We start from the raw sequence: 57,671 nt of genomic DNA on the forward strand, positions 1-57,671 counted from the left end.
TAGCAACAATCTTTATCTCTTGGTTCTGGTTCTTCGGTCTCGCTATAGCCGGTAAACAAGTTGGCATGTTTGATAAATCAGGTAAATTTATCATCATATTAAATAGAGTATCAAGTATCATCATCTTATTCGTCGCAGCACTCATCATCAAAAATATAATCAATATGTAGAATGAGGTAAATGTTTTGGTTGGGATTTAGGTGGGAGTTGCGGGGCTCATTTTCGTGCGCTAACGATCTTGTTTGTGAGTCTTGAGCGTTAGCGCTACTTTCACACATAACAAAAAGACGTGATACTGCTATTTTCTAGCGGTATCACGTCTTTTTTTATATTATATTAAGATGTTAAGGCTATTTCATTATAGAATTCGTCTATATTTATGGATTGGCCGTGGTTCAGTCTTGATTCTTCTGCTGCGAATGCCATTAAGTGACTGATTAAAGATTTACTTGCTATTGATTTAGATACATTTTGATTTGAGCTATTAATTGTATCTATAAAATCTCTTATAATACCTTCATCCCCGCCTCCGTGTCCACTGCTCACTTCTGGGAATTTAATGATTTTTTCTTCTCTTGTTAAAAAGTCAAAAATGCTTATTTCATTTGTTTCCATATTCCCTCTTATTTCACCTTTTGTTCCCATTATTTGAACTACTCTTGTTTGTTCTCTTGTAAATGCGCTCATACTAAATGTTGCTGTTGCACCATTTTCAAATTCCATATTCACAACTTGGTGATCGACAACGTCATTATCTGATTGGAATACGCATTTCCCATAATCCGTATGATTTAATCTTTCTATGATCGCTTCGTTAGAATTTTCTTCTGTAAATTTCATCGCCCATCCTCTACCGATACCTAAATAATACCTTCCAGCATGAAATGGACATTCATTTTCTACTGGGCATCCGTCTAGACATCTTAATGGTGCGCCTTCTGGTTTGTTTGCTTCGTTAAAGTACATTAATGAGCCAAAGGAATTGATTCTTTTACAATCTTGATCCATGATATAACTGATAATATCCATATCATGGCAAGATTTAGCTAATATCATCGGACTTGACTGTTCTTTACTTTTCCAATTTCCCCTTACAAAACTATGAGACATATGCATATATTCTACATTTTCATTAAGTTGAATTGACGCAATCTGACCAACATCTCCATTTTGAACGATAGATTTGATTCTACTCCAGAATGATGTATATCTTAATACGTGACAAATCGTTAATGTTCTATCCATTTCTTTCGCTTTTTCTACCATTTTAATACACTCTTCAGGACTAGGAGACATCGGTTTTTCAAGCAACACATGATATCCTAAATCTAATGCTTTCATTGTTGGTTCAAAATGTACTTTATCTTGAGTACATATAATTGCTATATCAGCTTCTGGCTTTAAGTCCAATAATGCTTTCCATGATTCTTGTACATATCGTTCATCAAGACTATGATGACGACTTACGCGTTCTCTTCTTTCTTTAACAGGTTCCGCTACCCCAATTAATTTAATTTTATGGGGTAAAGACTTTATCAAATTCGCGTAAACTCTTCCCCCACGGTCACCTGCACCTAACAAAATCGCTTTTTTTATACCCATTGAATCGTCCCCCTTTATCATTCAATAGTTTCATATTACTACTATAAAAGTAAAAAATCACACATTTATCATTATTTTTTGTTCACATTTGTTCAAAATTGTTATTATTATAAATGAAAAACAGTAGGCATTCAAATTATAAAAATGAATGTCTACTGTTTAAATATTGATATATTGAATTAATGACCTTGATTATGCTGCATTTGCATCAGTTCATCTGCTGTAAATTGTACATCAGTTCCAATAATAATTTGGATATTTTTATCACTAATCACTTTGTTTCCTAATGCGCCAGATTGTTTGATTTTATCTTGATCAACAACACTTGTATCTTTTAATGTTAGACGCAGTCTTGTTGCACAGTAGTCGATAACTTCTATATTATCATTACCACCAATTGCTTCATATATAAGCTTTGTCTTATTAGATACTTTCACTCCACTGTTGTTTGTTGAAGTACCCGCTTCATCTTCTTCAAGACTATGATCTTGCTTTGCCGCTTCTTCCATTAAACCATCTCTACCTGGTGTCTTAAGATTAAATGTACGAATCGCAAAATCAAATACGACGAAGTATACGACACCCATAATCAAACCAAGTACAAGTAACATTAATGGTTTATTAGCAATTGGAATACTTAAACTTAATAAATAATCTATTAATCCTGCACTAAATGTAAATCCTGCAGTCCAATGGAATGTTGCTGCTATAAATAATGAAATACCTGTTAATAACGCGTGAATACCAAATAACATCGGTGCTGCTACTAAGAATGAGAACTCTAATGGTTCTGTGATACCAGTTACGAATGAAGCAATCGCTGCTGTAACCATTAAAGAACCTACTACTTTTCTGTTACGCTTTTCAGCATTTTTCCAAATCGCTAATGCTGCAGCTGGTAATCCAAACATCATAATTGGGAATAAGCCTGCTTGGTAACGACCTGTTATACCCGCTTCACCTTTACTAGACCAGAAGTTTGCAATATCATTAATACCCGCAATATCAAACCAGAATACTTGGTTTAACGCGTGATGCAACCCAAATGGTAATAATAAACGGTTAAAGAATCCATATAACCCTGCCCCAAGAGGACCAAGTTTAGAAATCATTTCACCAAATGACACTAAGCCATTATATACTGGCGGCCAAATAAACATAAGTGCGATAGAAATGACTAACATAGCCGCTGCTGATAATATCGGCACAAGACGTTTACCACTAAAGAAAGCAAACGCTGTTGGTAATTTCGTATCTTTAAATCTATTGTAAATTGCTGCTGTAACTAAACCACAAATAATCCCGATAAATACATTACTAATACCCGTAAATGCGATATCAACTTTATCCTCAGCAATATGCAATACTTTCGCCATTGCTTCTGGCTTTAGTACTTGTGTCACCACTAAAAATGATACAAGTCCACTAAGTGCTGCTGCACCATTTTTATCTTTAGACATACCGAATGCTAACCCTACTGCAAATAGTATTGGTAAATTGTTAATAACTGCTAAACCACCATTTGCTAAAAAGTTCGCAACGCTATTTCCTTCCCCGTTAATTGCACCTGAATCAATAAAAGATGCTATACCTAAAAGTAACCCGGCTACCGGTAAAATGGAAATAGGTAGCATTAGAGACTGAGCAAATTTTTGCATATAAGCCTTCATATTTTTCTCCCCTTATATAGTTGTTGGAAACGTAATCTCTATTACATATTTACCACAAAAAACATTTGATGTATATAACGAATTAATATTTCAAAAACTTAAAATAATCAATTAATTATTTTTAACAAAAAATAATAAGTACCTCGTTAATATTTATATCAACATACTTTCTAAAAAATTAAGAGCCTGCAACAATTTCAATGTTTCAGACTCTTAAGCATTTATTTATTCACTTTTTTAACAACTGATGACTTTAATCCTATTTGTCCAAAGCCAGGTATTTTACAATCAATGTCATGACCATCTTCTGGGTCCACTAATTTGATACCTTTAACTTTAGTGCCTTGTTTAATAGAATTAGATGATCCTTTTACTTTTAAATCTTTAATGACCGTTACAGTATCTCCATCATTTAATTCAACACCATTTACATCTTTAATAACTGTGTTTTCTTCATTTGATGCATCTTCGTCGTTTATAGACCATTCATGATTACACATAGGACAAATATAAAATTGTCCATCCTCGTAAGTATATTCTGAATCACATTTAGGGCAATTTGGTAATGTTGCTTCCATCTTTCAACCTCCGAAAGTTTATAATAACCTCTATAATTTATCACATTTTCATAAATACTGGTATTGGATTTTTCATAAATTTAAGGTTTCATAATGATATATGACGTAATCGCTTTGACTTTAGCATCTTTTTTATGATTTTCAAATTCATACATTTCAGCAAAATAAATTTCCTCACCCGGATTCAATATAATTGTGCCATGTGTAGAACCCTCTTTACCATGTGTAAGCATTGATTTAATTTCGAGACTAGATACTTTTTGCAAGTGCTCATTTATTTCTTCTAAAAATGCTTTTCTGCCTATTAGTTCAAAAGAACCAGGTACTTTCCATACTAAATCATCTGTTAGCCATTCAGTGAGACACTTTTCGTCACCAACTAGTGAAGCAATCACAATGTCTCGTATAATTCTTCTTTTTGGTGCGTTATCACATTTTAAATCCCCTAGTACAGTGAACTTCACATTTTTTAAATCCTCATCTAATTGACTAAATGATAACCCTTGTTCTAATAATGCTTCTTTCAAAATACCTATTGCTTTTGGTCCCATACCATGAAGTTTCGCCAAATTATGTTCATCTAATTGAGCAACCTGTTCTAACGTCGTAACATTGATCTTGTTCAAAGCATTTGTTGCTGGTTTCCCTATTTTCGGCAAATTTGTCATCCGAACACAGCTCCCTTTATGAAATGTCTTTTCGTTTAAACCCAATAAATCCAATTATGATGAGCACTACAGATAAGATGATTAATATACTTATACCCGAATAATTCATATCTTCAACAGGTATTTCAGGAATATGATGAAATGGCGTTATATCTTTTAACCATTCTTTAATATTTAACAATTGTCCTAAGTAAACGACGAAAAATGTATAAGTTAAATATAAATAAACGATAAAATGCCCTTTATTAAACCCTCCTAAAAGTACAACACCGAGTGCTACAAAAGATATAATGGCTGGTATATGAACAATCCCTGCCTTTATAATTGTCCAAAAACTAGATGGATCATCTAACACAGATGCTTGGGCAATATATAAACCGAATGCAGCTATAAAAATCATAAAGATAGCATTAAATAATGAAACAACTAAATAGCTACTCAACAATTTAATTCTTGAAATAGGTCGAGACATTATAAGTTCTATACGATGAGTATCTATTTCGTTTTTTATTTTGTATAAACTTAACAGTGCAGGTATAGTTGATACAATTGCCATTATAATCATTAAAGTAGGTAAGAATGCTTCTATATAATGATCACCTTTACCAGCTACCATTTGCTGCAACATTTCGTTATCTTTAATAAAATCATCTAACTCACCAAATACTGATCCATATGAAGCGCCAAATACAAACATTCCTATTGCCCAGGAAATAAGCCCTACTTTATACAATTTAAGTTGTAAACCGAGTGGAGATAGCCATATTTTATGTGCAGTTTTTTTACCAGGTTTAGAAGGCAGTAGGCCAGACTCTATATCTCTTCTGAAATAAAGTATCATCGCTATCATTAAGAATATAATAGCCGTTATCAAAGTTATGACGATTGGCCACCAATTATTTTCAGAATACGCAAACGTTCTTGTAATCCATCCTAGAGGTGAAATCATAGAAATATCTTCATTGATGACGTCACCAACAGCTCTCACTAAATAACTTAAGAGTAGTACTGTAATACTATAGCCCGTAACACTACTACTTGTTTCAGTTAACTGTGAGAATATAGCTGTCATCATACCAAATAGAATACCAATTGATCCTAATGAAGCTGCATACACGATTGAACCTTGCCAATCCACACTATCAATATTCATGAAAGGTAATATCACCATAATCAAAATGGTTATCATGATGTTCACAATTATCATCTCAATAAGTGCACTTACGAGAGGTGATACTTTTCCAACTGGCAATGCTCGAATCATTTCAATACGACCTGCAGATTCATCTCCTCTTGTACTTTTTGAAACAAGTAAAATACTCATTATTGCAACGAGAATACCTGTAAATAGTAACATCTCGTGTGTAAATAACACACCAATTGATACTTGTTCAAATTGTCCTGGCCCTAACATTGCTTCCATTGCAGGGTTTTTGGAAGTTTCAACAATTGGTTGCATATCTGATTGGTGTGGATACATACTTTTAAATGTTGGTGGTATGATAACTGTTAAAACGACAATACCTAATATCGAAAACAGCATTTTCCATTTATGTGTCTTGAGGTAAAACAACGTTAATTGACCAACACCGCTAAAGAGATTATTCATATTACTCACCTCTTTCAATATTCACACCATAATGTCTCATAAATAAATCTTCTAATGTAGGTGGCATACTTTCTAATTTCAACAACTCAAATCGACTTAAATATTTAATAATATTAGAAACTTTCTCCGAATCCACTTGAAAATGATATATTTCTCCTTCTTTAGAAATATCATGTACACCTTCTTGCTCGTCTAAATCTGTTAAAGCTTCTTTAGACTGAACGACGAAATGCATTCTCGTGAGATGTCTCAAATCATCCAACGTGCCCATTTCTACGATTTCACCTTTTCTAATAATGCCGACTCGGTCACATAGTTTTTCTACTTCACTTAATATATGACTCGATAGTAGAACACTTTTGCCCTCTTTTTTCTTTTCTAACACACATGATTGGAATACTTGTTCCATTAAAGGATCCAATCCAGATGTCGGTTCATCTAATATAAGAAGTTGTGCATCTGTTGTAAATGCAGCGATAAGTGCGACTTTCTGTCTATTACCTTTAGAATATGACCCACATTTTTTAGTAGGGTCTAAATCAAATTTTTTAATCAGTTCATCTCTTTTTTCATCATTTTTAGTGCCACTTAATTTGAGAAATAAATCTATCACTTCTCCACCTGTTAAGTTTGGCCACAAATTAACATCACCTGGAACATAGGCAACCTGTTTATGAATTTGAACCGCATCTTTCCAAGCATCTTTATCAAATGCCACAATATTGCCAGAATCAGGCTTAAGCATGCCTAAAATCGCTTTAATGGTCGTAGATTTCCCAGAACCATTTGGACCGATAAACCCAAATATTTCTCCTTCTTCAACAGTGAAATTCACACCGTTTAAAGCTTTAAATTTACCAAACGTCTTCGTAACATTATTTACTTTTAACAATGTCATATTAATCACGATCCTTATAGAAGATTTTACGCATTTCCTTTATATACAAATCGAATTCATCATAAAAGCTTTGATAATCATTCTGCTCAATCATTTGATGCGTTATTCGTGTCTTCATAGATTCTGCTAAACCGTCAATCGAATACTTTATAATATTGATAGACATTTCAACATTTAAATTATCTTTAAAAAGATCCTTATCTAAATCTTCAAATAGTGCATTTTGAACTTTACTTTGTAATTGTTTAATATGTTGATCTTGTTCTTCAGATATATAATGATGTTCAGATTCCTCCAGAACAATTTTCGTTAAAAACTTCGACATATGAGGATGAATCGTCATTAAATTAGATTTAATCTTCGCTTGTTTAACTAACCTATTAAAAATATCTTTCTCAGAAGTATCAATTTGTTTAAAATAATATTCCTCAATGAAATCTAATGAATAATCCACAAGAAATTTAAATAATCCTTTTTTATTTTTAAAGTAATAAAAAAGCATCCCTTTACCAATACCAGCATTTTCAACAATACGATTCGTAGAACTTTGTTGATATCCATAATTAGAGAACTCCATCAGCCCTGAATTGATTATTTTTTGACGCTTTTCATCATCTAAATTATAAAATGCATCATTCATCATATACACCTTCCGAAACATATTAGACCAGTTCGGTCGACTACATCATAACGCTATCGACCATATTGGTCAATTATTGTTATTAAATAAAACAGCCACCAATTCACAAAATACGAATTGGTGGCTTATTTAGTACTTACAGCACTATGTACTGACCCCTTTGTTTGCATATACAGTTAAAAAATAAATCCAATTTAAATTAAAGACCTAAAGCTGTAATCAAATCTACGATCGGTTGTAAGATACTTGTTAACATAAGAAATCTCCTCCTTTGTTTAAGTTATTCTTATTCTATATCAAATAATTATAAGTACAAAAAATGAGTAAACTTACATCACAAGTTATGTAATGTAAGCTTACTCTTAAATTTAAGGTGAAAATATTTTTTTAAAAGATTCTTTAGAATCTGCCTCTAATAGTTTTAATACTTTAGAATAATCATTTATTATTTCAGAAAGATTTTGATACACTTTTTCTAAATTAATCGTAGTATTCTTTTTCAATCCTAAACAAAAAATAATTTGTGCTTCTTTATCTTCCCAAGCAATTGGTTTATCCATCGTTATTATATAAATAAAAGTTTGTTTAGCTAAAGGCATTAGTGGATGTGGAATGGCCACCAGATTACCATAAGCTGTAGAAGCATGATATTCTCTTTCTTTTACACTATCGATAAAATTATTGTGAATTAAATTCTTGTTTTTAAGTTGTTTACCTAAGTATTCCAACAACTCATCTTTACTGTTTATTTTTTTATTTAATTCAATAATTTCTATTAGTTCTTCTGAGTGTCGAGAATCTTTTAAATCTATATAACGTTGAATTTTGTCTGAGTCTTGCTGTGACATAATAGGGTTAACATAAAGTATTGGTAAACTGACATCATCATTTATTGGTACTGTTGAAATTATTAAATCTGAATGCTCAAGTTGAGCCCTCTGAATATTGTATAATTCTATAATTTCAGTAATTTGAATTTGATTACCAAAATTTTGGATTAACTTATATTTAATTAATTGAGAACTCGTTAATCCGGAGTTACAAACTAGTATAACCTTTAACTTTTCTTTTTCATTTTCAATTCTATTGAGAGCCATTTCAAAGTGCAATGCTAAATAACCAACTTCACTTTCTGAAATTTGCACTTTCAAGTCTTTTTCAATCATTTTACTAGCCACTAAAGCAATATCAAATGCGAAGGGATAATTTTTTTTGATTTCATTTAACATTGGATTTCTAATATTCATCTTGTATTTATATCTATTTATTGATGTACTCAAATGTAAATATAAATTTTTCTTAAGTGTATTATCCGTAATTAGGTCTAAATAAAAAATAAGTTTTATATGATCTAACATATGTGTAATCATACTATCAATAACATTATTTTTTTGTATCATATTACCTTCATTCATAATTCCAGTAGTAACAAAATGGATATATAAACAATCTTTTTCTTTTATAGGCAATGTCAAATCAAATCTTTTTTCAACAAACAGTATAAGTTCATCAAAAAATTGACTCAATTCATTTGTTAATGGAAGATCATCAATTTGGAATTGCTGTTCAACCATCAGTTGATTTTTGATTCGAACTATCGCAATGTTAATGTGTGTTACAAGATTATCAAGTTTAACTTCAGGTATCTCAATTTGGTATTTTCTAAGTAACTTCACAAGATATGACTTTACACTGGAAATATCATCTTCAGTAAATCCAATGTTTAAGTGCTGATTATTCAATAGAAACTCTGCTATTGCATATATTATCTGAAATTCTTTGCCAATTAACTTCATTCCATAATTTGGTCTACTGACTACTTCTATTTCATAACGAGCTAAAACTCTCTTCATTTCAATCATGTCATTCTTTAAAGTTCCCACACTGACAAACAAGCTTTCACTCAGAGATTCTAATTTTGTATAATGATTATCAAGAAGTAATTTTTTCATGATAAATCTAATTCTGCTATCTTGATTATTGAAATTTAAGTTTTCATCTTTTAAAAAACGCTCATTTAAAAAATAATTAAACTTACCCTCATCAGTAATATTTAATTGATAGCCTTTCGATTTTTTTATAAAGATTACGAACCCATTTTCTTTACTCGTTTCATTGATAACCTTTATGTTTTCTCGAATAGTTTTAGACGAACACCCTAAAAGTTTGGCTATGGATATACTATTCATATATTCGTGCTGATGTTGATACAATATCTTTACTATATTGAGGTGTCTGGTTTCCATCACGCTCTCTCCTAGTAGTTCTGTATATATATTACAGATTAATCTGTAAAACCATTACTTGAAGAAACTTCTTTAAACCATCTTCCACTTTCTTTAATTGTTCTTTCCATTGTTTCAAGATCAATAGATACAAAACCATATCTATTTTTATATGCATTCATCCAAGACCAATTATCCATAAAAGTCCACATATGATATCCTCTACAATTTGCACCTTCTACTATAGCTTTATTCAACCATATTAAATGTGATTTCACAAAATCTATTCTATAGGTATCATTTATTTTACCATTTTCGATAAATCTCGATTCATTTTCAATACCCATACCATTTTCTGAAATAAAACTTTCTATATTACTGTAATTATCCTTCAAATTAATCATAATATCATAAATCCCTTTAGGATAAATCTCCCAACCACGATATGGATTCATCTTTCTACCTGGCATTTCATAATTTTCAAAGTAATATTCCGGAAAGAATGGGGAATTAGGATTTGGCAAAGTGTCTCTAGCTTTTACCCGTCTAGGTTGATAATAATTTACTCCTAATAAATCTACTGTATAATTTTTTATAATTTCAAGGTCATCTTGTGTAAAAGTTGGTAATAGATCATGATGTTTTATAATATCTACTAATTGCTCTGGATAGTATCCTTTTGTTACAGGATCTAAAAAACTTCTATTAAAAAATAAATCTGCAATTTCGGAAGCTTTAACATCTGCTTCGTTTTTACTTCTTGGGTAAGATGGTGTTAAATTTAGGATAATCCCAATTTTTCCATCATACCCTGATTCCTTATATTCTTTAATTACTTTAGCATTAGCAAGGATAGTATTATACGCAACCTGAAATCCTCTTTTAGCATCTACAATATTTGGATAATGGAAATTATATAAATATCCACCTTCAACTGGTACTATTGGTTCATTAAATGTAAACCAATACTTAACTCGATCGGCAAATAACTCAAAGCACTTTCTCGAGTATTCTACATATCGTTCTACAACTTCAAGTGATTCAAAACCACCTTGTTTTTGCTTTTCATATGGCATATCAAAGTGATATAAATTCACAAAAGGTTCAATATTATTTTCAATTAAGCTATCTATAACTTTATTATAAAATTGAACTGCATCTTCATTAATTTTATTACTACTTTGATTTATTAAACGGGTCCAAGATATAGATAATCTAAATGAATTATGTCCTGTTTCCTTCATTAAATAAATATCTTCTTCAAATTTATTATAAAAATCTGACGTTTTATTAGGACCAACATTTTCAAAAAATCGATTTGGTTCTTCTTCAAACCATTTATCCCAAATAGTTTGATCATTTATTGTTTTTGTACCTTCCGTTTGTGTTGCACTAGCTGCACTTCCCCACCAAAAGTCTTTTGGAAATTTATATTGAGTCATGATTTCATCTCCTTATATAGATCTATCATTTCATTCGCTAAATCCTTTACAGTAATTGCATTCATTAAATGATCTTGAGAATGTATTAATAACAAATTCAATTCACTTTCTGTTCCTTGCGCTTCATTTTGTAACAATTCAGTTTGAAATTTATGAGCCTTATTAATTTCTTGTTCCGCTTCTTTAATAAGACCTGTTGCTTCTTCAAAATTTCTTTCTTTTGCATATTGTATAGCCTCCATTGCACATGAACGCCCATTTCCTCCATATAAAATAATTTGAAAAGCTATCTCATTAATTGAGGTTGCCATTGTATATTCCTCCGTCCTTATACTATTTTTCTATTTCTTGCTTTAAATAGTTTTTATCTAATAATTTTAAAAATGGCCACCAAATAATAAATGTAATAATTAGATTTACAAGTTGTAATGCTGCACCTTGCCATGCATTACCAGTTGCTAAATATCCACTTATAAATATTGGAGTAGTCCAAGGTACGATAACGCCAGAAGGTTTCGGAACTATACCTGTATACATAGCTGAATAACTTACAATAGTTACAATCACTGGTGATATAATCCAAGGAATTATTACTAAAGGATTCATTATGATAGGTAAACCAAATAGAATCGGTTCATTCACATTAAAAATGGATGCTGGTGTTCCTAATTTAGCAATTTCTTTATTTTGTTTACTTCTACAAATTAAGTAAATTGCAATTACGACTGCTATCGTTCCACCTGTTCCTCCCATACCAACTAAGAATGTATCTATAAATTGCTTTGTAATGATATTAGGTAACTCAATTCCTTTTTGGAATGCCTCAAAATTTTCATTATTTAATGAATACCATATTGGATCAAATACAGTGTTCACAATAATCTGGCCGTGCAATCCGAAGAACCAAAATATCTGAATAAATAAAACCGCAATAATTGTTGCAGGAAGTCCTTTACCTAAGGCAGTTAAAGGTTCTTGAACAATTGTATAGATTAAATCTTGTAATGTATTAAAAGGTGTTAAGGCAATTAAGATTCTTATTACCAAAAATATAGTTAAAGTAAATGCTACTGGTAACAGTGCACTAAATGATTTAGATACTTGGTCAGGTACACCTTTAGGCATTTTTATTGTTATTTCCTTCTTTGTAAAATAGCTATATAACTCTGAAGTAATTATAGAAACAATAATTCCTAAAAACATACCTTTAGCACCTAATATTTCTGTAGGAATAACGCCTTCAGTTTTACCTACAACTTGAGGTGTTAAAATAAGTACTGCACTTAATGCAGTTACAGCACCATATATTCCTTCTAACCCATTTCGCTCAGTTAACTTATATCCTATTCCCAATATTACAAAAAGCCCCATTATTGATAACGTCGCTGCAGATGCTGGACCCACAGCATTTTGCCATGCTGTATATTGGCTTTCAGAAAGTAATTTATCTAAAAATGGAAAATTAGCAATTACAACAAATATAGAACCAAATATAATTAAAGGTAGTGCAACCATAAAGCCATCACGTAAAGATGCTAAATACTTATTATTATTTAACTTATCTGCAATTGGCAGTAAAACATCTTCTAACTTCTCCATAAAAGTGCTTTGCATTTTTATCACCTATTCCCCTAATAATTTTAATGCCTGTTTAAGAACGCCTTCCCCATCAATTCTTCCGTAACTTACAGAATCTATTGTTTCAATTGGTAATTCTAGTCCCTTTTCTTCAGCTGCTTTCATAAATTTTTTCTTCATAAACCTCATTTGTGGTCCTATTAATAACACATCATACTCATCTAAAGAATGAAATGCGTTATCACTAGACATTGCTTTGATATTCACCTTAATTCCATCCGCTACTGCTGCTTCTTCCATCTTATTTACTAATAAACTTGTAGACATTCCCGCTGAACATGCTAATAAAATATTTTTCATCTTGATTTCCCCTTTCGAATATATTTTCATTATATTTTGGTTACGCTTACATATCGATATAATCATTTTCCTCTACTAGTGGAACAGAAACATTTATTTATATTAATATGCAAAATACAAATAATCGTAGTATAATGCTTTTTATATTGTTTTATAAATCTTATTGTTTACATATGTTTTATTGTGTTTAAGGAGAGCGAATTAAAAATGGAAAATCATGAGTTAAAAAGAAGTATGTCTAATCGGCATATTCAGTTAATTGCTATTGGTGGCGCGATTGGTACCGGTCTTTTTCTTGGGGCTGGTAAGAGTATTTCACTAGCGGGTCCATCTATTTTATTAGTTTATATTATTATTGGTTTTTTCTTATTTATTATGATGAGAGCCTTAGGGGAATTATTACTTTCAAATAGTAACTATAATTCTTTCATTGATATTGCAGAACATTATTTAGGTCCTTTATTCGGATTTTTAACTGGATGGACGTATTGGTTTTGTTGGGTTGCAACGGGAATAGCGGATATTACGGCTGTGGCTAAGTATATTCAGTTTTGGTATCCTGATGTTCCTGCATATGTTTCTGCAATTGCAACAGTTGTTATTCTATTAGGTTTAAATCTTATGACTGTTAAATTATTTGGTGAGGTCGAATTTTGGTTTGCACTCATTAAAATTATCGCCATTATATTATTAATTGTCATTGGTTTATGGATGATATTTAATGGTTTTAAATCTAGCACAGGTATTCAATCTGGATTTCATAATTTATATAGCCATAATGGTTTCTTCCCAAATGGTGCTATGGGCTTCTTACTGGCTTTCCAAATGGCAGTATTTAGCTTTGTAGGAATTGAACTTGTAGGTGTAACAGCTCGTGAGACGAAAGATCCTGAAAAGAATTTACCTAAAGCGGTTAATTCTATCGGTATTCGTATTTTAATTTTCTATGTATTAAGTTTATTAATCATTATGAGTATCACACCATGGAATAAAATTGATCCTGCTGAAAGTCCTTTTGTTAATTTATTTGTATTAGCTGGTATTCCAGCTGCTGCGGGAATAGTTAACTTTGTCGTGTTAACTTCAGCTGCAAGTGCTGCAAACAGTGGATTATTCAGTAATAGTCGTATGGTTTATGGTTTAGGTCAAACGGGTCATGCGCCTGAAGGGTTAAGCAAGACAAATAAACGTGGTGTACCTTATCCAGCATTGATATTCTCAGGTGTTGTATTATTCTTCGCTGCGATATTAAATTATTTTATACCAGATGACGTATTTACACTCGTTACGACATTGGCTACGATATTCTTTATTTTTATTTGGTCTATCATTTTAATTTGTTATATCAAATTTAGAAAAGAAGACAAATCTTTACACGAAAAATCTAAATTCAAAAATCCATTCGGTGTGATTGGATCATATCTTGCATTAATATTCTTTGTATTTGTATTAGTTATTTTGTTCTTTGCAAATGATACACGTACAGCATTAATGTACTCACCTTTATGGATTGTACTATTGCTTGTTATTTATTATTTGAATCATCGCAAGCAATCTACTTCAAATGAATAACTCTAATAAACAGTAAACATCGTCATATGACGTGTTTACTGTTTTTTATTGAACAAATGTTATATACCATCGAATAATATTTAAATTCTTGTTATATATTGAATACAATTAATAGTGTGATATTTATCTATATATTCTAAATTTTTAGAAAATACTATTAACTTCTTGATTTAGATATGCTAAAGTTTGACTATTAACTTTAAAAAGGAGGGAATGCAAATGGTTAGTGAACCGCTTATTTCAGCAACAATACTATTCGCATTAATCGTTCTCGGGGAAATTATATCTTATCTTACAAAGGCTCGTGTACCAATGTTATTAACGGCAATGGTCAGTTATTTGCTTTTATCATGGGTAGGCGTCTTACCTGAAAAGATATTAGATAATGCCATTTTACCTTCGCTAGGTGCGCTTATTATTGCACCAGTTATCATGCATATGGGTACAATGATGCCGCTTCATATACTTAAATCACAATGGAAAGCAGTTGTTATATCAATATTGGGTATATTGGGTTCTACAATCTTAATATTAGTCTTCGTTACACTCCTATTTGATTTCCGTACTGCTGCTTCAGGTGTTGGACCTATTGCTGGAGGTATCGTCGCGCTGCTCATCACAGTCGAAAAGCTTCAAGATTTAGGATTAGCAAATTTAATTGTTTTACCCGCTATCGTGCAGGCCCTTCAAGGCGTTATCGGTATGCCATTAAGTTCTATTCTTATGAAGCGCTATTCAAAATATTACTTAGCGAATAGACATACAGACAAAAATGTCGCTAATATTTCTAACAAAAATGAACCTAAGAAAGAAACGATATTTAATAAGAATCCGTTACTTCAAAACAATGTTATCAGACTCTTTATTATGTTCTTCTTAGCAAGTATTGCCTTCATGATTGGCGAAGTAACAGGCATTCATTTCACACTCGTCAGTTTATTATTTGGTGTTATCGGTTTGAAAATTGGATTGTTTGAACAAAAAGAACTGGAACGTAATCAATCATTCACAATTATGATGGTTATTATCATTTTAATCGTTATCGGTTCTATGGGTGGCATTAAACCACATGATTTATGGGAATTCTTACCTGCTATTTTATCTATTCTTGTTATAGGTACAATTGGTATTTTAATTGGCGGATTTATCGGTGCTAAATTAATTGGTTGGAAACCTACTAAAGCATTACCTGTTGCTTTAACCGCATTGTATGGTTTCCCAGGTGATTTTATTTTATGTGAAGAAGTCAGTCGATCTGTTACTGATAATGAGGAAGACAGAGAAGATGTATTTAACGAGTTATTAAGCCCGATGATTATTGGTGGATTTACAACCGTTACAGTTGCATCCGTTATTTTAACATCTATATTAATGAACTTTATTAAGTAATTGAGGAGGACATAGATATGATTATAAAAAACATCAATTTAATAGACGGTACTGGAAAAGACATTCAACGATGTGTTGATATAAAGATTGAAAATCATGTCATTTCTGAAATTGGTACTCATTTAAATGGCGACAATATAATAGAAGGAAATGGTCAATATCTATTACCAGGTATGATCGATAGTCACGTACATGTTATGTTGGAAATGGAACCTTTAGAGAGAAGATTGGCTACACCTTTTTCATATAACTTCTACAAAGCAATTGATCATTTAAAACGAACAGTTGATGCAGGTGTTACAACCGTTCGAGATGCTTTAGGCGCAGATTTAGGTTTAAAAGAAGCTGTGAATGATGGTTTAATACTCGGACCACGTTTACAAATAAGTGTTAACGCATTAACCATTACAGGGGGTCATGGGGACAGTTATACTAAATCTGGTATACAACTACCTATTTTGCAAGATGGCTATCCTGGTTTACCGAGTGGCATATGTGATGGTGTCAATGAAGTTCGTAAAAAAGCACGCGAAATGTTAAGAGCCGGTGCTGATGTATTAAAAGTACATGCAACTGGTGGCGTAACAAGTGCAACTGACCATCCAGATTATACGCAATTCTCATTAGAAGAATTAAAAGTCATTGTAGAAGAAGCTCAATTTAGAAATAATCGAAAAGTTATGGCACATGCTCAAGGTTTGCAAGGTGTTAAACAATGTATAGAAGCAGGCATTCATTCAATTGAGCATGGTATCTATTTAGATGATGAAGCTGTTCAATTAATGAAAGAAAAAGAAATGTACCTCGTACCTACATTACTCGCACCTCTTTCCGTTATAGAATTTGCCGAAGAATTAGGTATGAGTGAAAATTCTATTAAGAAATCTAAACAAGTCATGCAAGACCATATTGATAGCTTTAAAAAAGCACATCAAGCTGGCGTGAAAATAGCAATGGGTACTGATGCAGGTGTATTCAAACATGGAACTAATTTAAGAGAATTAGAGCTTATGGTTGAACACGGCATGACAGAAATGGAAGCCATTGTTTCGTCTACTAAGACAGCTGCTGAATGTTTAGGTTATGACGAAGACTTAGGTACAATTGAAGTAGGCAAAAAAGCAGACTTCATTTTACTAGATCAAAATCCTTTAGAAGATATCAAAGTATTAAAGGATCCAAATAAAATTAAAGTCGTTTCAATAGATGGCAAAATTGTCAAAGACATTAGATAATATCATAGTATTTAAAATGTATTCTAGAAATAGAAACATATGAAAACCCCCTAAAAGTTGTCACTTTTAGGGGGTTCATTTCTTACATATTACCGATTGATAAATATTTAGTTTCTAAATAAGGTTCGATACCTTCGATACCGCCTTCACGACCATATCCACTTTCTTTAAACCCTCCAAATGGCGCATGCGCTGCTGATGGCGCACCATCATTCCAACCTATCACACCGAAATCAAGCTTCTTATAAATATCAAATCCTGTACGATAGTCATTCGTGAAGAAATAAGCTGCTAAACCATATTCGGTATCATTGGCAACTTTAATAACCTCTTCTAAATCTTCATATGCCATGACTGCTGCGATTGGTCCGAATGTTTCTTCGTGCATCACTTTCATTTCAAGATTAGCTTGTCTAATAACGACTGGCTTTAAGAAATTTCCACCTAATTTTAATTGTTCTAATGGTAATGACAATTCTCCACCATTTTGAACAGCATCTTCAATTTGGTCAATGACTTTATCTACAGCTTGTTGATTAATGAGAGGTCCCATTTCAACGCCTTCTTCTAAGCCATTTCCTACATTTAATGCATTTACTTTTTCAGTTAAACGTTCTGTATAAGCTTCTTCTATATCTTGATGTACATAAATTCTATTTGCGCTTATACAAGTTTGACCTGAATTTCTAAATTTAGTCGCGATTGTTTGATCAACTGCTAATTCAATATCTGCATCTTTATGAACAATAACTGGTGCTAATCCACCTAATTCCATCGTGACATTTTTAACTGTATTTGCAGAATCTTTTATTAAATGTTTACCGACTGGTGTAGATCCTGTGAATGTTATTTTCTGTATAATTGGACTTTCAGTAAATATTCTACCTGCGTCTTTACCACTTAATACAACATATTGAATGGCATCTTCAGGGATACCCGCTTCATGTGCCAATTCAACCATTCTTATCGTCGTTAATGGTGTTTCTAAAGCTGGTTTACAAACAATTGTACAACCTGCAGCTAATGCTGGCGCCATTTTTCTCGCAATCATTGCTGCTGGGAAATTCCAAGGTGTAATTGCACCAACAACTCCTACAGGAAACGGATCAGTAATAATCTTTTTACCTTTTTGATTAGCAGGTATTGTCTTACCATAAATACGTTTTGCTTCTTCTTGATACCATTGAATGTAACTATTCGCATAGGCAACTTCGCCTAATGCTTCTTTATAAGGTTTACCGTTCTCTAATGTAATTAATTCCGCTAATTCTTCTTTATGTTCATCAATTAATTGATACCATTTTAATAAAAGAGATGAACGTTCATGTGCGTCTTTTTCGCGCCATGATTCATATGCAACTTGTGCTTTATCAATTTGTTGAATAGCTTCTTCTTCAGAAGTATAAGGAATCGACTTAACGATTTCATTCGTTGCTGGATTGTATACTTTTAGCTGTTTCAAATACTTCATCCCCTTTTGATTTTGTTAAATATAAGACTGCTGCTATGCCATACCATACGAATACGATAATCCATTCATGTGGCCAAATAAGTGATGAAGGCATTCCTGGTAAATAAATTGCGATAAATGCAATACTTAAAATAACAGCAATCCAACCGACTACTTTACCACTTTTAATACGATATGGTCTTTCTAAGTTAGGTTCACTTTTTCTTAATTTTAAAAATGCACAAGCAACTAAGAAATAACCTAATACAACACCGATGCCACCAGCATCAACAATCCATACTAATGCAGGACGACCTAATAATGGTGCAACAAATGCTAATACACCAAGGAATATAATACCGTGTGTTGGTGTTTTGTATTTAGGGTGAATGTATGCAAACCACTTAGGAATCATATTATTTTTCGCCATCGCATATAAAATACGACTACCACCGATAATAAATGCATTCCAACTTGTGATAATACCAGCAATTCCACCTAATACGAGTAATATACCAAATCCACTTGATCCAAATAAATTCACCATTGCATCTGCTGTAGCTAATTCACTTGTATTTAATTGACTCGGTGTTAAACCTGTTGCAACACCAAACACAATTAATAAATAGAAGATAACAGATGCTATGATAGAGATAACTAAAATACCACCAATTTTTTTAGAAGGTGCTTTTACTTCTTCAGCTATTTGTGGAATAACATCGAACCCTACAAATAGGAATGGAATCATGATTAGCACAGACATTGTTCCGCCTACACCACCATTAAATAATGGTTTAAGATGTGTAAAGTCACCATTGAATCCTGCACCAAAGAATAATAATAAACCGACACCTACAATAAATATTGTAAATACAGTCTGCATAACTGCAGCTGGTTTAACGCCAAAGTAGTTTAATGACGTTAATATAACACTACCTATAGAACCGATAAGTACCCAAGTTAAGTAAACATCCCATCCAGCTAAATTCCATAATAAACCAGAATGTTCAAATGGTATGACATAATCTATAACAGTTGGCAATGCGACTGCTTCAAATGTAATGACAGATACATAGCCAAATAACACTGACCAACCAGATATAAATGCTACACCTGGACTAAATGCTTTCTTAACGAAGACAAATCCGCCACCTGTTTCAGGAATTGCAGAGGCAAGCTCTGCATATGTTAATCCAATAAAAATTACTAATAATCCACCAATTACAAATGCGATAATACTACCTAGAAATCCTGCTTTTGAAATCCATTCTCCCGAAAGAACAACCCAGCCCCATCCAAGCATGGCGCCAATCGCGAGAAATAATACGTCTGCTATATTCATTGATTTATTAAATTGAGAATTCATAATTATACCCCATTTTTATTAGTCAAATTTCTTAAAGACTAGATTCTAAGATTGATAATCCTTTGTTTAATTCTTGATCTGTAATGACTAATGGTGCTAAAAATCTAATCACATTTCCGTTAATACCAGCTGATAATAATAATAAACCATTTTCATTTGCTGCTTTAACAATTTGTGACGTTTTAACTTTATCAGGTGATTGCGTTTCTGGATCAATAATTTCCATTGCAACCATTGCGCCTAATCTACGAATATCTCTTATAAATGAATGTTCTAATTTAAATGCTTCTAATCTTGATTGAATCGTTGCACCAAGTTGTTCAGCTTTAGCATTTAAGTTTTCTTCTTCAATAATTTCAATTACTTTTAATGCTGCTTCACATGCAAGTGGATTTCCTGCATATGTACCACCAATTTCGCCTGGATTTGGGCTGTCGATAATTTCACTACGTCCTACAACCCCACTTAATGGGAATCCTGCTGCTAGAGATTTTGATACAGTCATTAAATCTGGTATAACATCAAAATGCTCAATTGCAAATGTCTTACCAGTACGTGCAAAGCCTGTTTGAATTTCATCTGCAATAAATACGATGCCATGTTCTTCACAAATGTCTTTTAATGCATGAATAAATTTCTTATCTGGAATGATAAATCCACCTTCACCTTGTACTGGCTCAATCACAACACATGCCACTTCTGAAGGATCCACTGTTGCGATAAAGAAATTCTTCAAATCTTTAATGACTGAATCTATGTATGCCTCATCACTTAATCCTTCAGGTTTGTCTGCTAAATAAGGATATGGTGCTTGATATACTTCTGGTGCAAATGGGCCAAACCCAGATTTGTATGGTCTTACTTTACTTGTCATAGACATTGTTAAATTTGTTCTACCATGGAAGCCTCTAATAAATGATACAACTTGCTGTCTACCTGTATATTTTCTAGCGATTTTCACAGCGTTTTCTACTGCTTCTGCACCAGAATTTAGTAATACTGTTTTCTTTTTATGGTCACCTGGTGTAATTTCTGCTAATTTCTCTGCTAATTTAATATAACTTTCATACATAATCACATTGAAACCAGGTAAAATAAATCTTTCAAGCTCGTTTTTTAAATGTTCAGTTATTTTAGGATGTGAATGACCAACGTTTAACGTTCCGATTGCTCCTGCAAAGTCAATCCACTCTTTACCGTCTTTATCTGTAACTGTTGCCCCTTTTGCAAAATCAGCAATATGTGTATTACCATTACTGACACCTCTTGCTACATATTCGTTACGTAAAGATTCTAATTGTTCTTGAGTCTTACCCATCAAAATCCCTCCTATTGTTTATTTAGTACATATTAAAAAAAGATTGGTATAATGAAAAGTACCAGTTTTTAATTTTTAATAGTACCAGAGGGGCGAACTATATGACTCAAACTTACAAATATAGAGAAATTTATCTCAAATTAAAACAAGATATACTCTCTCAGAAATATAACAGTCACGAAAAATTACCATCTAAAAGACAACTTTCAATTGATCAAAATGTCAGTATTAACACTGTTAAGAATGCTTATGAACAACTTTTCGCTGAGGGTTATATTTACACAAAGGAAAGACAAGGTTACTTTGTTGAAGCATTAAATAAGTTAATCATTCAAGATCAACATATTACGCAACCTTTAAACAATAACCCAACTCAAATTAAATCTTCATATCGTTATTCTTTATCGCATATGACAACCGACATCTCACAATTTCCAATAGACTTATGGTCAAAATATGTGAAAGAAGCTTTTCACCTTTTCAAACATGAAATGTCAGAAATCCCTGTATATAAAGGTCCGCTTGAGCTAAGAAAATCAATAGCTCAATTGATTTCATACAAAAGAGGTGTCGTCTGTTACCCTGAACAAATCATTGTCGGATCAGGTACAGCGAACTTATTGAGCAGCTTATTCAAAGCATTTTCAAATAATCAAAAAATTGCTATCGAAAATCCTGGGTATTCACGAATGAGAAAGCTATTTATCGGCATGGGACAGGATGTCGTTAATATTCCACTCGACAACAAAGGGTTATCTGTTGAACATGTGAAACAGGCAAAGCCTGATTTTGTCGTGACAACACCTTCACATCAATTTCCAACAGGCACGATTATGCCAATTTCAAGAAGAATTGAATTACTCAACTGGGTAACTGAACATAATAAATATATTATAGAAGACGATTATGACAGTGAATATAAATATGGTACAGACAATATTCCTTCATTATATAGTTTAGATAAGAATGAACGTGTCATATATTTGGGTACATTCGCGAAGACATTAATGCCAAGTTTGAGAATAAGCTATATGGTCTTACCATATCCACTCTTATATAAATTCGATGCGATAACAGATACATCCATTACAGATTTAAGCTTAATAAATGCTTACGCGCTACATTTGTTTATTAAATCTGGAAACTATGAGAAGTATATTCGTAAGATGCATCATACTTATACTGAAAAGAGAGAGCTTTTTCTAAAAGTATTAAAAAAAGCATTTAAAGAAGACGTCTCAATTTACGACATGGAGGCAGGACTTCATTTTCTAATTAATATTAAGACAGATTTAAGGTATCAAGATATTGAACAGAAGGCGCATGACCACGATATAGAATTATATACGATTAGACGTTTCATGGCTGATGAACCTGAAAATACACCCTTTAAGACACTCATTATTGGGTTTGCGAAAATAAATCGAGAAGATATCGAACCTGCTATTTTAAAATTAAAAGACATTATTTATGAAAGTCATTGATAAACAAGACATAAAAAATACTTTCATAACCAACGCTTCTAAACAAGGTTGGTTATGAAAGTATGATTGTATTCTATTATATATACTATTTCTTATAATTGATTTGATAACTTGTGACACTATTAAATGTGTCGCCATTTCTTAAAATTGATGGTGCTGTTTCATTTAATAAATTAATATCATTAGGTAATGATTGCGTTTCTAATGTAAAGCCACTATGTACATTAATAGAGTCTTGATGATCATTCCAATCTACTTCGTTCAATGTAAAGATGACCACTTCATTCTGATCAGTCGTCATTTCAAGTTCCAATTCATCATTTGACACTTTGAAAGTGCCATCTTCTAATGTCACTGGATGATCAATACCATTAAATTGATTGATTTGTTGTAATCCACTTTCAAATATATCTTTAAAAGTTATACTATCTTTCCCAATTTCTACATTAATATTGTCTGTATCTAGAGATTCTACAATTTGATTATCCTTAAGCGGATAGAATTGAACGTTATGATGAAGTTGATGATTTTCAATAGATGCATTTGTATCATTCAAATTAAAATATACATGATTCATCGGATTCAATAAAGTATCTTCAGTACTCGTTGCTTCATATATAATTGTCCATTTCAAATTTGTTAAATCATATTGATGTGTTACGGTCATGTTAATATCACCTGGGAAATGATCAACTGAATGTTTCAATTCTACATGATATACAATGCGGACAATATCATCTTCATTAACAATGTCATAATCACACACTTGAGTATATAAACCATTAGAACCACCATGTAAATTATGAACACCATCATTTTGTTCAAGCTGATAGGACTCACCATTTAATACAAACTGACCATCTTCAATTCTGCCACCATATCTTGCAACGGTCGCACCAAAGAAATAAGGATTTTGCTCATAATATTCTATTAAATCATCGCTTTCAGTCGGACCAAGGATAACGGATCTACCATCAATTTTCCAATCGACAATCCGCAAACCAAAATTCGTAAATTGAATCTTTGAACGCTCATCATAGAGTGTAATCAAATCTATATTCTTCTCTTTATCTAAAGTCTCAATCTCAAATGACATTAGCCTCATCCTATTCTATAAAGTCTTCATGCAGTTAATTAAAGTTTAGCATATTGTTCCAATCAATTCTCATTTACTTGATCAAACGAATCAGCGTAAAAGTCATTTTTCATATTATTCGTTGGTAAAATTCTTAATTTAGCTTTCCCTACAATTTGTTCGTCGGTAATGAGTCCAACATCTTGGCGACTATCATTACTATTCAAACGATTATCACCGAGGACTAAATATTTACCTTCTGGAATTACTTTTTCACCATCAGAATTTTTTGTATCTGAAACATCAAAGTTTTCCGTTAAATACTCCGTGAATTTATGTTTCTTATTAAAATCTAAATAAGGTTCTGCAACTTTTTCGTGATTGATATATAATTGATCATTCTTATAACTGACAGTGTCACCAGGTACACCTATTAATCTCTTAATATAATCCTTTTCTTCATTCGCATGAAAAATAATCACATCACCTCTATCAATCGTACCAAGCGTTTTCGAAATTTTACTAACAATCAAATTGTCTTTATCATTAAACGTAGGATACATAGACTGTCCATGCACCTCATATCTACTAAATAAAAAAGTCGTAATAAGCCACGCCACAACAATAGCAACAACGATAGACGCAACCCATTCCATTAAATTCTTAACCACTATAACCCTCCTCAAACTCATATTAATCTTCAAAACTTAAATTGATTGGTTCATCTAATAAATTTCTCTCCATGGACATATTTGTAGAAGGTATATTTAGATCTACATTTGTAAATTTAATATTATCAATCCAAACTTTTCCAGAGCCATTTAATAAAATGCCCATAGAAATCACTTCACTTTGTTCGGGGATATCTAATACTACAGAGTAAATATTCCAACTATTTGTACCTTTAATTTGTCTATTCGACATATTATCGAATTGCAAAATATTTTCATATTTATCATCTACTCTCATCCACAAGCCAGTAGATTCAATAACTTTATCTGTTTTAATAAATGCTGATAATTTCATTCGTTTATTAAGATACTTCTTAGCATTGAACTGTTGCATCATAGTAGCAAAGCCATTATTTTTCTTATTATTTCTTGATTCTAACCTTGCTGAAACTTTCCCTTGATAAACAACTTCATCATCAATACTCATTACATAATCATCTGGATTACTACCACTTAGAAACCAACCATTAATATCATTTTTCATATTATATTTTCCTCCTTTTATTTTTACATCTTTCATTATTTTTCTGTATTGTCCAGGAGGTAATCCATAATATTTTTTAAATGCTCTAGTAAAAGCTTCTTGAGATTCAAATCGATAATACATAGCTATATCTATAATTTTATACTTTGAATTTAATAACATTTGAGCTGACTGAGTAATTCTTCTTTTCCTAATATAATTTGTAAATGAAACTCCAGTATATGCTAAGAATATTCTATGGAAATGATATTTTGAAAAGCCAGCAATATTCGTTATATCTTTAGTAGTTATATCTTCTTGTAAATTGTCTTCTATCCAGAATATAGTTTTTTGAATAATATCATCATATTTCAATATGAATCACCGCCTAAATATATGATAACAATTTAAATATATAAAAATTTGATTCATATTGCTAATATACTAAACGAATGATAATGTAATATATAATATTATATTCTATAAATATACTGAAAAGAGGCATTCTCATGAAAGTATCTTGGATATTGTGGTGGATATTAACAATCATTGAAGTCGGTGCATTTTTAACGTTCTCAATCTTTTTATGGTTTAGAGAAGTCGATGCCACTGGAGCTGTGCAAACAACAGAATTAAAATGGTTCTCTATAGGTATCATGGCAACACTTTTTATAATTCCATTCTTAACACAACTCGTATGGTTAATCGTCAATATCATCACTTCTAAAAAGTTAAAAGCTCAAAATATGTAAATATAAAATAACGATACACTCCGACACTTTTCACTTAAATAAGAGATAAAGTTATAGAGTGTATCGTTTATTTTTTAAAAGAGCCACCTCAATTTATGACCCTTTTTACTACTTTATATGCAGCAATTATAAAGAGAAATATTGAAACTCCCCATAATACAGCAGATAAGTTGGTTAAACTTCCTTCTAAATTAGTTGCGATAACTGGAAGTATACCTGCTATTAATATTAATAAAATAATTTGTTTCATAAAGATTCACCCTTTAGTACACTATTCTTTATTTTGGCCATCCTAAATAAATAGCAAAGATAATAAGAACCGCACCAACAACTATAGATCCTTTATAAATATTATGTTCTTTTCTACGTTTTATACCAACTACTACAATAACTAAACCTAATATAAATGAAAGTAACATTATATAAAAACCCATGTGACATACCTCTTTCGTTGATAATATTATTTTAAAGACTCAAAAACTTATGATATTCATAATATATTTCTTTACAATATAAATATAACATTTTATATATATTTATGGTAATCATATATATTAAAGAGATGAAAATGACTTCTGTTTTACCAGTAATTATATGAGATGGTATAATATGAAATGAATAATTTCACATAAATTATAGATAAAATATCAATGGAGGGTTAAACATGAAAGTAAAAGAATTACTTCAGAAAAGTTTCAACGATTTACTTGAGTTAGAATTAACAGGTTATAATATCGCAGTTGTACTCCTTGCGGTTGTTATCTTAAGCGTCCTAATCACACCTTTATTTGGAATTCCTGTCGGACTTTTAGGTGGCGCGTATTACTTGAAAAACTATAAATAATATTTAAAGCCCGTTTTGTTGAAAACGGGCTTTATTAATCAATTCCTTATATACTTGCTTGAATTAAACCTAGTCCAATTACAACAACAAGATAAATCACAGTCCATATTACTGCTGTCTTTCCTTTAAATCTACTTGTTGCATATAATACAACTCCAAATAAATATGCTGCTAATAATGTTGATAAATCAAATACACCAAGATAGTCATTACTTTGACTAAATACTGCCAAACTTGTAATAGAATGTTTAACTGGATCTAAACCTACAATTGCTATAATAGCTATAACGATGAGATTGAAGATTGTTGTAATTAATTTTACAAATGTTGCAGCTGCAAATAAACTTGAAGCTTTCACATCAGATTTCATAATTTTTGAGATAATAAGAAAAATTAGAAATGAAAAAGCAACGCCTATAATTGGTGCTAAAATACCACCTATGTATGCAAATACTGTAGTAAATGTAGACATTTGATCAATTTCTGTTTCACTTAATCCAGCTTCTTTTAAATCAGCAGTAAGATCATTTGTTATTGAAGTAATCCATATTGAAGCAACTGATAAAATAATGACCAAAATCATATTTAACAACCATTTAGGTCGTTCTCTATAGTTGTTTAAAGTTGGTGCAAATAATAAATTTGAATGTTTCATCACTATACTCCTTTGCTTTTTGTATAATTTAAGGTTAACATTCATAAATCATTAATAAAATAGTTAATTATATAATTAATATTCTTAAATTTTATAACCTTTATTTAATTTTTGCATAGAATATGATATTCATGTACTTCTTAAAGAACTATGGAAATTAAAGATTCATATAATCACTCAACATAAATAGACAAAATATACCAAATTATGCTATTATGTAAATGAAAAAGGCAACGTGCTGTAACACGTTGCCTGTGAGCCCGTTAAAAAGACGGTGGATTTTTGATTAGGTTAAAAATAACCATCTAAACCTCCAAAGTAAACCACTCCCGTCAAGGTGGACAACTTAAAAACAAAAACTTTAATTAAGATACGTTCCGATATTCATTTGGTGTTAATCCATCAAATTTTGGAACGTATCTTTTATTCATATAAAAATCTATATATTTGCTGATTCCTGTTTCAAGATCTTCATATGTACTGAATTGATTTCTATAGTAATATTCTGATTTCAACGTGCCCCAAAAAGCTTCTATCGGTTGGTTATCTAAACAACTTCCTGCATTTGACATGCTAATTTTCACATTATTTGTATCTAAATATTTCTTGTAATGCTTAGAAGTATATTGAAAACCTCGATCACTATGTATAACTGTATTAGATACATCGTTATTTTGTAAGGCTAATCTTAATGTGTCCATAACGAGTTTTAAATCATTACGTTTACTTACTTTATAAGCCACTATACTTAAATCGTACCGATCAATTATAGCGCTAATATACGCTTTTTGACCTTTTCCATAATTTAAATAACTAATATCAGTAAACCATTTTTGATTAGGCTTTTTAGCTTCAAAGTTTCTATTTAATATATTTTCAGCTGTAAAATGTGGTTTGACTCTAATCCAATTAGGACGCTTTTTCCTGATTTGTGCTTGTAAACCAAGAATTCTCATAATCCTTCTAATACATTTTATATTAATATTTAGATTACATTCTCTTCTTAAAGCATAGTGTATTCTTACCACACCGAAGGTTTCTTTTGATTCCTCAAATATACGTTTAATTTCTTTCGCAATTAACTTAGAACGTTTTTCATTATTAGAAACTTCTTTATTACACCACTTATAATAGCCACTACGGCTCACTTCTAGACGCTTAACATTTTGATACTATAATTTCGTTCTCTATTGAGCTCAAATATCATTTGATATAAATGTTCTTTATGACCTAGTGAAAATGATTGTTTCGATACTTGAACTCTTGCCACTTTTTTACGATCGCTTTATCCATTTCTAAGTATTCTATTCTTGTTTTTAACTTTTTGTTTTCTAATTTTATTAGTTCTATTTCTGATAATTCTTGCTGCTTGTTTTTCCCACGTTTATCTTTTAATCCATCTATACCATTCTCTTTATACTTCCTAACCCAGTTATATATTTGTTGGTAAGAAACACCATATTCCTCGGAAGCTTCTTGATAGTTATAATTTTTAGCTATAGTATTTTCAGTGATTTCAATACGTTCAGATAAAGTTGTTTTTCTCGATTTGCTCATAGTGGAAAAGCCTTTCCCTGTGTGCTTGTTAGATTTTCCTTTATTATAATTCTTTACCCAAAACTTTAAAACTGCTATAGAACTAATGTCATACTTTTTCACAACTTTATATGGTGGAATATTTTTCTCTAAAATATCTTCTATTGCCATTGCTTTTAGTTCAGAAGTATATTTAGTTCTTTTACCAAGCGGTTTTAGTCCTTCTTCACCATATGCTTTATATCTTCTTACCCATTCTTGTAATGTAGCACTAGAAACCCCATGGGTTTTTGCTGCACTGTATCTTGTTAGATTACCACCAATTATATCTTCTACTAATTTAATACGTTCTTCTAAAGGCATTTTATTTATAGTCATAAAAATACACTCCTCTAATATAGTCCACTTTTTATATTTAAAGTGTCTGCTTTTAGGGGAGTGTATCAAAGTTAGCGATGGTTATTTTTTTGTGCTTTTTTATGGATATTTTTAATTTTATGCTCTAAAACTCATGTTTGATTCCACTATTGTTTGTGAATTACATAAAAACTCATGAATAATTAATTACAAATTTAATATTCTTAAATCTCATAAGTATTATTTTTTATTGTTCCTAACTGTGATAACATTTCCCATGTGAGAATAAAAATATATAGGAGTGGAATAAGTTGAAGCGTAAATTATTTTGGATAATAGGGATTATCGTTATCATTTTGTTAGTTGTTGTTGCCCTTATTGTAAAACAAACGACAAATGACACAGACGATAAAAAAGACGGTTATGATACATATAAAGTTAAAAATGAATCTCCTTTAAGTATTTCTGGTAAGGCTGCACCTACAAAAATTAAAACTTATAACAATAATGATCAGTTAGGTGAATTTGTGAGTACAGTTGTTGAAGATGGTCAATCTGTTAAACAAGGTGATCAATTGATTAACTATAATGTGAATGATCAAAAACGCCAAGATTTACAAGATAAAGTAAATGCTGCACAAAACAAAGTGGATCAAGACTACCAAAATATTAATCAGCAACCGAACAATAATGATTTACAAAACACTTTATCTAAAGATTTAAATACATTAAATGATGCTAATAAACAATTATCGCAGTACGATCGTCAAGTGAACGAAAGTATGTATGCATCTTTTGATGGTAAAGTTGAAATGGAGAATGATACTGACGCTAACAGTGGTGAAGCGATATTAAAATTAGTTGCGAAAGAACCTCAAATCAAAACTTCTGTTTCAGAATTTGATATTAATAAAATTAAGGTTGGCGATGCAGTTAATGTAACTGTGAACAGTACTGGTGAAGAAGGTAAAGGGAAAGTGACAAAGATTTCTGAATTACCTACAAGTTATGATGATAGTAACCAAAGTGAATCGATGAATACTGCTGATCCAGAAAGTGAAACAACGCAGACATCTAATCCTGTTTCTAATAATCCAAGTGTTGGAAAAGGTAATTCTAAATACCAAGTAACGATTGGTAAATTAGACATTTCTGTTCGTAGTGGTTTCTCAACTGAAGGCGAGATTCCTTTAGATACGATTAAATTACCTAAGTCTGTATTAACAAAAGGTAACCATGTATTTGTTGTCGATAAAAATCATAAAGTTCATAAACGACATATTAATATTAAACGACAAAATGGTGAAATATATGTTGAGAAAGGACTTAAATCTGGAGATAAACTGATCATTTCACCTAAGAAAACATTAAATAATGGTGAAAAGGTTGAGATAGCATCATGATTAATTTAGTTAATGTGAATCGACACTTTAAAAACGGAGAAGAAACAAATCATATATTGAAAAATATTAATATATCTATTGATACAGGTGAATTTATCGCGATTATGGGCCCTTCAGGTTCTGGGAAAAGTACATTGATTAATATTTTAGGATTTATAGATAGAGGATACACAGGTGAATATCTGTTTGATAATGAGAATTATCAACAAGTTTCAGATAATAAACTTGCCTTTATTAGAAATAAAACAGTCGGTTTTGTCTTTCAAAATTTTAAATTGATACAAAATAATACGATTATGGAGAATGTTAGTATCCCCCTATTATATTCAGGTATGTCTTCAAAAGAACGTAAACAACGTGTTGAATCTGTCTTAAAAGACGTTGGAATAGCAGATAAAAAACATCTTGTACCGAATAAGTTATCGGGTGGTCAACAACAACGTGTTGCCATCGCGCGCTCGATTGTCAATAAACCTAAATTCATTATTGCTGATGAACCAACAGGTGCACTTGATTCTCAAACTTCTAAAGATATTATGGATTTATTTGTGCGACTTAATCGCGAACAAAATACAACCATGATTATCGTTACACATGATCGTAAAGTAGCTGAACAAGCTGATCGCGTGATACACATATTAGATGGCCGTGTTCAGCGAGAAGAGGTGATAGAATGAAGAACTTACCGAATATCATATCAGTCTCTCTCAAATCTATCATGAAGAATAAACGCCGTAACATCTTTACGATGATTGGTATTATTATCGGTATAGCTGCCGTCATTACTATTATGTCTTTAGGTAATGGATTTAAAAAGACGGCATCTGATGAATTTGCAGATACGGGTGCGAGTAAAGGACAAGCTATGATTAGCTTCATGCCTGAAAATATGGAAGGCTCTAAAGAAAATCCATTCGACAAACAAGATATTGATCTCGTCAAACAAATAGACGGTGTCACAGACGCTAAAATTATAGAAGATGACAGTCAAAGTTATGGGGCAAAAATGACCAATTCACAAAAGCAATCTGACATCAATATCTTTAAGAAAGACCATGTCGACAATGCATCTGAAGGTAAAGGATTCACGCAATCAGATAATGAATTGAAAGAAAAAGTCGTCACAATCGATCAAACGATCGCTAAAAAAGCGTTCAAAGGTGACGCGATTGGTAAGACGTTATTTATAGATGACCAAGGATTTAAAATTGTAGGAATCGTCAATAATCCTATGTATGAAAATACAGTGAATATGCCTAGCGAAACATTCAATCGATATATGGACGACTTAAGTCAGGAACTTCCACAGCTTGAATTAAAAGTAGATAACGATGATAACAAAAAAGAAATTGCTAATAAGGCAGCTAAGCTCTTAAATAAAAGAGGTTCAGGTATGAGCGAAGGTAGTTATCAGTATTCAGATATGGAAGAAATCATGAAAAGTATCACGCAAGTATTCGATGCGATTACGTACTTTGTTGCAGCAGTAGCAGGTATTTCATTATTCATTGCGGGTATAGGTGTGATGAACGTTATGTATATTTCAGTCGCTGAACGTACAGAAGAAATTGCGATAAGACGTGCTTTTGGAGCTAAAGGTCGAGACATTGAAATACAATTCTTAATAGAAAGTATCGTGCTATGTCTGATCGGTGGCATTATCGGATTAATCATAGGTATCTTGATTTCTAAACTTGTAGAAGCCGTTACGCCTGATATGGTTCAAAGTGTTGTGAGTCTAGGTTCTATTTTACTTGCTGTCGGCGTTTCAACATTAATTGGTATTGTATTTGGTTGGATACCGGCAAGGTCAGCATCTAAGAAAGAACTAATAGATATAATTAAATAGTTTAAATATAATTTAACCGCCACCTGAGTTGTCGTCCAACTCAGGTGGCGGTATTATTAGTTATACTTCAGTTAATGCATTATTAAAGTCTGCTATCATTTTGTGCCATGCTTCGTCAATACGTTCATCTAAACCAAATAGCCCGCTTCTTCCCAATATATAAATATCTGGATTGGCTTTTTGAATTTTACTAAATGTCTTCTTATTTGAAGAACCATCCATTTCAATTAAATATTTGTATTGATGTTCATCTCTTAACTTTCTTAATTCTACTATTTTATCTAATGTTTCATCGATAAATTTTTCTCCAGCAAACCCTGGATCAACGGTCATAATTGTAATCTTATCTAAATATTGAATATATGGTTTAATCACTTCAATGGGTGTTTCTGGATTTAATACGATTCCTACTTTTTTACCATGATCATGAATTTTATGAATCAATCGGTAAGCAACACCATTGATGACTTCTGCATGTATGCATATATAATCTGTATCTACTTTTAATAATTCATCCACCCAAAACGAAGGTTCTGTGACCATTAAATGCGCAGAAATAGGTACGTCAGAAATTTTCTTCACTTGTTCAATAAACCAAGGTGACAGTGTAATATTCGGGACATAGTGACCGTCCATAATATCTATATGATAAGATTCTACGTGCTGATTCAAAAATGTAATCTGCTCGCTAAATTTATCTAAGTCCATCGTCATTAATGATGGTGAAAACTTTACATTCTCCATGTGTTAAACCTCCATTAGTATACTTTAATATCGCCTAATTCTATATCATCTTCTTCGATTTCATCGACCATTTCTTCTGATTCATTTACAGGTTTCTTAAGTAGCACAAGTACTAGAGCTGTAACAATAACATTTGCAACGATAGCGATGACAAAACCTAATGGCTGAGACATTGTTGGAATTGCTAACATGCCACCAAACGGTACTTTCGAGTCAGCGTTCATCACCATTGAAATCGCGCCACCTACTGCTCCACCGATTCCTGTAGCAATAACACATCTAATAATGTCGTTTAAGACAATCGGTAAGACACCTTCTACAATTTCAATAATCCCCATTGGGAATGCTGTTTTTAATGTTTCTACTTCTACTTTTTTATAAATATTTTTACGCATTAATCTTCCAATCCAATATGCAAATGCGAATCCAATTGGCGTAGCTGTGTTAACGACAATCAATGCTGTTATAGGTTCATGAATACCTTGTGCTTGTAGTGTTAATACAAATGCAAATACTGTCTTATTAATTGGACCACCATAATCGACACTTGCTAATACTCCGATGATAATGCCATAAATTAATTTAGAAGTACCACTTAGAGATTGTAAATACTCCGTCAAAATATGCGTGAATTGTGTAATTGGTGCTCCGATTACATAGACCATAATGAGTCCACCTACAAGCGAAGCAATAAATGGAATTACAAGCATCGGCATTAAGCCTTTAGCCCAATTTGGCATTTTGATATATTTAATAATTAATACAACAAGATAACCTGCCAAGAAGCCACCTATTAATCCTCCGATAAAACCTGATCCAACTGCATTAGCTGTTAAACCAATAACAAGGCCAGGTGCTATACCCGGTTTATCAGCAATTGAATAAGCGATACCTGTTGCAATAACGACTGGTAACATGCCCAGTCCAGCACCACCTAATGTTGCTAGTACATCCCAGAATGAATAGCCAGTCTTCGTTAAATCTGTTGATGAATCTCCACCTAACGCCATCCCAATTGCAATCATGAATCCCGCTCCACATACAACTGGAATTAAATAAGATATTGCCGTAAGTAAATGACCTTTTATATTCAACTGATTAAAAAATGTTTTCACGTTATCTCCCCCTTTGTTAGTTAGATAATATTGCTACAACTTCTGTTTTATTTTTAGAATTTAATAATTGTTCAATCACTTCATCATTACTCAACTTTCTTGCGATTAATGATAAGAGTTTCAAATGTTCTTTAGAATTGTCGCTATCTTCACCAACTGCAAGTAAAATAACGACTTTCGCACCTGTATCATCTAAAGATGGCCACTCTACTTCATCTTTTAAGACGGCAATTGCAATACCAACTTTGTTAACGCTACTACTTTTCCCGTGTGGAATCGCCACAAAGTTACCTATACCTGTTACGCCTTCAGACTCTCTTTTATAAACCGCTTCTAAAAATGCTTCTGAATTGTCTATATATTGTTCTTTATCAAATAAATGAACGAGTGTTTCTAAAGTTTCTTCTCTATTATTTGTCTCAAGTTCTGTTAAGATTGTGTTCTCATCTAATACATCTATTAAATTCATATGGCATCTCCTTTATTGTTGTGAAATTTGTTCGATTTTTTCTATTAATTTATTTGGAGATTTTATTGCGACATCTGTCGGTATTTCGATGACTTTTTTACCTTCAAATCTTTCTTTAGCGCTTACCTTTACATCTACAGCAAGTAACACGATATCAGCTTGTTTAATATCTTCTGGTGACAATTCATTCTCAACACCTATTGTCCCTTGTGTTTCAATTTTGATATTATGACCTTTCTTTTCAGCTGCTTTTTCTAACTTTTCAGCTGCGATATATGTGTGTGCAATACCTACTGTACAAGCACAAATACTCACGATATTCATATTTCATTCCTCCAATTATAATAATGACTCTACAAAGTCTTCGTCTGCTAAATTCCTCATAAATGCTTGAACGTCTTGCAATACTGCTTGATCTTCTTGTGGTTTAAGATTTAACAAAATAATCAATTTCAATGACTGGTCATGCCAGTTCATAAGATTTGTCTCATTTTTTATTAAAAATATTTTAGTCTTTAAAATGTTCTCACTTTGAATATGTGGTAAAATCACTTCTGGAAAAATTTCAATATTCCCATGTTGTTCTCGCTCGTGTACTTCTTCAATAAAAACACTTTCAGACTGAATGTACTGATCTTTCTTTAACTGACTACCTATTTCTTCAATGACATCTTGATACATTGTGTTAGTTGTTTTAATTTCATAAAATAACGATTCATTCATTGTTATCACCTAACATTTCTATCATCTTTCGCAATTTAATTTGATCATTCTTATTAAACATTGCGCTGATGACTACGATTGGAATTTGCTTTACTTCAGGTATATGAACAGTTGAAATAATCAAATCGATTTTATGCAAGTCATCTTCTTGTAAATCAAAAGAAGATTTAACATCTACAATCTCAATTTCAGGTACATTTCTGTCTATTTTTGTTTTCAATAATTCAGAAGTACCTATGCCTGTAGTACAAGTAATCAGTGTTTGTATTTTCTTAGGATTTCTCTCAAGTTCTTTTGCAAAATACAATGTTAAAAAGCCTATTTCATCATCATTCATTTTTTTAATATGATATGTTTCAGAAATTTGATCTGAAATTTGTCGTATAACTGTAAAAACATGTGGATATTCAATTTTAATTTGTTCTATTAAAGCATTTCTGACATTTAACCCATGTTCAATTCGATTAAGCATTGGTTTAATATGTTTAAGAAGTTGCTGCTCTAAATCAATATTTTTAAATGAATGATTTAATTCCTGACTCGCACCATCTATCAATGCATTTGTTATATCGATGACTTCTTGTGAATATTGCATATCTTCTTGATTATGTTGAACATTTTGCGTTTCAAATCTGGAAGAAATAAGATATTCAAACAAATAAATCCGTTCATTTTCAGGTAATTGAGTATGAAGATAATGTTCAACATTGCCAATTACCATGTCATTCATTCTATAAAATGATTGATACTCATTTTTCAACTTTATCAATTCAGGTGTCTTTCTATCTTTGTCTTGTTTGATCACACCTCTTTTTCTAAAGCGCATGATTAAAATATATAAATGAGAGAAAATGTTCACATTATAAGGATAAGGAATAATCATATCTTTATAACTCTCAATCTTATTTATTTGTTCTTGCACAAAATGTGCATCTTTATCTTCATTTTGATCGATAACATTATATGCAGAAAAATTAGACAGTTGCCCATCTCCAATGAGTTCTAACAATGCATTTCGAATATCACTTTCATCACCATTTATAGATAAATGACGATTCTTTCTTTCTAAATTTAAATTAAAACGTTTTAACATTTCTTCAATTTTTTTCTCATCTGTGTTCAAAACACTCTCAGAAATATAATAACGTTCGATAATATTAAAGATAGATATCGATTTAGGGGAGATTAACAATAAATCTTTTGTCATCATATTTCGTCTTTCAATAGGAGAAAACAAATCATTTTGATGAAGTTGCCCCGTTTCATGCTGTTCAATATATTCTTTATCATCAATACGATAGCCCTTACCTTTTTCAGATATAATAAGAGGCTCTTTATAATAATCATTTATACGTTTAACAAGTCGATAAATCGTTTTAGTAGAAACATCTAGATGTTTCGCCAATCGATTCGAATCGACAAACGAATGCGCATTTAATAAGTAATGAATTAACTTCTCTTGATTATCACCTTCCATGACTTTTACAACCTCCCTGTAGCTTTATCATAAAACAAATATATGTAAGCGTTTTACTTTTGTTTGTCCATTACAATAGACATTAAAATATCATTCATTATAAACTATCGCGTTACTAAAGTAATGAATTAACCTCTTTTACAATTCTGCATTTGTAAAAAGACTGCATATAAATTAAAATTGCGCACAAAAAAACTCACTTTAGCAAAATTACTAAAATGAGTTTGAATTTAAAGTTCTATAAGTGTTTTGTTCGTTTGAAACTTCCCTTGCTCAAAAAATACTGGGACATCTTCGAATTTAATATGCTTAGTAAAATAGCTTTCTTTTATTTTACCTTGTCGAATTTGCTCAATTACGAAATCGAAATCATTTAATGTCGCATTTCTACTTCCCATAAGTGTTATTTCTTTAGCATGAAAATCTGGGTCTACAAATTCAATAGTGTCTTTAACTAAACCGACGTAGACTATTTTACCGCCATGATTAACATAATTGAATGCTTGTTCCATAGACTTCTTATTCCCAGTTGCATCAAACACAATTGTTGGATATTCATTATCATTTACTGAAAGTATGTCGTCAATAATGGAAGGACTAACCACTATTGTTTCATCACACTCAGACCATTCTTTACAAAATTCTAATCTTTCAGCACTAAGATCAACGACAATAACCTTTGCACCTTTTAATTTAGAGAAACGAGCAACACCTAAACCGATTGGACCAGCTCCAACAACCAATACTGTTTCACCTGATTGGACATCTGCTCTATTGACACCATGTGCACCAATACTTAAAGGTTCAATCATAGCAGACATATGAATCGGTAAATCGTTAACTTTAATCACATTTTGAGCTGGAACTGATAAATATTCTGTCATACCCCCATCTCTATGTACACCAATTACTTCTATGTTCTGGCAACAATTCGTCTTATTATTACGACAAGCTAAACATTTTCCACAATGGACATAAGGTATGATTGTAACTTTATCGTCTATCGAAATATCTTCAACATTTTTTCCAATCTCTTTAACGATCCCTGACAATTCATGTCCTAATATTCTAGGATATTCAAAAAATGGCTGATTGCCACCATAGGCATGAATATCTGTTCCACATATTCCAATATGTTTTACATTAATTAATATATGGTCATCTTCTATGAAGCTTTGTTCTTTAGTTTCTTGAATAATCATTTTCCCAGGTTCTTCACAAACAATTGATTTCATATTATACACTTTCTTTCATTTTTATTTTGAATTAAAGTTCAATAGTTCCAAATGTTTACCAATATGATTTTTAAGCAATTCAGCATATTCATCTTCATATTTTTCTAAAACGGCATATATATCATCTTTAAAAATATAGTGACCATTATCATTTTTAACAGTCAGAAGTAACCCATATGAGACATGTAGGAGTTGTCTCGCATTATCATCTTCTAAATAAGATTTATATTGCGTTTCAGTTAATTGCTCAATTGGTTTTATATTCTCAATATTAGGCGTGATGTGATAATATTTTTGCGTTTCCGCAAAATGATCCAAAGCATATTGATGTATATTCCTATATAGATTCGGTTCATGTATGGCTATTAAGCGCACAGCTTCTAACCAGTTAGTACCTGCTGTTTTTATATGGAAACGTTTATGCGTCTTTTCACTTATTAAAGGAAATACAGAAAATTTATCACTACCTGAGTGAATACTTAATTTATATTTAAAATAATCTGCAATATTAGCATGTACTTCAAGTTCTTGTTCAAACTGAGCAATATCACCAATATAATCTATACCTTTTTGAAATTCTCCACAAAATCTTGGTGCTAAACTTGTCACTTGCACGTCTTGATCATATAATTCCTTTGATACGAAAAAGTGATCAAAAGGTGTTGTAATCGTCATTGTTTCATCAATAGAAATTTCAAAATCAATATCTCTATCTAAAGGTTCGATGTAAGTTTTGTATATATAAACCATGTATTCAATTGCTTTATGATAAACGACGACAACTTTCATAAGTTCGTGTTTATCAAACACTAAATCATTATGCTCGATTTGATAAGACTTACCTAGGTACTTATCTTCATAGTATTGCTTTATCTCTTGATTAAACGGTTGATAGGCATCTTCTACTTCATCATGATTGTCTAAATCAACATCATTTCTAATGTAATCAGAACAATCTAAAGTCAACATCGAAATACCAAGCTCTAATTCATGTTTAATATCACTTTCTTCTTTAAGATGATCACCATCAGCACCATAACCATCTGTATAACCTTCTTGTATAACACTGTATGCTGCTGAATCGATAACATCTTCCATTTTTCTATTTGTTAAATCTAATTCCCTAATACTTTGCTGTGCAAAAACTGGTCTCATTTTAGAAGTTCGTACAGCTTCAACATGTCCAGGTGTCGCAAGACCTAATCTATCGCCTAAACCTATCGTTGTTTCATTCTGACCAAATGCTCTCGGTTTTGTAAAATCAAAATATTCGTTTAACACTAATCTATTTTCATGAGTTAATGGGCACAATTTTGCATCATTACCATATTCTTCACCATTAAGGTCTTGAAATAAATGATCATTACCAACTGCTAATAAATACTTTTCATTTTCAGCTTTAATAATGATAATACTTGTATCTTTTTCTTTGAATAGAGATTTTTCATACACTTTTATGATTTCTGATTCAGGTAATTCATCTTTTTTCACAGAAGAAATAATCTGTTGTAATCCTTCCATTATTTCACCCATCCTTTACTCGATTTTATACACCTTCAGGTTTTGCAATTGGTTTAACAAAGAATATAACGGCTATAGAAGCTATCACTGCTAATCCACCTGCAAGTAAAAAGGCAGCTGTATATGTTCCAGTTGTTTGAATAATATAACCTGTAATAGTTGGACCAACAATACCAGCAGTATTTGCTAATAAATGCATAAAGCCACCAACAGATCCAACATTATTACTATCTACAACATCTTGTACAATTGCCCAATATATTGCGCCTGTTAAATACAAGAATAAAACAGATAAGGCAACTAACGTTACAGCGCCAGCTGTTGTTGTGACTATTCCTGAAATACCGATACACACAGCTGAAAGGAATAAACAAATAACCAGAACAACTTTTCTAGAGAAAAGCACACCTTTTTGAACAGTATGTTTATAAACAAAGTCTGAAACGATACCACTCATTGCTAGACCTAAAAATCCTAAAACCCATGGTATAACAGTAATTAAACTCATGTTTTCAATACTTAAGTTACGAGCATCAACTAAATAACTTGGGAACCATGTTAAGAAGAAGAATAAAATATAGTTATAAGCAAAGAAAGCGAATGCCGTAAAGAGCACAGTAGGATTCTTTAAATAATATCCCAATTTAAATGTAGTAACTGGTGCTATATCTGCTTTTTCATCAATTTTAGTTTCTTCAATATAATCTGGTTTTTCTTTCGCAAAGAACCACCAAGATATAGCCCAAATTATACCAATGACCATAATAGCTATGAAAGATACTCTCCAACCTAAATGTAAAGCGATATACCCTACTATTGGACCTGAAATAGCACCGCCAAGAGGAGTACCACTATTTGCTAGTCCTACAGCTGTTGCACGTTTTGAAGGTGGATACCAGTTATTAACCATCTTATTAATGGTTGCGCTTAATGGACCTTCACCCATACCGAACAATATTCGGACAATAAACAAACTTACAAATCCGACTACTAAAACGATCGCACCACTAAATAGTGACCAAACAATCATTGCAACAAACAATGTGATTTTTGCACCAAATTTATCAGAAGCTACACCGCCAACAAAGTTGAATATTGCATAACCAATTGAAAAACTACTAAAAATAATACCCATTTGACCTGGTGTTAATTTTAAATCCTCTTGTATAAACGGTGCTGCTACTGAAAGTGCAGAACGATCTAAATAATTAATAACACCCGCTAAAAATAGAAATATTAAAATAATCTTGCCATTCCTACCTATTTTTCCCATGCTCGAATCCCCTTTGTATGTTTATTAAACGCCTGAGTATGCCATAAACCCGCCATCGACTGGTACAGTAATGCCATTTACAAATGATGAATAATCTTTATCTAATAACCATAAAATCGTACCGATAAGTGCTTCTGGTTTCCCAAATTCTCCAAGAGGTGTTTGACTTAATATTTTTTCTGAACGTGCCGTCAGACTTCCGTCTTCGTTTAATAATAAGTCTCTATTTTGTTCTGTTAAGAAAAATCCTGGCGCAATCGCATTAACTCTAATATCTTCCTCTGCAAAATAAACAGCCAACCACTGCGTAAAGTTATTAATAGCAGCTTTTGCAGCACTATATGCTGGCACTTTAGTCATTGGTGCGTAACTGCTCATAGAAGAGAAATTAATAATACTTGCATGCTCTGACTTCAGTAATTCTTTACCGAATACTTTGGCAGCAACAAATGAACCAATAAAGTTATTATTAAATACATGTTCAAATCCACTTTGTTCTAAATCAAAAAAGTTCTTTTTATCTTCAGCATTATATGACTCTGAATCTGTAATAGCGTCAGGATTATTACCACCTGCACCATTAATTAAATAGTCAATTTTTCCAAATGCTTCTAAAATTTCGTCTTTAGCTTTCGTTAGCGATTCTTCATTCGTAACATCAACTGAATAGTTACGAGCAATACCACCTTCAGCTTCTATTTCTTGAACAACTTCTACACCTTTATCATAAGTACGATTTAAAATGGCGATTTGCATGCCTTGTTTGCCTAATTCTTTCGCAATTGTTCTACAAAGCACTCCGCTTCCACCTGTAATTACAACAACTTTATCTTTTAAACTTTCATGTTTACTAAACATTTTTACCAGACTCCTTTTCAAGTTGATATGCATCCCATAATCCATTTAAGTACATAATGCCTAATGCTCTATCATATAATCCGTATCCTGGACGACATTCTTCATTCCATAAATGTCTACCGTGATCTGGTCGAATGTATCCTTTATAATCTGCATCTGATAAATGTTTCATAATTTGTGCAATATCAATATTACCGTCTTCTGTAAAATGAGAAGTCTCTACAAAACTGCCATTTTCGGAGATACGAACATTTCTAATATGCATAAATGGTGCATGCTCATGGTATTTCAAAGCAATTTCTGCCATATCATTATCTTTACTAGCACCCATAGAGCCCGTACATAACGTAATCGCATTATTTGGACTATTATTGATTTCAAACATTCTCTCGTAACTATCTGCACCAGTTATAATTCTTGGTAAGTTGAAAATAGAATATGGTGGATCATCTGGGTGAATTGCCATTTTAATGCCACAACGTTCTGCAGTTGGAATGATTGCGTTTATAAAGTATGCAAAGTTTTCCCATAATTTTTCTTCATCTATGTCTTTATAAGCTTCAAATAGTTCTGAAATTTGATCTAATTTTTCTGGTTCCCAACCTGGCATTGTTAGATTTTTACTCGCACTTGAAACAGTTTCTATTAATTCTTTCGGATCTAAATTTTTAACTTTTTCATAATCAAAGTATAGTGCTGTAGAACCATCTTCTAATGGATGGAACATATCTGTTCTAGTCCAATCAAATATTGGCATGAAGTTATAACAAATAACTTCCACACCATATTCAGCTAAATTCTCAATTGTTTGTTTATAATTTTCGATTAATTCATCACGTTCACTATTACCTAATTTAATAGATTCATGAACATTCACACTTTCAACAACTTTTGCATTAAATCCATGTGATTCAATATATTCAACTTCTTCTTTAATTTCTTCTTTTTCCCAAACAGCACCAACTGGCTTTTCATGAAGTGCCCATACAATCCCAGTTGTATTAGGTATTTGTTTAATATCTTCTAATGTAATTGTGTCATTGTTTCTTCCGTACCAACGAAATGTCATTTCCATTTTATCCATCTCCTAATTGAAATTAATAATAGCCTTCTTAACTTGTTCTGGATGTTCATCTATATATTGAAACGCTTCTTTTGCTTCATTTAAATCAAATTGATGTGTTACTAAATCAAAATCATCAAATTTACCTTTTTCAATATTCTCTATTACTTCTGCAAACTTATAAGTTTGTAATCTTGAACCAACAATAGTCAGTTCATTTTTTGTAATTGGCATTTGTGAAATGTTAGCTGGTCTTTCATCAAATCCTAATACGACCACTCTCCCTGCTGCAGACGTTACTTGAACACTTGTTTCAAATGTTTGAGGCATACAAACTGCATCTATCGATACATTGACGCCTTCGCCATTCGTAATGGATCTGACTTCTTCAAGTAAATCTTTCTCAGCCACATTAATGGAAATATCTGCACCTTGTTGTTTTGCATAATCCAATCTTGATTGATCTAAATCTGAAATGATTACTTTTACATCTTTCAATTTAGCGTATCGTAATATGCATAATCCAATAGGGCCAGCCCCTTGTATAAGTAGAGTATCTCCATCTTGAAGATCGCCTCTACTAGTTGCTTGAGCACCAATTGTAAGTGGTTCAATCAGAACGCTCTTTTCAAATGGAATATCTTTATTTACTTTATGAAGTTGCTTCTCATTAATAGCGAAGTACTCTCTCATACCACCATCTTCATGCACACCGAAAACGACTAACTTCTCACATACATTTGGTCTACCTTGCTTACATGCATAACATTCTCCACAAGGTCTAATAGGTTCAACGACCACGTGATCGCCTACTTGTAATTCAGACTCTCCATAAACCTCATCTACAATGCCTACTACTTCATGTCCAACCACTCTAGGAATAGTTGCTAATGGGTTAGTTCCATGTAAAATATGTCTATCTGAACCACATATGCCCACTTTTTTAGTTTTTATTAAAATATTTTGTTCTTCGTTTATCTTAGGTTTATCTAATGTTTCTACAACAAGTTCATTTTTTCCGATTACTCTAGCTGCTTTCATGTATACACACTCTTTTCTATCTATTTATAAGTTCTTTACCACTCAAGAAACTTTCTACTTGTTCTAAATATGGCAATCCTTCGTTATCGCCTATTACTTCTGTAACCATTCCACCAACTGCATTTGCGAATCTTACGCGTTCTTTTGCTGTATATTCTTTACTTAAAGCGAACAAGTATCCGCTTGAAAAGCCATCTCCAGCGCCTACTGTATCGATTGGACTTACTGGAAAGACTTCTGTTTCAAATTGTTCTTCATTGCTTACAAATTGTGTTGGTAAATGTCCACCTTTGACAATGATTTCTTGTAAGCCTTGTTCTTTTAATAAATCTTCAATATTTTCAAATGGTGTCGCTATTTTAAGAATTTCTAGTTCTTCATCGCTTGTTAACAGAATATCTGTATAAGGCAATAACGCGCCTAGACTTTCACTTGCTGTTTCTTTAGACCAAGTTTTTAGTCTAATATTTGGATCTAAAGTTACAGTTGTATTTGCTTTTTGTGCTTTTTTTATCATTGATTGAATCAGTTCGATTTTATGGTGCAATAATGCGACAAACACACCACTGACGTGGAAATAATCAATATCATCAAAGTTAATATGTGCGACATCTTCTTCTGTTAAGTCTTTAATGGGTGCATTGTCTCGATAATAAAATGAAGCACCGCTTCCATCTGCATTGATTTGTTTAAAATAAACGGACGTGTTTTTTCCTGATACTTGTTCGATATGCTCTGTATCAATACCTTCTCCACGTAAATTATTGATAATATGTTGACCAAATTCATCTTTACCAACTTTTGAATAAAAAGTTGTTTCTAACCCTAATCTACTCGCACCAATTGCTACATTTAATTCCGCGCCTCCAATTGTTCTTTGGAATGTATGATTAAATTTCAAAGGTCCTTTATTACTAGGATTCATGGCTATCATGGAATCACCTATTGTGAAAAGCCTCATTTCTACCACTCACTTTCATCGATTTCTAACAGCTTCTACATACTTTTGAGCTTTTTCTGAAATAACTTCATAATTATTTCCTGTAAATTCTTTCGTTAAGTCGCCACCAATACCTACAGCAAATGAACCTTTTTCAATCCAATCAGATACGTTATCTAAATTCACGCCTCCGGAAGGCATCAGTTCTACGTTAGGTACTGGACCTTTAATATCTTTAATAAATCCGGCACCTAATTGTCCTCCTGGGAACAGTTTAATTAAATCAGAGCCATAGCGTAACGCTTCTATAATTTCTGTTGCACTACTACAACCTGGTAAGTATGGAATAGAATATACATTACATAATTTAGATATATTGGTGTCTAAATGCGGACTTACAATATATTGCGCCCCTTTATTAATCGCAATTTGTGCAGTAGCAGCATCTAACACTGTACCTGCACCAAGAACGATATCATCACCATATTGTTTATGTACTTGATTAATCACTTCTTCAGCATTCGGTACAGTAAACGTAATTTCTATATTTTTAAATCCACCTTTAATGATTTCATCCACAATTTTCTTTGTTTCATCCTCGTCATTCCCTCTAACAACTGCAACGAGGTAATTTTCATGTAACTGGTTTAAAATTTTATACTTTTTCAAAATAGCCCTCCGTTCCACATTATGATACAATGTATTGTATAGTAATATTTAGTATTATTATAACGTTTGTGAAAACGTTGTCAATTATTTATTTTCATCTATGTTACTTAATTCATAGAATAATTTATGCTATATTTTTATCAAAGAGGTGATGATTATGGCTTCTAACGTTCAATCCATTGACCGCGCATTAAGCATTTTAGAAATCATATCTGAAAAAGAACAAATATCATTAAAAGACTTAGTAGATGAAACTCAATTATCTAAAGCAACTGTACATAGACTTGTTAATTCATTGATTAGCAATGGCTACGTTCAACAAAACGCATTGACCAATCAATATGAAATAACTTTTAAAATGTTCCAACTTGGGAATAAACGTGTACAAAATATTGATTTTTTAAATGTAGCTAAAAGTATGATTAGTCAGCTGATGACAACAGTTGGGGAAACATGTCATTTAGTAGTGGAAGACAATAACGAAGTGGTATATATTGATAAATTTATACCAAGTAATAACAATCGATCGATGGCATCAAAAATTGGGAAACGAGCACCAATGTATTGCACAGCAGTAGGTAAATCTATCCTTTCGACGTATGAGAATGAAAGAATCCAAGAAATATGGAATCAATCGAACATTGTTAAACTAACCGAAAATACAATCACAGACTATGATCAATTCATCGATGAAATAGCAGTCATCCGGGAACAAGGTTATTCCGTTGATAACGAAGAAAACGAAAAAGGCATATATTGCGTAAGTACATACTTCGTAAACTATCGAAACGAAGTCCAAGGCGCTATCAGCCTTTCATTCCCTACAACAGAATTAGATAAGAAAGAGTTCTTTGTAGATGAATTAAAAACATGTGCTAACAAAATTTCTAGATTACTTGGGTATCATTAAGAGAATAAGTAATTTTAGAGAGTGGGTGGCGCACGATATCTCTCAGCCTTCGTGCATTATGATGAATGATTTATAAGGGGGCTTTTACATGTATGTACCAAAATATTATCAAATGAAGGATTATGGAAAAATCAAAGATTTTATGATGCATAATAATTTTGTAACCATCATTACTTATGACGAATTAAAACCTCTTGCTACACATTTACCGGTTAATATTGAAGAAAAAGATAATACCTTATATGTGTCAGGCCATTTTGCAAATGCTAATAAACAATGGCAAACAATCGAATCAAACGAACATATCCTTATCATATTCCATGGTCCTCATGCTTATATTTCTTCTACATGGTATGAAAAAGAAGATGTTCCAACTTGGGATTACCAAAGTATACATGCGTATGGTAAAGGGCATTTGTTAAGTGAGTCAGAGTTAGTAGATGATTTGACGATCCTTTTAAATAAATATGAAAGTCATCGACAAAATGGTGCAACTTGGAACAATTTATCAGATCAAACGAAAAAACAAGTTAAAGGTATTGTAGGTTTTAAAATGGAAATTGAAGAAATTGATGCTGCTTATAAACTAAGCCAGAATCGTAGTGACATTGATAAAAAGAATATTGTTTCGGAACTTAATAAAAGTGAAAATCCTGTAGATACAGTATTGGCCAAAGAAATTGAAGATAATAAATAAATGTTGTTACATAAGGGAGCGGGACAGAAATCTAATTTGTATAAAAAGATTTCGTAGTCCCGCCCCGGCAAGGATGACTAGAGTTGAAAAAAGCTTGTTAAAAGCGCATTTTCAATTCAGTCAGCTACTGCCAAGATGTTTAAAGAGACTGAGACATTATATTATGTCCCAGTCTCTTTATGTATTTATCTAAACTTATAGTTCTTAATTTCATTTACGATCGTATTATATTTATTTGTCTTGTATCTTGATTTGTTAGACACTATAAAGAAATTACGATTTAAATCTAGGTCGTTTGTGACGATATAATCTTCATCAAATGATTTTATAGAGAAATTGGATAATATCGTAAAGCCCATGTTTTGTTTAACGAGTTCTAAAATTAATTGGTTATCATTAATGACGACTTTACGAGATGTTAAATTCAATTGCTGTAATAGCATATCTTGATAATATCTTATACCCGATCCTGTTTCTCTAACGTAACATCTTAATTGATTTAAATTTTGGTTTGTTTGTTTATTTTTCACGAGTAATAGTTTATCTCTCGTTAGGACTTCACTATTGATTTTGTCGTCCAGTACTGGCTTTTCGATAATGCCTAGATCAAGTGAGTAATCTTTCAACTTATTTAATATATCAGCTGAGTTATAGACATATATATGAATATTTAATTTTGGATATTTTGTTTGTAGATAGATTGTTAAGTCTAGTAACATCGATTGACCGAAAGTGTGACTCGTTCCTATGACAAACTTCCCTTTCACATCTTCTTTATGCTGATTAATTTTTGTTTGCAATTGCTCATCTAATATTGCTAATTGGCATGCATAGTTATATAACTCTCTTCCCTCTTCTGTCAAAATAATATGCTTTCTTGTATTTTCAAAAATCTTAATTTGATATTTTTCTTCAAGTGTTTTGATATCTCTACTTATTGATGGCTGTGATTTATATAACTTTTCGGCAGCATTCGTAAAGCCCTCTTCTTCTACAATAACTTTTAAGATTTGTAATTTATCTTCCATTACAACCACCTCATATCATTTTTGTTATATTATATATTTAAAAATAGCATTTCACAAATATTCATCTTGCACTTAAACTTACGTTGAGGTGAACATTATGGGGGAGAAATTTAATAAACGTTTTTTACTCGGTATTGGATTTACGTTTTTAGTTGCTATTGTCAGTATACTTTTATCGTATTTACCGGTATTTAACAAAGTTGGTGCACTCGCAATTGCGATTATTACAGCTATTTTATATAGACATTTCAGGGGATATCCTACGCAAATCGAATCGGGGATTGCATTTTCATCAAAAAAATTATTAAGATTTGCGATTATTCTATACGGGCTTAAATTAAATTTGTGGACGATTATTCACCAAGGTAGCACATTATTATTACTAGATGTTGGTGTCGTCGCTTTTGCGATATTGTTTATTTTGTTTTTAAATAAAATCATTAAAGGAGATAACAATTTAGTCTTGTTATTAGGTGTTGGAACTGGTGTTTGTGGTGCAGCTGCAATTGCCGCAATATCACCTATTCTTAAATCTAAAGACAGTGATGTTGGGATTAGTGTAGGTTTAGTGGCCATAATGGGTACAATATTCTCTTTAACTTACACGCTATTATTCGCTATTTTTCCAATGAATGCTGAATTTTATGGTATTTGGTCAGGTTCAAGCTTACATGAAATTGCACACGTTATTTTAGCAGCAGATGCCGGAGGACAGTCATCATTAGGCATTGGCTTATTAACAAAGTTAGGTAGAGTATTTCTATTAATACCATTAAGTATTATTTTCTTAATTATCGTTAATAGAAAGAGATCACATAAAGTGTCACAAAAAATAGACTTTCCGTACTTTTTAATTGGATTTTTAATTATGAGCGCTGTGAATACGTTCATTCCTATTCCTGAATCAATAGTAAATGTAATCAGTACATTTACAACACTCATCTTAATTATGGCAATGGTCGGTATCGGTTTAAATGTATCTTTCAGTGACTTAAAAACGAAAGCATTCAAACCAATGATAGCAATGCTTATAACGTCAATCGTGTTATCAGTAATCACATTTATTGTCGTTGGATTTTTATAATAGAAATATCAGGGTATAACATAGTGATGATTCAATTTTGAGAAAGATTGTGATTAAATGCTGTTATACCTTAAATTATATTTAATACTCATAATTTCCATGTTCAATTATTTATTGATACCAACTGATGTCCCTGCAACCTATAAAGATACATTTACTAAAGCAACACATCATGATTATCAAGAAGCTTTTAAATTAGGTTCACAAATTCCAAATGAGCAACTTAAAATCAAACCATTTCATTCAAACGACAAAACTATCAGTCAAGCTGTTGGTAAAGTTACATCTGATGAAACAGGCAAGTCAGGAAATGGCGCAACAGGGTTTGTCGTCGATGATCATACAGTTATCACAGCTTCACATGTCGCAAGTGATGATGACGGAAATAAGGAAAAGAAACAATTTTATTTCTTTCCAGCTAAATCTAATCAATATACACCGATGAAATTCAAGATTAAGCAATTTTATAAATCAAACGAAAGAGATGTCGCAGTACTCATTACTGAAAAATCATTAACACCTAAAATTAAACCTTTAACTATAGCATCCGAACGTGAAATTCAAAAATTGAAACCTAAATCAGCATTATTTATGGCAGGTTATCCAAATGAAGAACCATATGACGGTCAATATATGTATCAATCAAAAGGATTCTATCTTAAACCAACTCAAGACTATATCGAATATATCGGACACATGCATCGAACTATAGGATTTTCAGGATCTCCAGTATTTAATCAAGACAACCATGTCATAGGTATACATGCACATGGCATTCGTCCAACTGAAAAAGTCAAAAACCCATCAACTAGAGACATATACACAGGCGGACCACTCATTACTAGTAAGACAAAAGCATTTATAGAAGAACATAAAAAATAAAGCTGGGATACAAAATCCTAGCTTTAAAGTATCTATTTATATAGATATTTAAGACATACAAACGTCTGGGACAGAAATGTTCTAGACTTTTTTCATTTTTAGAAATAAGAAGCTGAATATTGCAAGTGGAGCGTGACTAGCAATGTTGAGAGGCTGAATATTGCAAGCGGGGCTCGACAAGCAATGTTGAGAACCTCGTATTTATCAAGACTGGTGAAACAAGCAACATAGAACCTCTGTATGTTGCAAGACAGCCTAAACAAGCAACATAGAACCTCACGTTTAGATTGATTTTTCAATTAAAAAAAGACTGGGACACAAAGTAATGTCTCAGTCTCTTTTAATATTTCTATGTAGTATTAATTTTTATATCTGCGCTACAACGCCGATTATTTATTAACATTATTATACCAATTTATGTCAAATTAGACAATATTTATTTAACTATTAAATTCGTACTATTTAATATAATCGTCTGTCAGAAAAAGCTCTTTCTCGATTTTTATCTATTAACCATTGATATTTGATCATTTAAGTTCATATAAGAATATCAACAACACTATTGGTGATATTCCATTACTATATTTCACAAGCTATGTATCAGGTGCAGGTATTTCACTTATTAAACATTGGATACAAGACGAAAATAGAATCGATAAATCTCATTTAATCAAACATTTCACAACAATCGTCAATAATGGTCCCGTCCCATTAATGGAAAAAGAACAGTTCCCAAAATAATTTTAGGAACTCTTCTAAGTTTTTTATGATTGATTTGAAAACAATTGATCATCTTTAGGTTGGTTTTCTAAGTAGATAATTTTGCCGTTTGCATCTAATCTTGCGATATCTTTGCCTTCTTGTGTATAAACACCTGTTTCATATCGATTACCACAAATTGCCCAATCTGTTTCGTAACTACCGTCTTCGTTTTGCGTCCAACCGTTGTGCATATGTTTTAAATCTTTATTTGTTGTATAAACACTTTTAACAAACTGCTTCCAAGCTTCTTTACCTTTAAAAGTCTTCTTATTTAGTACAAATTCTATATCATCATGAAATAGTTCATTTAATTTATGAAAACTTTCTTCACTGTATCTTGCTTCATCAAATAAGATAAAGTATTCATCTAATATGTTCATTATATTCACCTTCTTTTCTTCAAGTGATTATACCGTTCACTTTACAAAAGAGAAATCATAATGCTCATTAATTTATAAACCAGCTTGTTTGCACATTTGGTCCTAGTACATTTGCATCGACATTTTGATCAAGTTCTGATGAATAGTAACTATCTGTGTATTGCCATAATACATGTTCTCTTTCAGGTTGTGTTTCTTGATATGAGGCTAACCAATAACCATCATAAGAGCCGACAGCATTTGCTGTATGATTAACCATAAAGTCTTCATAAGAATATAGTAATACTTTCTTATCGCCTGAATACTTCCTCATTTCATTTAACCAAGCGAGTGTACTTGCATTCGTATCTCCTGAAGCAACTGATTCTTCCTCATAATCATTGATATAGAAACTTGCATTAGGTGCTCTATTATATAGCGATTTCGCTTCTGTTCTTGCTTCACTTGCATTTTCATACATACTATATGTATATACACCATACTTCATATTATTGGCAGAAAGTAATTTTGAATTTGTATCAAATGTTGCATCTTTATAGTCTGAACCATACTGTGCTCTTAAAATAATAAAGTCATAATTGGCTTTAAGCTTTTTAACTTGAGCTGCAGTTAATTCACCTTGCCATTCTGATAAATCAAGTATCGAATCATCTTTAGCTACTGTCGAAGATTCCTCTATTTCTTGTTTATTTCTAAAAGTATTTTGATTTTCATTTTCTATGTATTTCTTATAACCATGACCCATCGTACCTTCTTCTTGGGCCGCTTCTACTTCTTCAGATGATACATTGATGATTAACATTATCGTCACAACTGTTATCATCATTTTTAGAAATCTTCTAGACATTTAAATACTCCTTTGACTTTGATGTATATTTTATTAAACTTTATCTATTACAGGTTTTCCATTCTCATCTAACAATGGTGTTAAACCACTACCTGTACCTACCCAAGCATTGATATAGTTGACGCCTGTTTCACGATCAACAAGAATCGAAATGCGACCTAATCCTTTAACATTATCTACCTATTTAACATAAAATCGATTATTATCTTTTGAATCATTATCTTTATTACCAAACATATTTTTTCCTCCTGTTCTCATATAATGGTATAATATTTGCCATTATAATTAAATGATAGGAGCTAAATTTCATGAAAATCATCACAACTTTTGATGAATTAAATAAACAGATTGATGCACATACATTCACACTAATCTATGTATCTAGCGAGAATTGTTCGGTATGTAAAGCAGATCATCCAATCGTACAAAAAATGGTGGAAGACTATGACATTCCAGCATACGAAATTGTTGCTAATCAAATGCCAGAAGCAGTCGGACAATTAAATTTATTCACTTCACCTGTCGTATTACTTTATTACAACCAAAAAGAAGTTCACCGACAAGCCCGTATAATAGACTTTGATGAACTTCAATATCGTATAGAACAATTTAACAATCTATAGCATTATTCAACAATCGTATAGAAATCAATTCTCGTTACAGTACCTGTTTCATCAGAAGTGAAGGCAATTTTATAACCATTTAAACTCCAAGAATATTGACCTTCAACACTTCTCGGACTACCTGATTTACTGAAATCTGTACCGTAAGAATCAACAACATCATCTATCGATAAATTAAATTGATTTGCATTTGTCGGTTGTGCATTAGCATCTAAACCGTAGTTACTATATACATTTAAATTTTGATCATATAAATTTATATTTTTAGCTTCATCTTGATGTTCTTTAGCATAATCTTCATGTGCAGGTGTTTCATATCCATTTAACGTGAAATTACCTGATTCAAATCCTTTTTTGAATGTATCCGTTATGAAAAATCCAGGATCATAACTCACATATCCATTGTAATAAGAAGTATAAGGTTGAGAAGCTTGGCTATCCATATTACTGTTGCTCGCCGCATCAACGGAATGACCGTTACCCGCCGCGCCTACCGTAAATACTGTCGCTACTGCTAAACCGGTTGAAACAAAAACTTTTGAAAATTTGTTCATTCGATTACTCTCCCTTTATATAGATTATGTATCATAAGATGATACACCTTCATCCTACACTTTTAAATTTCAATTACAAGGAATATTAAATAAAACATTTATTTATTTTTATTACTTTTGTTTAATAATAATCATTTTAATAAATTTAAAAACCCCAACCCGATATTTTCGAGTTGGGGTTTAATATATACTTTATTCTAATACTTCTATTTCTTTATTGATAATCCCTCAAATTACGCCGTCATGCTTTTTGATAAATGCGTAAAGATATGCCAAGATAAAGCATAATATTGCGGTAAAGGTGAACGAAATAATATAGAATACTGAATTAATGTCAAAGAGTATACCTGCAACTAAAATTCCAAAAGGCATCATTACTTGTGACATTGTTTGTGACAATGCTAAATATTTACCTTTTATTTGTTCTGGTACATTTTTTTGTACATAAATGTTTATCGGTACATTACTCAGTACGACGCCGCTTCCGATAATAAATATACTTATAAAATATATTACAAGTATCGATAAATTATATAAATCTGTTATAAACGGAATACATAATATGAGTATTCCCACAGCTAAAGTAATCATGGCAACTTGCATATTTGCTACAAGTGTTCCTTTATTCTTCAACTTAGGATAAATCAAACCAAACAATATACCTGCTAGCGGAAATCCTGTTTCAATGATTCCTAACTGTTTAGAATTCATATTAAATATAGTGACAAAACTTCCTGGAATACCTACCGTAACGAAACCAAACATAAAGTTAATGATAGATCCTGATAATAGTATTAAAAATATATCTTTATTTGATTTCAAAAATTTAAATACAACTTTATAACTGTTAAAGAATGTATCCTTAACTTCTTCATAGACTTTACTTGCTAGAACTTTATTAAACGCAATATTAAGCACTATTATTAATGAAATGAGCTCAGTTACAAACATAATAATCATAAAAGTCTTAATATCGAAATAAGCGTATACTATTCCACCTAAAATTGGAGCACCTATTTGTAATACATTCTGAATGACATTTCTATATGAAACTGTTTGATCTATAAAACGTTCACTAACTAAACTTAACAAACCACTGTTAAAAGTGAGTGATACAGCCATATCTGTAACTGTTAAAATGACTACAATTATGTATATGTATAGAAGTTGGTTTAAACTATTTGGTATTAAGTAAATACTTATAATTGATAAAATCGATATGCACTGCATAGTTATAATAAATGATTTTTTATTAATCTTATCTATATAATATCCGATAGTAGTGCTACCCAAAATAAATATGAGCGAATATATAATCATAATATTAGAAAATGCTTGTACACTTCCTGTTATCTTTAAAACATGAAAAGAAAGCGCAAATGTAAATAATTTACTGCCAATAATACTAAAAAAGGTAAATAAAATAATAAATATATAGTTTTTCTTCATATTGCATACCACCATATCATGACTTACTTTAATTATATACAAATTATTCTATATGGGGAATAAGTAAATATGCACCCTCTAAAACATTCCCGATTTTTAAAAATAGCACTTGTTATTCTTAAATTATTTTGTATAATTGAGAAATGTTATCAATTAAAAATAGGAGGCAATCATGAAAAAGTATATAACCGTCATCGTTTGTGTTCTTTTATTATTATCTGCATGTAGTAATAGTAAAGGTGAAGTCAGTCATAAAGATACTGTCACAATTAAGAATACTTTTGAATATAAAGAAAAGAATAAAGATCATAATAGAGGTAAGAAAAAAACTGAAACTTTAACAATACCTAAGAATCCTAAAAAAGTTATTGTCATGGATTATGGGGCTGTAGATATTATGAAAGATTTGAAATTACAAAAACATATAACAGCTATTCCTAAAGGTCCAAATGGTGATTTCTTACCAAGTTATTTATCAGAGTTTAAAGATGATAAATATACCAATTTAGGAAATCCCGGCAGACCGAATTTTGAAAAAATCGCTGAAGAAGATCCGGATTTAATTTTAATATCATTTAGGCAAGCTTATACTAAAAACTTAAAAGAATTTAAAAAGGCCGCACCTAACGCAAAAGTACTTTACGTGAGTCCTGATGATGATCGTTACATAGAATCTATTAAGGAAAATGCACAAAATATTGGAAAAATATTCGATAAAGAAAATGAAACTCAATCACTCATAAAGAAACTTGATCAAAAAGTTAAATCTGTAAAAAATAAAGTGAATGACGATACCGTTATGTTTGCGAATATTGACCAAAAAGGCATTAAGACATACGGTAAAACTGGTAGATATGGTGGCTTTTTAAGTGGTGATTTAGGTATCAAACATATTGATCCAGACATGCCAGCAAACTCAAGCGGACAGTTAGTATCATATGAATATATCGCAGAAAAGAATCCAGACAAAATCTTCTATATAAATAGAACAGATGATGATTCTAAAGGATTACCACAAGAACTTGAAAATCCAGTCATTAAAAATGTTAGTGCCATCAAAAATAAAGATATACTAAAGTTTGATTCCAACACATGGTTCTTCGGTTCTGGTGGCATTAGTTCAACAATTAAACAATTAGATGATATAGAGAAAGCTTATTAATGAGAAAAAGTCTAGGGTATGGCACCCTAGACTTTTTCTATACTTCTAACTGCTATCCAAATTTCACTGTAAGCTGTTTCTTCCTGGGTATTCATTTTTGTAAATGAGAAATTTGGTACATCTTCTAATTCATACCCAGAAGATGGTAGCCATTCTGCATAAATGCTTGCCATAGTATTTTGCATTGTAGATGGGAAATGTCCTTCATTAGGAAATACAGCCCAAGTATGTGCTTCAACTTCAAAAACATCTAATAACTCACGATTTATTTCTACTTTATCAGTAATTACACCAATCATATGAGTTAAGTATCCTTCTTCTTTTTCAAAATATGCATCAGCATCATAAGAAATATTTAATACTTCTTTTGGTTCAATATTATTAAGTGTATGCATATATGATTTTTGTTCGTTTGAAATACTATTTGCAAGCTCTACAATACTTTGATTTACACCTTCAAACTGCATAGGTATCTTTGTTGAAACCCCGACAAATTTGATAGCAGGTTTATTTTCAATTCTATATTCCATATCTATACCTCCTCTTATACTTATCGTAAAAGTAAGTTTAGGAAATGATTTTATACATGCAAGATGCATTGCATTTGATGGCAAAGAACCTGTCCAGTTTTTAAATGCGCGACTAAATCCATCTACTGAATGATAACCATATTTAAAGGCTACTTTAGTAACAGATTCACCATTTTTTAAATCAACATTAGCTAATGACAATTTACGCTTTTTAATATATTCACTCAAAGGCAGACCAGATATTGCCTGAAATATTTTCCGAAAGTGATAATCAGATATACCTACATGTTTAGCAATATTTTCAATAGATAAGTCATTTGTTAAATTATCTTCAATATAATCTAATGCTTTATTTAAATCATCTATCATTCCATTCCCTCCTTACATGGTTAATCATAATTTAATACTATAATATTTACTCGACGTTATATAACCAAATTATATCGGATAGTATTCATTACCTCTAATAATTCATGAATAGCATACATCTTTATTGTAAGCTTCCTCTACAAACCTAGGTAATTAAGGTATATAATGTAATAAATTACACATATTTTTACAAAGGGGATTTTTAATGTATACAGATAAAGAATTAACTTTCCGTACGAATAGGTTGACGATTCGACCTTTAAACTATGATGACCACAAAGATTGGATTGAAGGCTTTGAAAATCGATATCCTTCGCAATATAAACACGACAAAGGGAAAATCAATATGGATGAATGCGACGAAACTTGGTTTAAAGCACTCGTTGATAAACAACAAGCGCTCATTAAACAAGACGATACGTTTATATTTGGAATATTTCTAGAAAATGGCAAACATGTAGGCATGCTGGATATTAAAGTATTAAGCAGGTCTGACTTCCAATGGGGAGAATGTGGC

62 protein-coding genes (2 of these 62 cut by a window edge) are annotated in these 57,671 nt (G+C 31.7%); 18 read left to right on the top strand and 44 right to left on the bottom strand.

The window, feature by feature from the left end:
* Positions 1–170: the 3' portion of a LysE/ArgO family amino acid transporter gene (locus LQ611_RS03465; RefSeq protein ID WP_107565415.1), read on the top strand. 442 nt of this gene lie to the left of the window's left edge; only the last 170 of its 612 coding nucleotides appear in the window; the start codon falls outside the window, past its left edge; the stop codon is at positions 168–170.
* Between the two features lie 166 nt (positions 171–336).
* Here LQ611_RS03465 and LQ611_RS03470 read toward each other — a convergent pair whose 3' ends face one another.
* The 12 genes from LQ611_RS03470 to LQ611_RS03525 all read right to left on the bottom strand — a co-directional run bounded on the left by LQ611_RS03470 (position 337) and on the right by LQ611_RS03525 (position 13,270).
* Positions 337–1,602: a Gfo/Idh/MocA family protein gene (locus LQ611_RS03470; RefSeq protein ID WP_107565414.1), complete on the bottom strand. Its 1,266-nt coding sequence runs from the start codon at positions 1,600–1,602 to the stop codon at positions 337–339.
* A 179-nt stretch (positions 1,603–1,781) separates the two neighbouring features.
* Positions 1,782–3,272: an N-acetylglucosamine-specific PTS transporter subunit IIBC gene (gene nagE / locus LQ611_RS03475; RefSeq protein WP_107596583.1), complete on the bottom strand. Its 1,491-nt coding sequence runs from the start codon at positions 3,270–3,272 to the stop codon at positions 1,782–1,784.
* Between the two features lie 221 nt (positions 3,273–3,493).
* The gene (locus LQ611_RS03480) at positions 3,494–3,850 is read right to left on the bottom strand and encodes a zinc ribbon domain-containing protein YjdM (protein WP_025904427.1); all 357 of its coding nucleotides are present in this window, start codon (positions 3,848–3,850) and stop codon (positions 3,494–3,496) included.
* Between the two features lie 80 nt (positions 3,851–3,930).
* Positions 3,931–4,518, bottom strand: coding sequence for a helix-hairpin-helix domain-containing protein (locus LQ611_RS03485; protein ID WP_107565412.1), 588 nt, complete (start codon positions 4,516–4,518; stop codon positions 3,931–3,933).
* 16 nt (positions 4,519–4,534) lie between these two features.
* Complete coding sequence (locus LQ611_RS03490; RefSeq protein WP_239709345.1) at positions 4,535–6,127, bottom strand: ABC transporter permease; 1,593 nt, start codon at positions 6,125–6,127, stop codon at positions 4,535–4,537.
* Between the two features lies 1 nt (position 6,128).
* Entirely contained in the window at positions 6,129–7,025 is an 897-nt protein-coding gene (locus tag LQ611_RS03495) for an ABC transporter ATP-binding protein (protein ID WP_107596678.1), read from the bottom strand.
* A gap of 1 nt (position 7,026) precedes the next feature.
* The gene (locus LQ611_RS03500) at positions 7,027–7,668 is read right to left on the bottom strand and encodes a TetR/AcrR family transcriptional regulator (protein ID WP_158258736.1); all 642 of its coding nucleotides are present in this window, start codon (positions 7,666–7,668) and stop codon (positions 7,027–7,029) included.
* 365 nt (positions 7,669–8,033) lie between these two features.
* Entirely contained in the window at positions 8,034–9,911 is a 1,878-nt protein-coding gene (locus LQ611_RS03505; RefSeq protein ID WP_239703088.1) for a BglG family transcription antiterminator, read from the bottom strand.
* A 38-nt stretch (positions 9,912–9,949) separates the two neighbouring features.
* Positions 9,950–11,332, bottom strand: a complete 1,383-nt coding sequence (locus LQ611_RS03510; protein ID WP_107596680.1) for a glycoside hydrolase family 1 protein — start codon at positions 11,330–11,332, stop codon at positions 9,950–9,952.
* Positions 11,329–11,643 carry a PTS sugar transporter subunit IIA gene (locus LQ611_RS03515; RefSeq protein ID WP_103360927.1) on the bottom strand — a complete coding sequence of 105 codons (315 nt, stop codon included), beginning with the start codon at positions 11,641–11,643 and terminating at the stop codon, positions 11,329–11,331. The genes LQ611_RS03510 and LQ611_RS03515 overlap by 4 nt, the downstream gene beginning before the upstream one ends.
* Positions 11,644–11,665: 22 nt before the next feature.
* Complete coding sequence (gene celB / locus LQ611_RS03520) at positions 11,666–12,946, bottom strand: PTS cellobiose transporter subunit IIC (protein WP_103360928.1); 1,281 nt, start codon at positions 12,944–12,946, stop codon at positions 11,666–11,668.
* Between the two features lie 9 nt (positions 12,947–12,955).
* Positions 12,956–13,270, bottom strand: a complete 315-nt coding sequence (locus tag LQ611_RS03525; protein WP_103360929.1) for a PTS sugar transporter subunit IIB — start codon at positions 13,268–13,270, stop codon at positions 12,956–12,958.
* A 207-nt stretch (positions 13,271–13,477) separates the two neighbouring features.
* Between LQ611_RS03525 and LQ611_RS03530 the strand changes: the two genes are divergently transcribed.
* The 3 genes from LQ611_RS03530 (at position 13,478) to LQ611_RS03540 (ending at position 17,466) form a co-directional block, all read left to right on the top strand.
* The gene (locus tag LQ611_RS03530) at positions 13,478–14,842 is read left to right on the top strand and encodes an amino acid permease (protein WP_107565884.1); all 1,365 of its coding nucleotides are present in this window, start codon (positions 13,478–13,480) and stop codon (positions 14,840–14,842) included.
* 219 nt (positions 14,843–15,061) lie between these two features.
* Positions 15,062–16,231, top strand: a complete 1,170-nt coding sequence (locus LQ611_RS03535) for a hypothetical protein (RefSeq protein ID WP_107565885.1) — start codon at positions 15,062–15,064, stop codon at positions 16,229–16,231.
* Between the two features lie 17 nt (positions 16,232–16,248).
* Positions 16,249–17,466, top strand: coding sequence for a metal-dependent hydrolase family protein (locus LQ611_RS03540; protein ID WP_107565886.1), 1,218 nt, complete (start codon positions 16,249–16,251; stop codon positions 17,464–17,466).
* An 82-nt stretch (positions 17,467–17,548) separates the two neighbouring features.
* On the opposite strand, the gene LQ611_RS03545 is transcribed toward LQ611_RS03540, so the two are convergent.
* From LQ611_RS03545 to gabT, 3 genes are read right to left on the bottom strand one after another with little or no spacing between them, the layout of a single operon-like run.
* Entirely contained in the window at positions 17,549–18,928 is a 1,380-nt protein-coding gene (locus LQ611_RS03545; RefSeq protein WP_107565887.1) for an NAD-dependent succinate-semialdehyde dehydrogenase, read from the bottom strand.
* Positions 18,891–20,282 carry an APC family permease gene (locus tag LQ611_RS03550; protein WP_107591034.1) on the bottom strand — a complete coding sequence of 464 codons (1,392 nt, stop codon included), beginning with the start codon at positions 20,280–20,282 and terminating at the stop codon, positions 18,891–18,893. The genes LQ611_RS03545 and LQ611_RS03550 overlap by 38 nt, the downstream gene beginning before the upstream one ends.
* Positions 20,283–20,313: 31 nt before the next feature.
* Positions 20,314–21,600, bottom strand: a complete 1,287-nt coding sequence (gene gabT, locus LQ611_RS03555; protein ID WP_107591035.1) for a 4-aminobutyrate--2-oxoglutarate transaminase — start codon at positions 21,598–21,600, stop codon at positions 20,314–20,316.
* A gap of 101 nt (positions 21,601–21,701) precedes the next feature.
* Here gabT and gabR point away from each other — a divergent pair, with 101 nt between their 5' ends.
* Positions 21,702–23,084, top strand: a complete 1,383-nt coding sequence (gabR, locus tag LQ611_RS03560; protein WP_107572869.1) for a MocR-like transcriptional regulator GabR — start codon at positions 21,702–21,704, stop codon at positions 23,082–23,084.
* A gap of 85 nt (positions 23,085–23,169) precedes the next feature.
* On the opposite strand, the gene LQ611_RS03565 is transcribed toward gabR, so the two are convergent.
* The 3 genes from LQ611_RS03565 to LQ611_RS03575 form a co-directional block, all read right to left on the bottom strand.
* Positions 23,170–24,180 carry an aldose epimerase family protein gene (locus LQ611_RS03565; RefSeq protein WP_119489695.1) on the bottom strand — a complete coding sequence of 337 codons (1,011 nt, stop codon included), beginning with the start codon at positions 24,178–24,180 and terminating at the stop codon, positions 23,170–23,172.
* Between the two features lie 62 nt (positions 24,181–24,242).
* Positions 24,243–24,830 carry a signal peptidase I gene (gene lepB / locus LQ611_RS03570; protein ID WP_107591037.1) on the bottom strand — a complete coding sequence of 196 codons (588 nt, stop codon included), beginning with the start codon at positions 24,828–24,830 and terminating at the stop codon, positions 24,243–24,245.
* Positions 24,831–24,852: 22 nt separating this feature from the next.
* Entirely contained in the window at positions 24,853–25,728 is an 876-nt protein-coding gene (locus LQ611_RS03575) for a helix-turn-helix transcriptional regulator (RefSeq protein WP_119489699.1), read from the bottom strand.
* 134 nt (positions 25,729–25,862) lie between these two features.
* Here LQ611_RS03575 and LQ611_RS03580 point away from each other — a divergent pair, with 134 nt between their 5' ends.
* The gene (locus LQ611_RS03580; RefSeq protein WP_058610966.1) at positions 25,863–26,105 is read left to right on the top strand and encodes a DUF3923 family protein; all 243 of its coding nucleotides are present in this window, start codon (positions 25,863–25,865) and stop codon (positions 26,103–26,105) included.
* An 88-nt stretch (positions 26,106–26,193) separates the two neighbouring features.
* On the opposite strand, the gene LQ611_RS03585 is transcribed toward LQ611_RS03580, so the two are convergent.
* Positions 26,194–26,355, bottom strand: coding sequence for a hypothetical protein (locus LQ611_RS03585; RefSeq protein WP_158259030.1), 162 nt, complete (start codon positions 26,353–26,355; stop codon positions 26,194–26,196).
* Between the two features lie 28 nt (positions 26,356–26,383).
* Positions 26,384–26,539, bottom strand: a complete 156-nt coding sequence (locus LQ611_RS03590; RefSeq protein ID WP_037590088.1) for a hypothetical protein — start codon at positions 26,537–26,539, stop codon at positions 26,384–26,386.
* 230 nt (positions 26,540–26,769) lie between these two features.
* Here LQ611_RS03590 and LQ611_RS03595 point away from each other — a divergent pair, with 230 nt between their 5' ends.
* The gene (locus tag LQ611_RS03595; RefSeq protein ID WP_107590825.1) at positions 26,770–26,949 is read left to right on the top strand and encodes a VraH family peptide resistance protein; all 180 of its coding nucleotides are present in this window, start codon (positions 26,770–26,772) and stop codon (positions 26,947–26,949) included.
* 46 nt (positions 26,950–26,995) lie between these two features.
* On the opposite strand, the gene LQ611_RS03600 is transcribed toward LQ611_RS03595, so the two are convergent.
* The 3 genes from LQ611_RS03600 to LQ611_RS03610 form a co-directional block, all read right to left on the bottom strand.
* Entirely contained in the window at positions 26,996–27,604 is a 609-nt protein-coding gene (locus LQ611_RS03600; protein WP_158259029.1) for a YIP1 family protein, read from the bottom strand.
* 365 nt (positions 27,605–27,969) lie between these two features.
* The gene (locus LQ611_RS03605) at positions 27,970–28,752 is read right to left on the bottom strand and encodes an IS3 family transposase (protein ID WP_107590827.1); all 783 of its coding nucleotides are present in this window, start codon (positions 28,750–28,752) and stop codon (positions 27,970–27,972) included.
* An 82-nt stretch (positions 28,753–28,834) separates the two neighbouring features.
* The gene (locus tag LQ611_RS03610; protein ID WP_107590828.1) at positions 28,835–29,518 is read right to left on the bottom strand and encodes a helix-turn-helix domain-containing protein; all 684 of its coding nucleotides are present in this window, start codon (positions 29,516–29,518) and stop codon (positions 28,835–28,837) included.
* Positions 29,519–29,808: 290 nt separating this feature from the next.
* Here LQ611_RS03610 and LQ611_RS03615 point away from each other — a divergent pair, with 290 nt between their 5' ends.
* Genes LQ611_RS03615 through LQ611_RS03625 form a run of 3 tightly spaced genes read left to right on the top strand, consistent with a single transcriptional unit; the run spans position 29,809 to position 32,749 of the window.
* Positions 29,809–30,900, top strand: coding sequence for an efflux RND transporter periplasmic adaptor subunit (locus tag LQ611_RS03615; protein WP_107590829.1), 1,092 nt, complete (start codon positions 29,809–29,811; stop codon positions 30,898–30,900).
* Entirely contained in the window at positions 30,897–31,577 is a 681-nt protein-coding gene (locus LQ611_RS03620) for an ABC transporter ATP-binding protein (protein ID WP_107590830.1), read from the top strand. Before LQ611_RS03615 ends, LQ611_RS03620 begins: the two co-directional genes overlap by 4 nt.
* Positions 31,574–32,749, top strand: coding sequence for an ABC transporter permease (locus LQ611_RS03625; RefSeq protein WP_107590831.1), 1,176 nt, complete (start codon positions 31,574–31,576; stop codon positions 32,747–32,749). Before LQ611_RS03620 ends, LQ611_RS03625 begins: the two co-directional genes overlap by 4 nt.
* A gap of 60 nt (positions 32,750–32,809) precedes the next feature.
* On the opposite strand, the gene alsE is transcribed toward LQ611_RS03625, so the two are convergent.
* From alsE to LQ611_RS03695, 14 genes are all read right to left on the bottom strand, one after another.
* On the bottom strand, positions 32,810–33,493 hold the full coding sequence (alsE, locus tag LQ611_RS03630) for a D-allulose 6-phosphate 3-epimerase (RefSeq protein WP_239709346.1): 684 nt from the start codon (positions 33,491–33,493) through the stop codon (positions 32,810–32,812).
* Positions 33,494–33,507: 14 nt separating this feature from the next.
* Positions 33,508–34,608, bottom strand: coding sequence for a PTS fructose transporter subunit IIC (locus LQ611_RS03635; RefSeq protein ID WP_119495330.1), 1,101 nt, complete (start codon positions 34,606–34,608; stop codon positions 33,508–33,510).
* 16 nt (positions 34,609–34,624) lie between these two features.
* A complete protein-coding gene (locus tag LQ611_RS03640) occupies positions 34,625–35,077 on the bottom strand; it encodes a PTS sugar transporter subunit IIA (RefSeq protein ID WP_107572860.1) in 453 nt (150 codons plus the stop codon).
* Positions 35,078–35,089: 12 nt separating this feature from the next.
* Positions 35,090–35,401 carry a PTS fructose transporter subunit IIB gene (locus LQ611_RS03645; protein ID WP_037590079.1) on the bottom strand — a complete coding sequence of 104 codons (312 nt, stop codon included), beginning with the start codon at positions 35,399–35,401 and terminating at the stop codon, positions 35,090–35,092.
* A 15-nt stretch (positions 35,402–35,416) separates the two neighbouring features.
* Positions 35,417–35,800 carry a PTS sugar transporter subunit IIA gene (locus LQ611_RS03650; RefSeq protein ID WP_107572859.1) on the bottom strand — a complete coding sequence of 128 codons (384 nt, stop codon included), beginning with the start codon at positions 35,798–35,800 and terminating at the stop codon, positions 35,417–35,419.
* Positions 35,793–37,277 carry a BglG family transcription antiterminator gene (locus tag LQ611_RS03655; RefSeq protein ID WP_119495329.1) on the bottom strand — a complete coding sequence of 495 codons (1,485 nt, stop codon included), beginning with the start codon at positions 37,275–37,277 and terminating at the stop codon, positions 35,793–35,795. The genes LQ611_RS03650 and LQ611_RS03655 overlap by 8 nt, the downstream gene beginning before the upstream one ends.
* A 230-nt stretch (positions 37,278–37,507) precedes the next feature.
* Entirely contained in the window at positions 37,508–38,512 is a 1,005-nt protein-coding gene (locus LQ611_RS03660) for a zinc-binding alcohol dehydrogenase family protein (RefSeq protein ID WP_107572857.1), read from the bottom strand.
* Between the two features lie 21 nt (positions 38,513–38,533).
* Positions 38,534–40,033 (bottom strand): tagaturonate epimerase family protein, encoded by a 1,500-nt coding sequence (locus LQ611_RS03665; protein WP_107572856.1) that lies wholly within the window; start codon positions 40,031–40,033, stop codon positions 38,534–38,536.
* Between the two features lie 25 nt (positions 40,034–40,058).
* Positions 40,059–41,306 (bottom strand): MFS transporter, encoded by a 1,248-nt coding sequence (locus LQ611_RS03670; RefSeq protein ID WP_103362056.1) that lies wholly within the window; start codon positions 41,304–41,306, stop codon positions 40,059–40,061.
* 24 nt (positions 41,307–41,330) lie between these two features.
* Complete coding sequence (locus LQ611_RS03675; RefSeq protein WP_119495327.1) at positions 41,331–42,164, bottom strand: SDR family oxidoreductase; 834 nt, start codon at positions 42,162–42,164, stop codon at positions 41,331–41,333.
* The gene (gene uxuA / locus LQ611_RS03680; protein WP_107572855.1) at positions 42,157–43,239 is read right to left on the bottom strand and encodes a mannonate dehydratase; all 1,083 of its coding nucleotides are present in this window, start codon (positions 43,237–43,239) and stop codon (positions 42,157–42,159) included. The genes LQ611_RS03675 and uxuA overlap by 8 nt, the downstream gene beginning before the upstream one ends.
* A gap of 12 nt (positions 43,240–43,251) precedes the next feature.
* Positions 43,252–44,268 carry a zinc-binding alcohol dehydrogenase family protein gene (locus LQ611_RS03685; RefSeq protein WP_107590838.1) on the bottom strand — a complete coding sequence of 339 codons (1,017 nt, stop codon included), beginning with the start codon at positions 44,266–44,268 and terminating at the stop codon, positions 43,252–43,254.
* A 16-nt stretch (positions 44,269–44,284) separates the two neighbouring features.
* Positions 44,285–45,229 carry a sugar kinase gene (locus LQ611_RS03690; RefSeq protein WP_107572853.1) on the bottom strand — a complete coding sequence of 315 codons (945 nt, stop codon included), beginning with the start codon at positions 45,227–45,229 and terminating at the stop codon, positions 44,285–44,287.
* Between the two features lie 15 nt (positions 45,230–45,244).
* Complete coding sequence (locus LQ611_RS03695; RefSeq protein ID WP_107572852.1) at positions 45,245–45,877, bottom strand: bifunctional 2-keto-4-hydroxyglutarate aldolase/2-keto-3-deoxy-6-phosphogluconate aldolase; 633 nt, start codon at positions 45,875–45,877, stop codon at positions 45,245–45,247.
* Between the two features lie 157 nt (positions 45,878–46,034).
* Between LQ611_RS03695 and LQ611_RS03700 the strand changes: the two genes are divergently transcribed.
* A complete protein-coding gene (locus LQ611_RS03700; protein ID WP_107565795.1) occupies positions 46,035–46,787 on the top strand; it encodes an IclR family transcriptional regulator in 753 nt (250 codons plus the stop codon).
* Positions 46,788–46,875: 88 nt separating this feature from the next.
* Positions 46,876–47,484, top strand: coding sequence for an FMN-binding negative transcriptional regulator (locus LQ611_RS03705; protein WP_107565794.1), 609 nt, complete (start codon positions 46,876–46,878; stop codon positions 47,482–47,484).
* Positions 47,485–47,669: 185 nt separating this feature from the next.
* On the opposite strand, the gene LQ611_RS03710 is transcribed toward LQ611_RS03705, so the two are convergent.
* Entirely contained in the window at positions 47,670–48,512 is an 843-nt protein-coding gene (locus LQ611_RS03710; protein ID WP_239709347.1) for a LysR family transcriptional regulator, read from the bottom strand.
* Between the two features lie 97 nt (positions 48,513–48,609).
* On the opposite strand from LQ611_RS03710, the gene LQ611_RS03715 reads away from it, so the two are divergent.
* From LQ611_RS03715 to LQ611_RS03725, 3 genes are all read left to right on the top strand, one after another.
* Positions 48,610–49,596 carry a YeiH family protein gene (locus tag LQ611_RS03715; RefSeq protein WP_107572851.1) on the top strand — a complete coding sequence of 329 codons (987 nt, stop codon included), beginning with the start codon at positions 48,610–48,612 and terminating at the stop codon, positions 49,594–49,596.
* A gap of 57 nt (positions 49,597–49,653) precedes the next feature.
* Positions 49,654–50,478: a trypsin-like serine peptidase gene (locus tag LQ611_RS03720; protein WP_025904773.1), complete on the top strand. Its 825-nt coding sequence runs from the start codon at positions 49,654–49,656 to the stop codon at positions 50,476–50,478.
* 516 nt (positions 50,479–50,994) lie between these two features.
* Positions 50,995–51,219: a TetR-like C-terminal domain-containing protein gene (locus tag LQ611_RS03725; protein WP_107565792.1), complete on the top strand. Its 225-nt coding sequence runs from the start codon at positions 50,995–50,997 to the stop codon at positions 51,217–51,219.
* A gap of 23 nt (positions 51,220–51,242) precedes the next feature.
* Here LQ611_RS03725 and LQ611_RS03730 read toward each other — a convergent pair whose 3' ends face one another.
* The 3 genes from LQ611_RS03730 to LQ611_RS14200 all read right to left on the bottom strand — a co-directional run bounded on the left by LQ611_RS03730 (position 51,243) and on the right by LQ611_RS14200 (position 52,620).
* Positions 51,243–51,620, bottom strand: coding sequence for a polyketide cyclase (locus tag LQ611_RS03730; protein ID WP_025904774.1), 378 nt, complete (start codon positions 51,618–51,620; stop codon positions 51,243–51,245).
* Positions 51,621–51,687: 67 nt separating this feature from the next.
* Positions 51,688–52,467: a GH25 family lysozyme gene (locus tag LQ611_RS03735; RefSeq protein ID WP_119495325.1), complete on the bottom strand. Its 780-nt coding sequence runs from the start codon at positions 52,465–52,467 to the stop codon at positions 51,688–51,690.
* Positions 52,468–52,500: 33 nt separating this feature from the next.
* On the bottom strand, positions 52,501–52,620 hold the full coding sequence (locus tag LQ611_RS14200) for a DUF6440 family protein (protein ID WP_309137259.1): 120 nt from the start codon (positions 52,618–52,620) through the stop codon (positions 52,501–52,503).
* A 155-nt stretch (positions 52,621–52,775) separates the two neighbouring features.
* Between LQ611_RS14200 and LQ611_RS03745 the strand changes: the two genes are divergently transcribed.
* A complete protein-coding gene (locus tag LQ611_RS03745) occupies positions 52,776–53,090 on the top strand; it encodes a thioredoxin family protein (RefSeq protein ID WP_058590832.1) in 315 nt (104 codons plus the stop codon).
* Between the two features lie 2 nt (positions 53,091–53,092).
* On the opposite strand, the gene isaB is transcribed toward LQ611_RS03745, so the two are convergent.
* On the bottom strand, positions 53,093–53,644 hold the full coding sequence (gene isaB / locus LQ611_RS03750; protein ID WP_049319496.1) for an immunodominant staphylococcal antigen IsaB family protein: 552 nt from the start codon (positions 53,642–53,644) through the stop codon (positions 53,093–53,095).
* 228 nt (positions 53,645–53,872) lie between these two features.
* A complete protein-coding gene (locus LQ611_RS03755) occupies positions 53,873–55,093 on the bottom strand; it encodes an MFS transporter (RefSeq protein WP_158011153.1) in 1,221 nt (406 codons plus the stop codon).
* A gap of 172 nt (positions 55,094–55,265) precedes the next feature.
* On the opposite strand from LQ611_RS03755, the gene LQ611_RS03760 reads away from it, so the two are divergent.
* Entirely contained in the window at positions 55,266–56,255 is a 990-nt protein-coding gene (locus LQ611_RS03760) for a siderophore ABC transporter substrate-binding protein (protein ID WP_239703083.1), read from the top strand.
* Positions 56,256–56,281: 26 nt separating this feature from the next.
* Here the strand turns inward: LQ611_RS03760 and LQ611_RS03765 are convergent, their stop codons facing one another.
* Positions 56,282–57,154: an AraC family transcriptional regulator gene (locus tag LQ611_RS03765; RefSeq protein WP_025904780.1), complete on the bottom strand. Its 873-nt coding sequence runs from the start codon at positions 57,152–57,154 to the stop codon at positions 56,282–56,284.
* Positions 57,155–57,359: 205 nt separating this feature from the next.
* Between LQ611_RS03765 and LQ611_RS03770 the strand changes: the two genes are divergently transcribed.
* Positions 57,360–57,671 carry the 5' portion of a GNAT family N-acetyltransferase gene (locus LQ611_RS03770; protein WP_025904781.1) on the top strand. 264 nt of this gene lie beyond the right edge of the window, so only the first 312 of its 576 coding nucleotides appear in the window; it begins with the start codon at positions 57,360–57,362; its stop codon lies beyond the right edge, outside the window.

It is taken from the genome of Mammaliicoccus sp. L-M44 (genome assembly GCF_022386355.1).
In the GTDB taxonomy this organism is placed as follows: domain Bacteria; phylum Bacillota; class Bacilli; order Staphylococcales; family Staphylococcaceae; genus Mammaliicoccus; species Mammaliicoccus sciuri_A.

Bases quoted from the DNA above. Each gene is read 5' to 3' on its own strand.
- LQ611_RS03640 (WP_107572860.1), bottom strand. From the start codon at position 35,077: ATGAATTTAATAGATGTATTAGATGAGAACACAATCTTAACAGAACTT.
- LQ611_RS03510 (WP_107596680.1), bottom strand. From the start codon at position 11,332: ATGACTCAATATAAATTTCCAAAAGACTTTTGGTGGGGAAGTGCAGCT.
- LQ611_RS03655 (WP_119495329.1), bottom strand. From the start codon at position 37,277: ATGGAAGGTGATAATCAAGAGAAGTTAATTCATTACTTATTAAATGCG.
- LQ611_RS03610 (WP_107590828.1), bottom strand. From the start codon at position 29,518: ATGACTATAAATAAAATGCCTTTAGAAGAACGTATTAAATTAGTAGAA.
- LQ611_RS03730 (WP_025904774.1), bottom strand. From the start codon at position 51,620: ATGAACATATTAGATGAATACTTTATCTTATTTGATGAAGCAAGATAC.
- LQ611_RS03675 (WP_119495327.1), bottom strand. From the start codon at position 42,164: ATGTTTAGTAAACATGAAAGTTTAAAAGATAAAGTTGTTGTAATTACA.
- LQ611_RS03505 (WP_239703088.1), bottom strand. From the start codon at position 9,911: ATGGAAACCAGACACCTCAATATAGTAAAGATATTGTATCAACATCAG.
- LQ611_RS03620 (WP_107590830.1), top strand. From the start codon at position 30,897: ATGATTAATTTAGTTAATGTGAATCGACACTTTAAAAACGGAGAAGAA.
- alsE (WP_239709346.1), bottom strand. From the start codon at position 33,493: ATGGAGAATGTAAAGTTTTCACCATCATTAATGACGATGGACTTAGAT.
- LQ611_RS03550 (WP_107591034.1), bottom strand. From the start codon at position 20,282: ATGAATTCTCAATTTAATAAATCAATGAATATAGCAGACGTATTATTT.
- isaB (WP_049319496.1), bottom strand. From the start codon at position 53,644: ATGAACAAATTTTCAAAAGTTTTTGTTTCAACCGGTTTAGCAGTAGCG.
- LQ611_RS03700 (WP_107565795.1), top strand. From the start codon at position 46,035: ATGGCTTCTAACGTTCAATCCATTGACCGCGCATTAAGCATTTTAGAA.
- LQ611_RS03710 (WP_239709347.1), bottom strand. From the start codon at position 48,512: ATGGAAGATAAATTACAAATCTTAAAAGTTATTGTAGAAGAAGAGGGC.
- LQ611_RS03470 (WP_107565414.1), bottom strand. From the start codon at position 1,602: ATGGGTATAAAAAAAGCGATTTTGTTAGGTGCAGGTGACCGTGGGGGA.
- LQ611_RS03530 (WP_107565884.1), top strand. From the start codon at position 13,478: ATGGAAAATCATGAGTTAAAAAGAAGTATGTCTAATCGGCATATTCAG.
- LQ611_RS03480 (WP_025904427.1), bottom strand. From the start codon at position 3,850: ATGGAAGCAACATTACCAAATTGCCCTAAATGTGATTCAGAATATACT.
- LQ611_RS03595 (WP_107590825.1), top strand. From the start codon at position 26,770: ATGAAAGTAAAAGAATTACTTCAGAAAAGTTTCAACGATTTACTTGAG.
- LQ611_RS03650 (WP_107572859.1), bottom strand. From the start codon at position 35,800: ATGAATGAATCGTTATTTTATGAAATTAAAACAACTAACACAATGTAT.
- LQ611_RS03540 (WP_107565886.1), top strand. From the start codon at position 16,249: ATGATTATAAAAAACATCAATTTAATAGACGGTACTGGAAAAGACATT.
- celB (WP_103360928.1), bottom strand. From the start codon at position 12,946: ATGCAAAGCACTTTTATGGAGAAGTTAGAAGATGTTTTACTGCCAATT.
- gabT (WP_107591035.1), bottom strand. From the start codon at position 21,600: ATGGGTAAGACTCAAGAACAATTAGAATCTTTACGTAACGAATATGTA.
- gabR (WP_107572869.1), top strand. From the start codon at position 21,702: ATGACTCAAACTTACAAATATAGAGAAATTTATCTCAAATTAAAACAA.
- LQ611_RS03590 (WP_037590088.1), bottom strand. From the start codon at position 26,539: ATGGGTTTTTATATAATGTTACTTTCATTTATATTAGGTTTAGTTATT.
- LQ611_RS03705 (WP_107565794.1), top strand. From the start codon at position 46,876: ATGTATGTACCAAAATATTATCAAATGAAGGATTATGGAAAAATCAAA.
- LQ611_RS03600 (WP_158259029.1), bottom strand. From the start codon at position 27,604: ATGAAACATTCAAATTTATTATTTGCACCAACTTTAAACAACTATAGA.
- LQ611_RS03525 (WP_103360929.1), bottom strand. From the start codon at position 13,270: ATGAAAAATATTTTATTAGCATGTTCAGCGGGAATGTCTACAAGTTTA.
- LQ611_RS03755 (WP_158011153.1), bottom strand. From the start codon at position 55,093: ATGAAGAAAAACTATATATTTATTATTTTATTTACCTTTTTTAGTATT.
- LQ611_RS03580 (WP_058610966.1), top strand. From the start codon at position 25,863: ATGAAAGTATCTTGGATATTGTGGTGGATATTAACAATCATTGAAGTC.
- LQ611_RS03645 (WP_037590079.1), bottom strand. From the start codon at position 35,401: ATGAATATCGTGAGTATTTGTGCTTGTACAGTAGGTATTGCACACACA.
- LQ611_RS03500 (WP_158258736.1), bottom strand. From the start codon at position 7,668: ATGATGAATGATGCATTTTATAATTTAGATGATGAAAAGCGTCAAAAA.
- LQ611_RS03585 (WP_158259030.1), bottom strand. From the start codon at position 26,355: ATGAAACAAATTATTTTATTAATATTAATAGCAGGTATACTTCCAGTT.
- LQ611_RS03515 (WP_103360927.1), bottom strand. From the start codon at position 11,643: ATGGCAACCTCAATTAATGAGATAGCTTTTCAAATTATTTTATATGGA.
- LQ611_RS03660 (WP_107572857.1), bottom strand. From the start codon at position 38,512: ATGAAATCAATTGTTTGTGAAGAACCTGGGAAAATGATTATTCAAGAA.
- LQ611_RS03720 (WP_025904773.1), top strand. From the start codon at position 49,654: ATGCTGTTATACCTTAAATTATATTTAATACTCATAATTTCCATGTTC.
- LQ611_RS03665 (WP_107572856.1), bottom strand. From the start codon at position 40,033: ATGGAAGGATTACAACAGATTATTTCTTCTGTGAAAAAAGATGAATTA.
- uxuA (WP_107572855.1), bottom strand. From the start codon at position 43,239: ATGGAAATGACATTTCGTTGGTACGGAAGAAACAATGACACAATTACA.
- LQ611_RS03765 (WP_025904780.1), bottom strand. From the start codon at position 57,154: ATGATAGATGATTTAAATAAAGCATTAGATTATATTGAAGATAATTTA.
- LQ611_RS03535 (WP_107565885.1), top strand. From the start codon at position 15,062: ATGGTTAGTGAACCGCTTATTTCAGCAACAATACTATTCGCATTAATC.
- LQ611_RS03495 (WP_107596678.1), bottom strand. From the start codon at position 7,025: ATGACATTGTTAAAAGTAAATAATGTTACGAAGACGTTTGGTAAATTT.
- LQ611_RS03735 (WP_119495325.1), bottom strand. From the start codon at position 52,467: ATGTCTAGAAGATTTCTAAAAATGATGATAACAGTTGTGACGATAATG.
- LQ611_RS03670 (WP_103362056.1), bottom strand. From the start codon at position 41,306: ATGGGAAAAATAGGTAGGAATGGCAAGATTATTTTAATATTTCTATTT.
- LQ611_RS03625 (WP_107590831.1), top strand. From the start codon at position 31,574: ATGAAGAACTTACCGAATATCATATCAGTCTCTCTCAAATCTATCATG.
- LQ611_RS03760 (WP_239703083.1), top strand. From the start codon at position 55,266: ATGAAAAAGTATATAACCGTCATCGTTTGTGTTCTTTTATTATTATCT.
- LQ611_RS03745 (WP_058590832.1), top strand. From the start codon at position 52,776: ATGAAAATCATCACAACTTTTGATGAATTAAATAAACAGATTGATGCA.
- LQ611_RS03565 (WP_119489695.1), bottom strand. From the start codon at position 24,180: ATGTCATTTGAGATTGAGACTTTAGATAAAGAGAAGAATATAGATTTG.
- LQ611_RS03685 (WP_107590838.1), bottom strand. From the start codon at position 44,268: ATGAAAGCAGCTAGAGTAATCGGAAAAAATGAACTTGTTGTAGAAACA.
- nagE (WP_107596583.1), bottom strand. From the start codon at position 3,272: ATGAAGGCTTATATGCAAAAATTTGCTCAGTCTCTAATGCTACCTATT.
- LQ611_RS03485 (WP_107565412.1), bottom strand. From the start codon at position 4,518: ATGACAAATTTGCCGAAAATAGGGAAACCAGCAACAAATGCTTTGAAC.
- LQ611_RS03690 (WP_107572853.1), bottom strand. From the start codon at position 45,229: ATGAGGCTTTTCACAATAGGTGATTCCATGATAGCCATGAATCCTAGT.
- LQ611_RS03490 (WP_239709345.1), bottom strand. From the start codon at position 6,127: ATGAATAATCTCTTTAGCGGTGTTGGTCAATTAACGTTGTTTTACCTC.
- LQ611_RS03715 (WP_107572851.1), top strand. From the start codon at position 48,610: ATGGGGGAGAAATTTAATAAACGTTTTTTACTCGGTATTGGATTTACG.